Origin of the sequence: Nonomuraea sp. NPDC049649 (genome assembly GCF_040675175.1) — a bacterium.
Classification (GTDB): Bacteria; Actinomycetota; Actinomycetes; order Streptosporangiales; family Streptosporangiaceae; genus Nonomuraea.
Genome location: NZ_JBFAOH010000027.1, coordinates 1 through 54,403 on the forward strand (window position 1 = coordinate 1; position 54,403 = coordinate 54,403).

A 54,403-nucleotide genomic window follows, 5' to 3' on the forward strand; every position below is an offset into this window, starting at 1 on the left:
CACCCGCACGCCGTCCGCGTGCTGGCCCGCGCCTGGATCCGCGTGATCTGGCGCTGCTGGCTCGACGGTGTCCCCTACGACCCCGCCAAACACGGTGCCGCAGCAGCGCTCAACGAGTTCGTTGCTGCCTGAGGTTGACACAGGGAGTGTCATGCGTCCTCCTGTACGCGCCCGTGCTCCCGTACGTGGACGCAGGCGGCGGCGCGGCGGTCACCGGCGGGCCACAGTTCGGCGTCCAGCGTCGCGCATTCCTCCAGCGCGACCGGGCAGCGCGGGTGGAACGAGCAGCCCGCGGGCAGGTCCATCGGGTCCGGCGGGTCGCCGCCGAGGCCGCGGGGCGCCAGCCGGGACGCCGGGTCGCCGACGGTCGGGAAGGCCGCCGCCAGCGCCTGGCTGTAGGGGTGCTTCGGGTCGTGGAACACCTCGCGCGACGGGCCGTGCTCGACCACCCGGCCCGCGTACATGACCGCGAGCCGGTCGCAGACGTCGGCGAGCACCGACAGGTCGTGCGAGATCATGATCAGCGAGATGCCGTGCTCGGCGACCAGGTCCTTGATCAGCGTCAGCACCTGCGCCTGCACCATCACGTCGAGGGCCGTGGTGGGCTCGTCGGCGATGATGAGCCGGGGCGAGCAGGCGAGCGCCATCGCGATCATCACGCGCTGGCGCTGGCCGCCCGACAGCTCGTGCGGGTAGCTGCGCGCCCGCCAGGCGGGCAGGCCCACCTGGCTCAGCAGTTCGGCCACCCGCTCGCCGGCCTGGCCGGGCTTGGCCAGGCCGTGCACGAGCAGCGGCTCGGCGACCTGGTCGCCGATCCTCTGGACCGGGTTGAGGCCGTGCTGGGCGCCCTGGAACACGATCGACGCCCCGGCCCAGCGGACCGCGCGCAGGCGGCCCCACCGCATGGTGAGCACGTCCTCGCCGTCGAGCAGGATCCGGCCGCCGATGCGGGCGTCGCGCGGCAGCAGCCGCAGCAGCGCCATGGCCAGCGTCGACTTGCCGGACCCCGACTCGCCGGCGACCCCGAGCGCCGCCCCGCTGTCGAGCGTGAGCGACACGCCTCGCACCGCGGGCACCTCGCCCTCGGCGACGCGGTAGGTGACGGAGACGTCGTCCAGTTCTAGCAGGCTCATGCCTTCGCCCCCCGGAGTCGCGGGTTGAGCACGGTCTCCAGCGCCCGGCCGCAGAGCGTGAACGCCATGACGACCGCGAGGATGCACAGGCCCGGGATGAGGATGTACCACCAGGCCCCGGCGCTGGCCGCGTTCCAGTCGTAGGAGCCGCGGAGCATGGTGCCCCACGAGGTCTTGTTGGCGGAGACGCCCAGGAAGGCCAGCGTCGACTCGGTGACGATGGCGCTGGCGACCTCCAGCGTGGTGCTGGCCAGCAGCAGCGGGGCGACGTTCGGCAGCACGTGGCGGGTGGTGATGTGCCAGTGGCCGCCGCCCAGCGCCTTGGAGCGCTCGATGTACGGCCGGGCCTCCACCGCCAGCGTCTGCGCCCTGATCAGCCGGGCCGTCGACGGCCAGGAGGTGACGCCGATCGCCATGATGATGGTGAACGTGCTGCCGCCCAGGATGGCCGCCAGCACCAGCGCGGTGACCAGCGAGGGCAGCACCAGGAACCAGTCGGTCACCCGCATGAGGAGGGCGCCGATCCAGCCGCGGAAGTGGCCGGCGGCGATGCCGAACACGGTGCCGATGCCCACGCTGACCAGGGCGGCCAGGAAGCCGATGAGCAGCGACGTGCGCGCGCCCCACCAGACCATGAGCAGGATCGAGCGGCCGGACTCGTCGGTGCCGAAGGGGTAGGCCAGGCTGGGCGGGTCGAAGGCGGGGCCGGTGTTCTGGACGACGCTGGTGACGCCCTCGTCGATGAAGAGCGGCGCGACGACGGCCAGCGTCACAGCCACGCCCAGGACGATCAGGCCGGCCATGCCGCCGCGCTGCGAGCGGAAGCCGTCCCAGAACCGGCCGAGCGCCTGCCGCCTGCGGGTCCGGGTGATCGCGCTCATGCGGACCTCACCCTCGGGTCGAGGACGTGGTAGACGACGTCGGCCAGCGTGTTCATGATGATCACCGCGACCGTGATGAGCATGAACGTCCCCTGCATGAGTGTGAAGTCGGGCACCGAGATCGCGTCGTAGAAGAGCTTGCCCAGTCCCGGCCAGCTGAAGACGGTCTCGACCGTGACCGCGCCGCCGACGACGAACCCGATGCGCATGAACACCAGCGTGACCGTGGGCAGCAGCGCGTTCGGCACCGCGTGCCTGCGGCGCAGGTCGTCGTCGCGCAGCCCCTTGGCCCGGGCGACGTTGATGTAGTCCTGGCCCACCTCGTCCAGCAGGGACGAGCGCATGACCAGCAGATACTGTGCGTACACGACGCCGACCAGCGTCAGGCACGGCAGCACCATGTGCCAGGCCACGTCCAGGACGTAGCCGAATCCGTCGGGCGCGTCGACGCTCTCGATGCCCCGCGACGGGAAGATCTTGAGCCAGGCGCCGAAGACCATGAGCAGCAGCAGGCCGAGCCAGAACGTCGGCACCGACCACAGCAGCAGCGAGGTGGCCGTGGAGAACCGGTCGAACCGGCTGCCCGGCCGCCACCCGGCCCGGGTGCCCTGCCACAGGCCCAGGCTGACGGCGATGACCAGGCCCACCCCGGCCAGCAGCAGCGTCGGCCCCAGGCGTTCGCCGATGAGCTCCAGGACCGGCCGCTTGTACTCGTACGAGGTGCCGAGGTCGAGCCGGAGGGTCTGGCCGACGAAGTCGAAGAACTGGTCGACCAGCGGCTTGTCCAGGCCGAGCCGGCGCCGTTCCAGGTCGAGCTGGTCGGGCGTCATGTTGCGGCCCTGCGCGAGGTTCCGTACCGGGTCTCCGGGGAGGAGGCGGAACAGGAAGAACGTCGCGACGATCACCATGGCGATGCTGAGCAACGCCCCGCCGGCCTTGGTGAGCGCGTAGCGCAGCAGGCCGCGGCGGGCGGGGCGGTGGTCGTCAGCGGGGCCCGCCGCCTGCGCGGCGGCGGGCTCTGCTGCTTCGAGCGGTGCGGTCATTCGCGGTCGTCCGCCACGGACTTGCGCCGCCTGCTCAGGAAGAACGCGCCCGCGCCGAGGATGAGCACGGCGCCGACGACGCCGACGATGACGCCGGTGTTGGAGCCGCCCTCCTCGGCCGTGGCGGAGGACTCGACGGCTTCCAGCGAGTAGAACGGCCAGAAGCTGCTCGCGCCGTACAGGATGCCGTCCTGCTCGGGCACGGACGTGATGCTCGCGACCCGGTCCTTGCGGTAGCCCTCAAGGTCGTTCGGGTAGTAGATCGCGATGACCGGGGCGTCGGTGTAGAGGCGCTCCTGCATCTGCTTGATGAGGTCGGCCCGCTTGCCGCGGTCGAGCTCCTTGAGCTGCTCCTGGTAGAGCTTCTCGTAGGTGTCGTCGCAGTAGAACGACTCGGTGCCGCCGCCCTCACCCGACGGGGTGGGCCGCCGGCTGCACAGGTGGGTCGCCAGGACCTCCTCCGGGTCCGGGTTGACCGACCAGCCGGAGATCGCGATGTCGAACAGGCCGGTGACGCCGGTCTCCTCGGTGAACTTGCTGGACTCCAGCTTCTTGGTGGTCAGCGTGACGCCGATCTCCTTGAAGAAGCCGGCCAGGTACTCGGCGAGCTTGTCCTCGATCGGGGTGTCGGTGTGGATGCTGAAGCGGAACTCCAGCTTGCGGTCGCCGTCGGGCATGGTCCGGACGCCGTCGGGGCCCTTCTTGTAGCCGGCCTCGTCGAGGATCTGGTTGGCCTTGGCCGGGTCGTAGGTGACCTTGGTGTCGCCGGTGGCCTCCCAGAAGAAGTCGGTGTACATGGGCGGCACGATCGAGCCGTGGGCCGGCTTGGCCAGGTCGTTCTGCACCTCGGCGACGAGCTTGTCCTTGTCGATGGCGTAGTGCAGCGCCTGGCGGACCTTCTGGTCCTTCAGCGCCGGGTGGCCGTCGCCGACCTCCTTGCCGTCGGTGGTGGTGGCGCCGTGGTTGAGCTGCAGGTACGCGGCACGGCGGCCCTGCTGGTTCCACTGGACGATGTTCGGGTCGCCCGCGAGCGACTGGTAGTCCGGCGGGTTGAGCCGGCCGATCAGGTCGATCTCGCCGTTCTTCAGGCCGATGATGGACGCGGCCGGGTTGTCGTAGAAGACGACCTGCAGCTCGTCGATCTTGGGGGCGCCGCGCCAGTAGTCAGGGTTGGCCTTGAGCTTGACGTACTGGTCCTTCTTGTGCTCGACGGCGATGTACGGGCCGCTGCCGACGGCGGGATACTCGTCGCCCGAGAAGTCGGCGATGTTGTCGACCTTCTCCCAGATGTGCTTGGGCACGATCGGGATCGGGTTCTCCAGCATCGAGGCCTGGGGCTCCTTGAGCTTGATGACGAGCTCCTGGCCGTTGGCGGTGACGCTCTCGAAGTTCTCCGCGGCCGGGCCGTTGGCGGTCTTCGCGGCGTCGTCCGTCATGACCTTGTTGAACGTCCAGGCCGCGTCCTCGGCGGTGACGGGCGTGCCGTCGGACCACTTGGTCTCGCGGATCTTGAAGGTCCAGGTCAGGCCGTCCTCGGAGCTGCTCCACGACTCGGCCAGGTCGGGGCTGGGCTGCAGCGTCTTGTGGTCCGGGATCGTCAGGAAGCTGTACATCTGCCGGTGGATCTGGGACGACACCAGGCGGACGGCGAGGAACGGGTTCATGGAGTCAACGGCCTGGGTCGCGCCCACGCGGATGACCTTCTTCCCCGCCGCGGGATCCTGCGCCAGCGCCACCTGGCCCTGACTCACCACTAAGAGCGCGACGCCCAACGCTGCCAGGCGTGCGAGCCATTTCCTCATGTGTGCCTCACCTTCAGGCGGGGGGTTATCTGTGTAAGGCACGGCACACCATAAGAACATCGCATGTCAACGAGATACGGAGAATTGTTTCATCTTCGTTTCCTTGTGCGGTGTAAATTTTCAGTGGAACTCGGACACCCGTCCCCGGTCCACCACGAGCCTCCGGCCGACGCTGACCGCCTCCAGCATGCGGCGATCGTGGGTGACGAGCAGGAGCGTGCCCGGATAGCCGGCCAGCGCCGACTCCAGCTGCTCGATCGCGGGCAGGTCGAGGTGGTTGGTCGGCTCGTCCAGCACCAGCAGGTTGACGCCCCTGCCCTGGAGCAGCGCCAGCGCGGCCCGGGTGCGCTCACCCGGCGAGAGCGTCGAGGCCGGCCGCGGCACGTGATTCGCCCGCAGCCCGAACTTGGCCAGCAGCGTGCGCGCCTCGCCCGGCTTCATGCCCGAGTGCGCGGTGAAGGCGTCGAGCAGGGTCTCCTCCCCCTCGAACAGCCCGCGCGCCTGATCGACCTCGCCGACCATCACGCCGGAGCCGAGCGCGGCATGCCCCTCGTCCGGCGCGATCCGGCCGAGCAGCGTGCCGAGCAGCGTGGTCTTGCCGGAACCGTTCGCCCCGGTGATCGCCACCCGGTCCGCCCAGCCGATCTCCAGATCCACCGGCCCCAGCGTGAAATCTCCCCGCCGCACGACCGCGCCGCGCAGCGTCGCCACCACCGCGCCCGAGCGGGGCGCGACGGCGATCTCCATGCGCAGCTCCCACTCCTTCCGCGGCTCCTCGACCTCCTCCAGCCGCTCCAGCATCCGCTCCGTCTGACGGGCCTTCGCCGCCTGCTTCTCGGTCGCCTCGACGCGGGCGTTGCGGCCGAGCTTGTCGTTGTCGGTGGCCTTGCGGCGGGCGTTCCTGACGCCCTTCTCCATCCAGGCCCGCTGCATGCGGGCGCGGCCCTCCAGCTCGGCGCGGGTCTGCGCGTACTCCTCGTAGCGCTCCCGGGCGTGCCGCCTGGCGACCTCGCGCTCCTCCAAGTACGCCTGATAGCCGCCGCCGAACAGCTGGATCCGCTGCTGGGCCAGGTCGAGCTCCAGCACGTCGGTGACGGTCCTGGCCAGGAACTCGCGGTCGTGGCTGACCACCACCGCGCCCGCCCGCAGCCCGTTGACGAAGCTCTCCAGCCGGTCGAGCCCGTCGAGGTCCAGGTCGTTGGTCGGCTCGTCGAGCAGGAACAGGTCATAGCGGCTGAGCAGCAGCGACGCCAGCCCGGCCCGGGCCGCCTGACCGCCCGACAGCGAGGTCATCGGCTGATCCAGCGCCACCGGCAGGCCGATCGCCTCGGCTCGCTCGTCCAGATCGGGGCCGCCCAGCGCCAGCCAGCGCTCCAGCGCCACACTGTAGGCGTCGTCCGCCCCCGGGACCTGCTCGGCCAGCGCCTGCGCCGCCGCGTCCATCTCCCGCTGCGCCCGCGCCACCCCCGTACGGCGGGCCAGGAACTCCATCACCGTCTCGCCCGGCCTGCGGTCGGGCTCCTGCGGCAGATAGCCGACGGTGGCGGTGGCCGGGCTGAGCCGGATCTCGCCCTCCTCCGGCCGGTCGAGGCCCGCCATCATGCGCAGCAGCGTCGACTTGCCCGCGCCGTTGGCCCCCACCAGCCCGATCACGTCACCCGGGCTCACCACCAGATCCAGCCCCGAGAAGAGCACCCGCTCCCCGTGACCGGCGGCCAGGCCCCGCACCACCATGGTCGCGCTCATGTACGGCGAGCCTACTAGGCTGCGCCGGATGTCGAGATCGCCAGTCGCGCTGGCCGCCCTGCTCACGATCGCGCTCGGGCTCGGCGTCCGGCTGCTGTGGGACGGCCCGGTCTCCAAGTACGCCGGCGACGCCCTCTACACGGTCCTGATCTACCTGCTCGTCGTGCTCGTATGGCCGCGCGTCCGCCCGTGGGCGGCGGCCCTCACCGCCGCCGCCCTGAGCTGGGCGATCGAGTTCGCCCAGCTCGCCGGCATCCCTCCGGCGCTCCAGCCGCTGCTCGGGAGTACGTTCAACCCTCCCGATCTCTTCTGGTACGTGGTCGGCGCGGTGACGGCGTGGGCCGGGCACACCCTCTGGCTGAGCAGGGCGCTCAGATGATCTCCGCTTGGCGAGCCAGCACGAACCCGCGCCTGCTGGGCAACCTCCTGCTGCACTACGTAACCCCGGTACTGGCGGTCGCCGACTGGCTGCTCCTCGACCGCGACCGGCCCGCCCGCTGGACGGCCCCGGTCGCCTGGCTGGCGTTCCCTGTCTCGTACGGGATCTTCATTGTGCTCCGGGCGCGGACGCTGCCCGAAGGGATGACCCGGCGGTACGTGTACCCGTATCTGAACCTCGACCGGATCGGCTGGGATGGGTTCGCGCTGGTCGGGGGAGCTCTGCTGGCGTCGTTCGCGGTCGCCGGGTACGCGCTGGTCTGGCTGTATCGGCTGGTTGCCGCGTATAGATCGGGACGTCACGGATAGGGGGTAGGAAACAACTCGACTAGGGGGATTCATCATGCTCCAGGACAAGACGATCGCGTTCCTGGCCGCGCCCGAGGGCGTCGAGCAGGTCGAGCTCACCGAGCCGTGGAAGGCGATCAAGCAGGCCGGCGGCACCCCGAAGCTGATCTCCACCAAGAGCGGCCAGATCCAGGCCTTCAACCACCTCGACAAGGCCGACACGTTCGCCGTGGACAGCACCGTGGAAGAGGTGTCGGCGGCCGACTACGACGCGCTGGTGCTGCCCGGCGGCGTCGCCAACCCGGACTTCCTGCGCATGGACCCGAAGGCCGTGGAGTTCGCCAAGGCGTTCTTCCAGGACGGCAAGCCGGTGGCGGCCATCTGCCACGCGCCGTGGACGCTGATCGAGGCCGACGTGGTCCGCGGCCGGACGCTCACATCCTGGCCCAGCCTGCGGACCGACCTGCGCAACGCCGGTGCGACCTGGGTGGACGAAGAGGTCGTGACCTGCGACGCCGGGCCGAACAAACTGGTCACCAGCCGCAAGCCGGACGACCTGAAGGCGTTCTGCCAGACGGCGATCGAAGTCTTCGGCGGGTGACGCGCGTGAGGGGCGGCCCGTGATCCGCCCCTCACCGCACGGTCTTCGCCCTCCGCGCCGACAAGCTCAGGCAGCGTCTACGGGGGCACGCCCCCGCACCCCCGGCGGGGGGCCGGCCCCCTCGCGCTCCCCCGGCCTCGGCCATCGTTCGACGCCGGAGGCGCAACGTCAGGACGCTTCGAAGGCGGCTGCCACCACCGGACGGACTGCGTCCATCGACACCGCGCCCAGTTCCCGCTCAAGGGAGGTCATGTCCACTTCCGGCATGCCGCAGGCGACCGCCCAGTTCCACGGCATCAGGTCGCCCTCGACGTTGAGGGCGAAGCCGTGGCTGGTGACTCCGCGGCTCTGCCGCATCCCGATCGAGACGATCTTGCGGCCGGTGTCGGCCGTCCACACGCCGGTGAGGAGTTCCGAGCCGGGCGGGGTGTCGCGACGTTCGGCGGGGAGTCCGAGTTCGCGGAGGGCGTCGATGAGGCGCAGTTCGACCTCGCGCACGTAGTCGACGATGCGCTCGTCCTCGTCCAGCTTGACGATCAGGTAGCCGACGAGCTGGCCGGGGCCGTGGTAGGTGAGCTGCCCGCCCCGGCCGGTCTCCACGACCGGGATGCCGCGCGACGGGTCGGGCAGGTGGGATGTCGGGGTGCGGCGGCCGACCGTGTAGACCTGCGGGTGGCTGAGCAGCCAGAGCGTGTCCGGCCGGGCGTCGCGCTGGCGCTCGTCGACCAGCTCGGCCATGCGTTCCATCGCCTTGTCGTAGTCGACGAGATCATCTTGGATCAGTGTCAGCGGCCTAGCCCTCATGTCTCAAAGGATAAACCTCAGTACTTCCTGGGCTCTTCGGGGACGAGGATCCACATGACCACGTAGACGACCCACATCGGCCCGGGGAAGAGCGAGAGGATCAACCAGAGGATGCGGACGAGGGTCGGCGGGAGGCCGAACCGGTCGGCGAGGCCTCCGCAGACGCCGGCGAGGATCCGGTGCTGCCGTGAGCGGTACATGGTGTCCCTCCGTTGACGACGTTCTACTCAGTCAGACGAACGCGCCTCGCTGACTTCTCCCACTACCGGCCCTGAGAAAACCCTGTCAGGGTCAGCCATTCCCGGGCGGCGGCCAGATGTCTGCTGGTCAGACCGTGTTCGGGGGGTACGTGGATGAGTAGAAAATCGCCCGTACCCTGACGGGCCCTGAGGTAGTCGTCGTCTTCCTGGTACACCTGGTCGTCGAACCAGACGAACCGTCGGCCGCCGACGTACTCGGCGACCCGCCTGGTCTTGAACATCTCGCCGTGCCGGCTCGCGCCCTCGTCGTCGGGCCGCATCCCGATGACCGGCAGCGGCGGCAGCCCCAGCCGGGGCGCGATCCACTCGTTGGCGTGCTGCTCCCACGTCGTCGCCCAGACCAGCTCGGCCCCGGTCTCGACCGCCAGTTCCAGCAGCCGGGCGCCGTGCCGGTAATTGAGATGGACGGTGTAGACGGTGCTGCCGACGGTGCACTGGTAGCGGCGGAAGTCGGGGGTGGGTCGCCCGGTGGGGTTGAGCACCCCGTCGACGTCGAGGAGCAGCAGCGGCTTCACCGGTTCGCCCCCACCCGGTGTTCCTGCGGGCTGACGCCGTGGACCCGTTTGAAGGCGGCGCTGAGCGCGAACGGGCTGCCGTACCCGACCTTCCGGGCGACGGAGGTCACGGTCGCGTCGGGTTCGCGCAGCAGGTCGGCGGCGAGCGCCAGCCGCCACCCGGTGAGGTACGCCATCGGCGGCTCCCCCACCAGTTCGGTGAACCGCCGGGCCAGCGAGGCGCGCGAGACGCCGACTTCGGCGGCCAGCGCGGCCACGGTCCACGGCCGGGCGGGGTCGTGCTGCATGATCCGCATGGCCTTGCCCACCACGGGGTCGCTCTGCGCCCGGTACCACGCCGGGGCCTCGTGGGTGGCGAACCAGCTCCGCAGCGTGGCGATGAGCAGCAGGTCGAGCATCCGGTCGAGCACCGCTTCCTGCCCCGGCTCGTCCTTGACGACCTCCTCGCCCAGCAGCTCGATGAGCGGGCCGCCGGGCTGGATGAGCAGCGGCGGCAGCGCCTGGAGCAGCCGTTTGCCGACCTCACCGGTCATGAGGTAGGTGCCGACGATCAGCGCGGTGCCGCCGTCGCGGTCGTTGCCCCAGGTCCGCACGCCCTGCCCGAGGCTCTGGTAGAGCGACCTCCCGTCGAGGGTGGTGCACTTCTCGCCGGGGTGGATGACGACCTGCGGCGGGGTGTCCGGCCGGTCGGCGACGACGTACGGTTCGGGCCCGCGGACGACGGCCACCTCGCCGGGCCGCACCTGTGTCACGCCGTCCCGTACCACCGAGGCCTCGCCCCGCACCACCGCCAGGACCGTGAGCGGCGCCTCGTCCTGCACCCGGATCGACCAGGGCGGGTCGAGGATGACGCGGAGCAGGAACGCGCCGCGGGCGTGCGGGCCGTCGAGCAGCGCCGCCAGGTGATCCATGATTGAGACGATCGCATATGCCTTCGGGCGTCACAACCATGGAACCTCTCAGCGACGGCGGGCTTACTGGGGTCCATGACCATCTTGGTAACGGGCGGCACGGGCAAGACCGGCCGCCGGATCGTGGACCGGCTCGGCGCGCTCTCTGTCCGGGTCGGTTCCCGTACGGGCAACCCGCCCTTCGACTGGGCGGACCGCGGCACGTGGGACGCGGCGCTGGACGGGGCGCGTGCCGCTTATATCTCCTACTATCCCGACCTGGCCTTTCCCGGCGCGCTGGAGGACGTGCGGGCGTTCACCGAGCGGGCGGTGGCGGCCGAGCTGTCGAAGGCGACCGGCCGCCAGGTCGCGTACGTGCCGGTCACGGCCGAGGAGTACGCGGCGGGCGCCGCCGCGCACGGTGTGCCGCAGGACGAGATCGCGTTGCTGACCAAGCTGTTCACGGAGGTTCTGGACGGCCGGAACGCCCAGGTCGCCGACGGGGTGCGGGCGGCGCTGGGCCGGCCCGCGCGGGACTTCGCGGACTTCGCCCGGGACAACGCCGGGACCTGGATGAACGGCGGGTGAACTCGCCCCGGCGGCTCGCCCTGACTGGGCCTGCCGGGGCCGCGTTTCCGCTAGCCTCACCTCGTTACATCGTGCACTCCTAACGGGGGAAGGTGCAGGCGTGATCGGCTGGATGGAAGCCGTGGTGCTGGGGCTGCTGCAGGGGCTGACGGAGTTCCTGCCCATCTCCTCCAGCGCGCACATCCGCGTGTTCCCGGCGCTCTTCGGCTGGGACGACCCCGGCGCCGCGTTCACCGCGGTCATCCAGCTCGGCACCGAGATGGCCGTCCTGATCTACTTCAGGAAGGACATCTGGGAGATCATCACCACCTGGACCCGTTCCCTGTGGACGCCCGAGCTGCGCGGCCACATCGCCGCGCGGATGGGCTGGTACGTGATCCTCGGCAGCATCCCGATCGGCCTGCTCGGGCTGCTGCTCAAGCACCAGATCGAGGGCGTCTTCCGCGACCTGCGGCTGGTGGGCACGACGCTCATCCTGTTCGCGCTCGTCCTGTGGTTCGCCGACCGCACGGCGCGCAACAAGCTCACCCTCACCAAGCACCTCAACGTGCCGCACTCGGTGGTCTACGGCTTCGCCCAGTCGCTCGCGCTGATCCCCGGCGTCTCCCGCTCGGGCGGCACCATCACGGCCGGTCTGCTGCTCGACTACCGGCGCGAGGAGGCGGCCCGCTACTCGTTCCTGCTGGCCATCCCGGCGGTGCTGGCCTCGGGGCTGTACGAGCTGTCGGAGATCGGCGGCGCGAACACCCCCGACTGGGGGCCGACGATCCTGGCGACGGTGATCTCCTTCGCGGTCGGCTACGCCGCCGTCGCCTGGTTCCTGCGCTACATCAGCACCCACAGCTTCACCGGCTTCGTCGTCTACCGGATCGCGCTGGGCTTCTTCGTCATCCTCGCGGTGACGCTGGGCTGGATCCCCGCCCTGGGCTGACGGGAAAGTTCCACCAAATGGCAGAGAATCCACCCTCGGTGGAGGATTCTCTACCTCACTGAAACGGGCTGGGCCGCGGGCCGGTACGTCGCCAGGGTGAACAGCACCGTCACCAGGCCGAGCGCGGCGGCCAGCGTGATCACGCCTGCTCGTCCGTACCCGTCGAGGGCCAGCCCGCCCATGACGCCCGCCAGCATGAGCCCCGCGTACTGCGACGACGAGAGCAGGCCGAGCCCGACCGGCACGTTCGCGGGCAGCGCCGCGACCACCCTGTACTGCTGCGCGGGCGCCACCAGCCAGCCCACCACACCCCAGGTGAAAGCCCAGACCAGGGCGACGGGCAGGGCCAGGTTCGCGACCGGGATCAGGGCCATGAGCAGCGTGGACGCGGCCAGGCCCGCCAGCACCATGCGGCGCGGCCCGTACGCGTCCGTGAGCCGGCCGCCGAGCTGGTTGCCCACGACCGCGCCCGCGCCCCACGCCCAGAGCACGGCGGCCAGCGGCAGGTCGATGAGCGCGCCGAGGTAGGTGTAGGCGGTGAAGGCCGAGGCGAACATCATCAGCTGCGTCGCCAGCACCGCGAGCACGCCCCGGTCGGCCAGCGGCGCGAACCGCTCCCCCAGCCTGCCGGAGACGGCGATCCGCACGTCGGGCACCAGCGCCGCGACCCCGGCGAGGCCGAGCACCGCCAGCCCCGCCACCAGCCAGATCGTGGCCCGCCACCCGTACGCCGCCCCGATCCACGTCCCGAGCGGCACGCCGACGGCCGTGGCCACGCTCATCCCGCCCATCACCAGCGCCAGCGCCCGCCCCCGGTGTTCCGGCCCGGCCAGCGCGGTCGCCACCCCGGACGCGGTCGGCGTGAACATGGCCGCCCCGGCGGCGGCCAGCACCCGTGTGGCCACCACCAGCGGATATCCGGGCACGACAGCGGTCAGCACGTTGCCCAGCACGAACACGCCGAGCCCGAGCAGCAGTAACGTCCGCCGCGGTAAGGGCGCGGTGACCGCGGCGAGCACCGGTGACAGCACGGCGTACGCGAGCGCGAACACGGTCATGAGCTGCCCGGCGGCGGCCACGGACACGTCGAGGTCGGCGGCGATCGGGGCGAGCAGCCCGGCGGTGACGAACATGCCGGTGCCGACGGCGAAGTTCCCGGCGGCGAGGGGGTAGAGCCCGCGGTTCAAAACGTCCTCCAGTCAATTGGATGCCCATCAAACTGACGCACGGTTGGATGGTTGTCAAACAACGAAACCGGTATCTTGGGGGCATGCGCGCCCTGCCCCATCCGGCCTCCGAAGACCTCCAGCTCACCGAGGTGCTGCGGGCGCTGTCCGATCCCGTACGGCTCGAGGCCGTCGCCCGCCTGGCCGCCGCCGGCGAGCTGACCTGCGGCGAGGTGGGCCAGGGGCTCGGCGTCCACAAGTCGACCGCCTCCCACCACTTCCGCATCCTGCGCGAGGCCGGCCTGATCACGACCAAACAGGAAGGCAGGCAGAAGTTCCTCAGCCTGCGCCGCGACGACCTCGAAAGCCGCTTCCCCGGCCTGCTCGACTCGGTGCTCTCCGCCGCCCATGCCACCGTCTGACACCCTGCCGATCCGGCGCGTGCTGCCGGACCTGCTCACCGCGCTGGACGCGCACGGCAGCGCCGTCCTGACCGCCCCTCCCGGCACGGGCAAGACCACGGTCGTGCCGCTCGCCCTGGCCGACGCGGGCATGCGGGTGGTGGTGGCCGAACCCCGGCGGCTCGCGGTGCGCGCGGCGGCCCGCCGGATGGGCGTCAGCTACACGATCCGCGGCGAGCGCCACACCGGCGCCGACCCCCGGGTGGAGGTCGTCACCACCGGCGTGCTGCTGCAGCGTCTCCAGCGCGACCAGGAGCTGACCGGGGTGGACGCGGTCGTGCTCGACGAGTGCCACGAACGCCACCTGGACGCGGACACGGCGCTGGCGTTCCTGCTGGACGTGCGCGACGCGCTCCGGCCCGGCCTGCGGCTCATCGCCGCCTCCGCCACCGCCGACGCCGACCCCTGGGCCCGCCTGCTCGGCGGTCCCGTCGTGTCCGCGTCCGCCGTCACGCACCCCGTCGACGTCGTGTGGGCGCCGCCGCCGCGCCCCGTCGCGCCGCCGCACGGGCTGCGCGTCGACCCCGCCCTGCTGGCGCACGTCGCCGCCGTCGTCCGGCGGGCGCTCGCCGAACGGGACGGCGACGTGCTCTGCTTCCTGCCGGGCGTCGGCGAGATCGCCCGGGTGGCCGGGATGCTCGACGGCGTCGAGGTGCTCCAGGTGCACGGCCAGGCCCCCGCCCGGGTCCAGGACGCCGTGCTCTCCCCCGGCGCCTCCCGCCGCGTGGTGCTGGCGACCTCGGTGGCCGAGTCGAGCCTGACCGTGCCCGGCGTACGGGTCGTCGTCGACTCCGGCCTGGCCCGCGAGCCGCGCACCGACCACGCCCGCGGCCTCGGCTCCCTCACCACCGTGCGGGTCTCCAAGTCCTCGGCCGGCCAGCGCGCCGGCCGCGCCGGGCGGGAGGCTCCGGGCACCGTCTACCGCTGCTGGTCCGCCGCCGACCACGACCGCCTCCCCGACCAGCCCAGCCCGGAGATCGCCCTCGCCGACCTGACGTCGTTCGCCCTCCAGGCCGCCTGCTGGGGCTCCCCCGACGCCTCCGACCTGGCCCTGCTGGACCCGCCCCCGCCCGCCGCCCTCTCCGCCGCCCTCGCCACCCTGCGCACCCTCGGCGCCGTCGAACCGACCTCTGGGAGCGTACGAGTGACCGACCGCGGGCGGCGGATGGCCCTGGCAGGAGTCCACCCCCGGCTGGCCCGCGCCCTGCTCGACGTCGGCCCCCGCGCCGCCGAGGTCATCGCCCTCCTGTCGGAACAGCTTCCCCGCGACGCGGCCGACGACCTGGTGGAGGTCTGGCGCGCCGCCCGCCGTGGCCGCGACGCCTTCACCGCCCGCTGGCGCGCGGAAACCCGCCGCCTCTCCCGAACCACACTCCGAGAGCCGACCGCGGAGGACCGGGAAGGCGCGTTTCCGAACCGTACCGACAGCACCCAGCCTCCCGCCCCGAGACGAAGCACCGAGGACACCGCTCCGGGGCGGAGAGGCGACAACAGCACGCGGCTTCCTGCCGCGGGGCCGGCGACCGAGGACGACATGACGACCCCCACTTCCGGGCGGAGGAGTGATGACGGCGCGCCCCCTCTTATTGCGGGGCGAGCCACCGAGGATGAGGTGGCCGGGGTCGCCGTGGCGCTGGCGTTTCCTGAGAGGGTGGCGCGGCGGCGGGGTGGCGGGTATCTGATGGCGTCGGGGACGGAGGCGCAGCTCGCCGAGGGGTCGAAACTGGCGTCCGCGGAGTGGCTGGCCATCGCGGTGGCCGACCGTCCCACCGGGTCGGCGTCGGCGAGGATCCGGCAGGCGGTGGTGATCGACGAGGAGATCGCCAGGCGGGCGTACCCGGTGACCGTCGAGGAGGAGGTCGCCTGGAAGACGCCGCCCGGCTCCAAGCGGGGAGACGTGACGGCGCGCCTGGTCGAACGGCTGGGCGCGATCGAGCTGTCGGCCACGCCGCTGCCGGACGCCGACGTGCGCGACGCACTCCTGTACGGGCTCCGTACCGAGAACGTGCTGACCTGGACGAAGGAGGCACGAGCGGTCAGGGACCGGCTGGCGTTCTGCCACCGCGCGGCGGGCGACCCCTGGCCGGACGTGAGCGACCTGATCGCCCTGGCCGACCAGTGGCTGGAGCCCGAGCTGTCGAGGGCCCGCCGCCGCGCCGACCTGGAGAAGATCGACGTGGCGTCGGCGCTGCACCGCCTGGTCCCGTGGAGCGAGCGCCTGGAGGCGGTGGCACCGGAACGGATCGAGGTGCCCAGCGGCTCCCGCATCAGGATCGACTACTCGGGCGAGCAGCCGGTGCTGGCGGTGAAGCTGCAGGAGCTGTTCGGCTGGCAGGAGGCGCCCCGGATCGCGGGCGTGCCGCTGCTGGTCCACCTGCTCTCCCCCGCCGGCCGCCCGGTGGCGGTCACGGCGGACCTGGCGTCGTTCTGGCGCGACGGCTACCGCGCGGTCCGCGCCGAGCTACGCGGCCGCTACCCCAAACACCCCTGGCCCGAGGACCCCCTCACAGCCACCCCCACCCGGCGCACAAGCCGATCGGCGTCCCGGAGGACGTAATGATCCAGGAAGCCGCCCTCAACAACGCCGCCTGGTGCGACGTCCTGTGCCGCGCCCACGGCCTGCCCGGCGCGTTCACCGAGAGGGCGTGGACCAACCCGCGCCGCACCCCGCCCTACTACCCCGACGCCGTCACCCTCTCCCCCGAGGCCACACCCGCCGACGTCCTCCCCCGCATCGACGCGACCCCGGGAGCCTCGATCAAGGACAGCTTCGCCACCCTCACCCCGCCCGGCTTCGACCTCCTCTTCGAGGCCACCTGGATCCACCGCCCCGGCGCCACCCCCGGAGCACACAGCTGGAAGGTGGTCCAGGACGAGGAGGCGCTGCGGGCCTGGGAGCGGGCTTGGGGCGAGGAGCCGGGCCTGTTCCCGGCGGCACTGCTCGCCGACCCGGCCGTCAAGATCGTGACCGGCCCGGAAGGCGGGTGCGTGCTCAACGAGACCCCCGGCGGCCGGACGGCCGGCATCTCGAACTTGTTCGGCGACGACCCCTGGCCGGCGGCCGTCGCGACCGCCGCCGCCCTCTTCCCCGGCCGCGACCTGGTCGGCTACGAAACCGACCCCGCCCCGGCCGCGGCACACGGCTTCACCCCGATCGGCCCGCTGCGCGTGTGGGCGAAGCCCTAGCGGAGCGCTAGGCCGGAAGGTGAGCCAGCACCTCCTCGAACGTGGCCGCCTCGGGGATCTCCGCCACCCCGGCGCCGAGGTCCTTGAACCCGCTGGACGTCCCCACACACACCACCGGCCCGCCGAACGCCACCCCCAGCTTCCGATAACCGGCCAGCCCGGCCGCGCCGGACAGCTCCTGCCACAGCCCTTCCCGGCCCAGGTCGCGCTGGGCCGCGCGCATCTCCGCGTCGGTGACCAGGACCGCGCCGCCGCCGCTGTCCAGCACCGCCCGCACGCCCCGGTGGCCGCCGACGGTGCAGGCGATCCCGTACGCGTCCGTAGGAGCGTCGCCGACGACCGCGGCGGGAGCCCCGGAGGCGACGGCCCGCGCGTTCGGCCCTCCTCCGGCGGGCTCGCAGGAGAACATCCGGGGCGCGGTCTCGGCCACCCCGAGCCGCCGCAGCTCGGAGAAGCCCTTCCAGATCCCGTACAGCAGCTCGGCGTACCCGGTCGGCGCGAACACGGCGGCGGGCGCCCGCCCGAGCTGGACGAAGAGCTCGTACGCGATCGTCTTGTAGCCCTCGGGGCCGTACGGGTGGCCGGTGTGGGTGACGGTCTGGTTGCTGACGGGGTGGTAGCCGAGCCGGTCCACGATCTCCCGCAGCAGCGGCCAGCGCCGCTCGATCGGCACGCTGAACACGGCCGCCCCGTACGCCCGCACGAAGGACCGGACGGCGGCGGGCGAGTTCGCGGAGGCGAGCACGATCGCGGGCAGCCCGGCGCGGGCGGCGTAGGCGGCGGCCGAGGCGCCGTGGTTGCCGGAGGAGGCGACGACGACGCCGGGGGCGCCTTCGGTGAGCGCGGCGCTGACGGTGACGCGGTTGAGGCGGTCCTTGTGCGACCAGGTCGGGTTGCGTGACTCGTCCTTGACGTGCACGCCGCACGCCTCGATCAGCGGGGTGCCGCCCTCGCCGAGGGTGGGCGCGGGCCGCCGCGGGTGAGCGGGGGCCGGGGCGGATAGGCGATGCCGGGGTCTCCGAGTGAGCGCTGGCCGACCGCCAGCGAGGCGGAATCGTGATGCACGCGGCCGAGCCTAGTGGGATAGCATAGTGATATCACTTCGATAGCAGGGAGGCTTGATGGAGCGACGGGCGTTCAAGGTCAACGGCTTTGTGGTGGTGCTCGTCCTGCTGGTGCTGGGCGTCGCGGCGCTGCTCGCCGGGATCGGTTCGGAGCCGACGCTGATCGTGCTCGGCGCGATCTGGGTCGTGCTGGTGTCGCTGGCGTCGACCGGCTTCACGATCGTCAACCCGAACGAGGCCAAGGTGGTGCAGTTCCTCGGCCGCTACGTCGGCTCGGTCTCCGACGCCGGATTCCAGTGGGTGCTGCCGCTGACCACCAAGCGCAAGGTCACGCTGCGGGTGCGCAACTTCGAGACGGCCAAGCTGAAGGTGAACGACGCCGACGGCAACCCGGTCGAGATCGCCGCCGTCGTGGTCTACAAGGTGATCGACACCGCCAAGGCCGTGTTCTCGGTCGACGACTACGAGGAGTACATCGCGATCCAGTCCGAGGCGGCGGTCCGCCACCTCGCCACCACTCACCCGTACGACGCCCAGGACGCCGAGCGGACCAGCCTCCGCGACGGCGCCGAGGTGGCCACCGAGCTGACCGCCGAGCTGCGCGACCGCACCGACCTGGCCGGGATCGAGATCATCGAGGCCCGCATCACCCATCTCGCCTACGCCCCCGAGATCGCCCAGGCCATGCTGGTCCGCCAGCAGGCCGGCCAGGTCGTGGCGGCCCGCACCCGGATCGTCGAGGGCGCGGTGGGTATGGTTCAGCTCGCGCTCGACCGGCTGTCGGCCGAGGGCGTGGTGGACCTCGACGAGGAGCGGAGGGCGCAGATGGTCTCCAACCTCCTGGTCGTCCTGTGCGGCGACCGAGCAACCCAGCCGGTGGTGAACACCGGCAGTCTGTATGGCTGAGCGTAAGAAGCTCCTGCTGCGCCTGGACCCGGCCGTCTACGAGGCGATCGCCAAGTGGGCGGCCGACGACCTGCGCAGCGTCAACGCACAGATCGAGTACGCGTTGCGGCTCGCGCTCAAACAGGCGGGCAGGGAGCAGAAGCCGCGCAAAGCACCTCGCGCTGAGGAGTAGAAACCTGCACACTCTAGGCATGTCGTGGGCAGGCAGGTCCGCCAGGGAGATCGCGGCGGCCGTACGTCAGGGAAAGGCAGCGGCCGCGGCGGTGGCCGAGGATCATCTGCGCGTGATCGCCGAGCGCGATCCGCGCGTGGGCGCGTTCCGCGTCGTGCGCGAGCGCGTGCTGAAGGAAGCGGAGGCGGTGCAGGACCGGACCGATCTGTCGGAGCTGCCGCTGGCCGGCGTCCCGGTCGCGGTCAAGGACAACCTGGAGGTCGCCGGGGAGCCGATGCGGCTGGGCTCCGCGGCCTCCTCCGCCGACCCCCAGGCCGCCGACCACGAGACGGTGGCGCGGCTGCGGGCGGCGGGCGCGGTGGTGATCGGGCTGACGAACGTCCCCGAGCTGATGCTCGTGGGTTTCGGCGACAGCGTGTACGGGACCGTACGCAACCCCTGGGACCCCGCGCGGACGGCGGGCGGGTCGTCGTCCGGCAGCGCGGCGGCGGTGGCGGCGGGCATGGTGCCGCTCGCGGTCGGCAACGACGGCATGGGGTCGCTGCGCATCCCGGCGGCGTGCTGCGGCGTGGTGGCCATCAAGCCGGGCTCGGGGCTGGTGCCGGCCCCGGCGGAGGACTGGCGGGGGCTGACGGAGAACGGGCCGATCGCCGCGAACGTCCCCGACCTGGCGCTGATGCTGTCCGTGCTGGCCGGGGATCCGTCGCTGGCCGAGGCGTGGCGGTCCGGGCAGCGCACCGAACCGACCCGGCCGCCGCTCCGGTCGGTGTGGGCCGACGACGAGGCGGTCTGGGAGCCGCCGCCGCCGAAGGACGGGCCGGAGCCGTTCGACCTGCGGGTGGCGTACGTGCCGCAGCCGCTGCCGGTGGGGGCGCCGATGGACGGCGAGTTCCGCGCGGCGGTGCGCGGGGCGGCGGAGACGCTGCGCCGGGCCGGGCACACGGTGGTCGAACGGGCGAACCGGCTCCCCTTCTGGCTGGCCACCGCCACCATCGCCGCCTGGCTGTCCAGGGCCGCCGAGTCGGCCGCGCCGTACGACGCCCGCGCGCTGGAGCGCCGCACCCGCGCGCTGGCCAGGGCGGGGCGGCTGCTGAACCGCCTGGGCGCCAACGGCGACCAGGGCCGGGACCGGTGGCGCGGCTACGGCGCCGACCAGTGGTTCGGGGACGCCGACGTGCTCATCACGCCCGCCCTGGCCGCGGTCCCGCCGAAGGCGGAGCGGTGGGGCGAGCGGGGTTTCGTGCGGAACGCCCTGGTCAACGTCCGGTACGCCTCGGCGACGGGCGCGTGGAACATGTGCGGCTGGCCCGCGATGGCGGTCCCGGTCGCCACCCACTCCACGGGCGTGCCGATCGCCGTGCAGCTCATCGCCCCACCGGGCGGCGAACCTCACCTGCTGGGCCTGGCCGCCCAGTTGCAGAGCGCCCATCCGCCGATCCGGCCACCGGGGTTCTCCGGCTGAGTCGGTGAGGGTGCGCGGATCCATGCCGCCGGGCTTCTCCGGCTGAGTCGGCGCCCACTGCGAGGGTGCGCAGATCCGTGCCGCCGGGGTTCTCCGGCTGGGTCAGGCCGGGACGGTGAAGCGGGACAGCACCCTGCGCCCGTCCGTCACGACGATCTCGACGGGGCCGGTGCCGTGGGACAGGATGAGCTCGTCGTCGCCGTCGCCGTCGTAGTCGCCCGCGGTCCGCGGCCTGGCGGGGCCCACGCCGTCGAGCGCGCTGCCGGGGCGCAGGCCGCCGGGGGCGCCCCGGAAGACCAGGACCCGCCCCCGCTCGCCGTACTCGTGCCCGCCGCCGAAGGCGAGGTCGTCGCGGCCGTCGCCGTCGAAGTCGCCGGCGGCGATCGGGCCGGCGGTGCCGCCGAACGTCGCGGTGCGGCCGTCGCCGTAGTGGACGGTCAGCTTGTGGTGGACGGCGGGCGGCTCGGTCTCGTAGCCGGGCTCGTCGTTGCGGCTGCCGTCGTCGCCGACCGCGACGTCCCGGGCGCCGTCGCCGTCGAAGTCGCCGAACGCGGCCGACAACCCGTCATTCAGCTTGCGGCCCGTCCGTTCCAGCCCGCCGGGCCCGGGGCGGAGCAGCCAGGCGGCGGTCTGCTCGCCGTCGTCGGGCTCGTGCACGAGCAGCCCGGTCGCCCGCCGGCCGTCGATCCGGTCGGCGGTCAGCCGCCAGAACTCCTCGCCCGACGGCGACGGCTGGACGGTCCGGCGGGCCGGTTTCCCGTCACGGCCGAACGGGCCGTAGAGGACGACCAGCTCCGACGTGAAGAAGCCGCCTTCCGGCGTGGCCGGCATCGCCACGTCCGCGAAGCCGTCGCCGTCGAAATCCCCGGCGACGGCGTGGTGGGCGTCCACGTTCTTCTCCGCCGTCACCTGGACCGGAGCCTGCCGGTCCGGGCCCCACAGGACGCACGGACGATTCCGGTCCTCGCTCAGCCGGACGGCTCCCAGCAGGTCGCCGTGGCCGTCGCCGTCGAAGTCGGCCGCCCAGTTGGTCTGGTCGAACAGGATGAAGCAGGACGTCTCCGACGTGGCGTCGGTCTGCCTGTCCGGGTCGAGGCCGCGCGGCGAGCCGTGGACGACCGTACGGAACGGCAGGTCGTCGCGGGTGCGGCCCTCGACGACCAGGTCCGCGCGGCCGTCGCCGTCGAAGTCGTCCGCGCGCCCGCCTCCCCCGCGCTCAGGCGCGGAGGCCGTGGGCGTGACGGTGGCGGGCGACGAGGGCTGGGCTGACGGGAAGACGGGTGACGAGGGCTGGTCCGGCGGGGAGGCGCGGGGCGGTTCGGCGCCGCAGCTCGCGAGCAGGAGGCCCGCCGTCAGCCAGATCGTCACCCGTCGTAACACGGCACGACCCTAACGCTCTCAGACTCCCATCGGGTGCCAGACCGTCTTGGTCTCCAGGAAAGCCGTCATGCGTCTCAGGCCGGGGTCGGCGGACCAGTCGTCGCCGGACGGGACGAACACCCGCTTGAGGTTCTCCGCCGCGTCCTGCTCGCAGCGGAGCGCCAGGTCGGGGTCCGTCACGCCGGTCAGGTCCAGGGCGTTGACGTCCATGTGCGAGGCCAGCCAGGGGGCCAGCTCCGCCTGGTGGCCGGTGAGGATGTTGACCACCCCGCCCGGCAGGTCGGACGTGGCCAGCACCTCGGCCAGGGTGATCGCCGGGAGCGGGGTCCGCTCGGCGGCGACCACCACGCAGGTGTTGCCGGTGACGATCACCGGGGCCACCACCGAGACCAGCCCGAGCAGCGGGTCGGCGGGCGCCACCACCGCGACCACGCCGGTCGGCTCGGGCGTGGACAGGTTGAAGTACGGCCCGGCCACCGGGTTGGCGGTGCTGTGGACGGACGCGATCTTGTCGGACCAGCCCGCGTACCAGACCAGCCGGTCGACCGCCGCGTCCACGGACTCCAGCGCGGCCTTCCTGCCCATGCCCAGCTCGTCGGCGAACTGGGCGCGGCGGCCCTCCAGCATCTCCGCGATGCGGTAGAGGATCTGACCGCGGTTGTAGGCGGTGGCGCCGGACCAGCCGGGGAACGCCTTGCGGGCGGCCGACACCGCGTCGCGGGCGTCCTTGCGCGAGGCCCGGGACGCGTTGGCGAGGAAGTCGCCCTTCGGCGAGGTCACGGGATAGGACCTCCCACTCTCCGAGCGCGGGAACGCCCCGCCGATGAACAGCTTGTAGGTCTTGCGTACGGCCAACCTACTCATCGCCGCGCCCCCTCCACGTGATCTCCTGGGCTGTCTCGACCGGCACGAACACCTGGCCGCACCGGCTCACGCCGCAGCGGTGGGCGTACCAGCCGGTGCGGACGGGACGGCCCGGGCGGGCGTAGCCGTGGCCGCGGGTGGCCTGGGCGCGGGTGAGGCGCCGGCGGTAGTTGCGGTGGTCACACGTCAAGGTAGGCCTCCAGTCCGCGGAGACCGCCCTCGCGCCCGTACCCCGACTCCTTGTAGCCGCCGAACGGCGAGGTGGGGTCGAAGCGGTTGAACGTGTTGGCCCACACCACGCCGGCCCTGAGCTTGTCGGCCATCCAGAGAATGCGCGATCCCTTCTCGGTCCAGATCCCCGCCGACAGGCCGTACGGGGTGTTGTTGGCCTTCTCGACCGCCTCGGCGGGCGTGCGGAAGGTGAGGACGGACAGCACCGGCCCGAAGATCTCCTCGCGTGCGATGCGGTGGGACTGCGCCACCCCGGTGAACAGGGTGGGCGGGAACCAGTAGCCCCGCTCGGGCAGCTCGCAGGCGGGCGACCAGCGCTCGGCGCCCTCCGACTCGCCGGACTCGGCGAGCTGCCGGATCTTGGCCAGCTGCTCGGCCGAGTTGATCGCGCCGATGTCGGTGTTCTTGTCGAGCGGGTCGCCCAGCCGGAGCGTGGCCAGCCTGCGCTTGAGCGCCGCCAGCAGCTCGTCCTGGACGGACTCCTGCACCAGCAGGCGCGAGCCCGCGCAGCAGACGTGGCCCTGGTTGAAGAAGATGCCGTTGACGATGCCCTCGACCGCCTGGTCGAGCGCGGCGTCCTCGAACACGATGTTCGCGGCCTTGCCGCCCAGCTCCAGCGTGAGCTTCTTGCCGGTGCCGGCCACCGCGCGGGCGATGGTCCGGCCGACCTCGGTGGAGCCGGTGAAGGCCACCTTGTTCACGTCGGGGTGGGCGACCAGGGCGGCGCCGGTCTCGCCCGCGCCGGTGACGATGTTGACCACCCCAGGCGGCAGCTCGGCCTGCCGGCAGATCTCCGCGAACAGCAGAGCGGTCAGCGGGGTCGTCTCGGCGGGCTTGAGCACCACCGTGTTGCCGCACGCCAGCGCGGGCGCGATCTTCCACGCGAGCATGAGCAGCGGGAAGTTCCACGGGATGACCTGCCCGGCCACGCCCAGCGGCCGCGGGTCGGGCCCGAGACCGGCGTAGGAGAGCTTGTCCGCCCAGCCCGCGTAGTAGAAGAAGTGGGCGGCGACCAGCGGCACGTCGACGTCGCGGGACTCGCGGATCGGCTTGCCGTTGTCGAGGGACTCCAGGACGGCCAGCTCCCTGGCGCGTTCCTGGATGAGGCGGGCGATCCGGAACAGGTACTTGGCCCGCTCGGCGCCCGGCAGCCCGCTCCAGGCGTCGAAGGCCTTGCGCGCCGCCCGCACGGCGCGGTCGACGTCGTCGGCGGAGGCGCAGGCGACCTCGGCCAGCGTCTCCTCGGTGGCGGGGTTGACGGTCTTGAACGACGGCCCGGAGCCGTCGACGAACTCGCCGCCGATGAACAGGCCGTAGGACGGCTTGAGGTCGACGACGTCGCGCGATTCGGGCGCGGGAGCGTACTCGAATATCGACATCGCCATCAGTCCAGGGTGAAGTAGTCGGGGCCCGCGTAGCGGCCGGTGGCGAGTTTCTGGCGCTGCATCAGCAGGTCGTTCAGCAGCGAGGAGGCGCCGAGGCGGAACCAGTCGGGGGACAGCCAGTCGTCGCCCGCGGTCTCGTTGACCAGGACGAGGTGCTTGATCGCGTCCTTGGTGGTGCGGATGCCGCCGGCGGGCTTGACGCCCACCTGCCGCCCGGTGGCGTCGCGGAAGTCGCGCACCGCCTCCAGCATGATCAGGGTCACGGGGAGGGTCGCCGCCGGGGACACCTTGCCGGTGGACGTCTTGATGAAGTCGCCCCCGGCCAGCATGGCCAGCCAGGACGCGCGTCGTACGTTGTCGTAGGTCGCCAGCTCGCCGGTCTCCAGGATCACCTTGAGGTGGGCCTCGCCGCAGGCTTCCTTCACCGCGGCGATCTCCTCGTACACCTTGAGGTAGTCGCCGGCGAGGAACGCGCCGCGGTCGATCACCATGTCGATCTCGTCGGCGCCGGCGGCGACGGCGAGCTCCGTCTCGCTCACCTTCACCTCCAGCGACGAGCGGCCGCTGGGGAACGCGGTGGCCACCGAGGCCACCTTCACCCCCGAGCCGGTCAGCTCGCGGGCGGCGACGTGCACCAGGTCGGGGTAGACGCAGACCGCGGCCACCGGGGGTGCGCCCTCTCCCGGGTGGCGCGCCTTGGCGCAGAGCGCGCGCACCTTGCCGGGGGTGTCGGCGCCTTCGAGCGTGGTGAGGTCGACCATGCCGATGGCCAGGTCTATCGCTCTGGCCTTGGCGGTGGTCTTGATGGAACGGGTGCCGAGCGTCGCGGCTCGCTGGTCAGCGCCGACCCGGTCGACGCCGGGCAGGCCGTGCAGGAATGCTCGCAGGGTGGCTCCGGAGGAGACGACGTCCGCGAGCGAGGTCGTCACAATTGACACCCTCACAGCATCGCTGACCGGTGTCCCTACGTCCAAACCGGATCCCTTTCCGTCCTAGGTATGGGGGAACCGGCACAGATAGGGCATCCACCCGATGTGCCGGGGCGGGCCTTAGGCCGAACCTTGAAGGTGTAGACGAGAGACGCCTTCGAGGAGGGCCTGTGATGAGTCCGGAAATCGAGTTCGAGTTGATGAAGAGCCAGGCGAGCGAGCTACGCAAGGCCGCCGCCCGGCACCGCCGCGTGCGTGAGGCGCAGCAGGGCAACAAGGCCGAGCGCCGCTCGGTCTTCGGCAAGCGCCGTACGTCATGACCACCGCACGACAGCCCGGCCGCACCCTCCCTCGCGGCCGGGCTTCACACCCCCCGTAATCGCGTCGATCTCACCGGACGAGGCGTGACATGCTGGACGACATGCTCGGACGGTCGGTAAGTCCCGTTTTCGTGGGGAGACAGGAGGAACTGGCCGCACTGGCCGACGCCTTCGCCGAGGCCCGGGCGGGCAACGCCACGGCCGTGCTGCTCGGCGGCGAGGCCGGCGTCGGCAAGACCCGGCTCGTGCAGTGCTTCGCCGAGCAGGTCACGCGCGACGGCGCCCGGGTGCTGTCCGGCGGCTGCGTGGAGCTGTCCACCGAGGGTCTGGCGTACGCGCCTTTCACCGCCGTCCTGAGGCAGCTCGTACGGGAGCACGGCACCGGCGGGGTCGCCGGGCTGCTGCCCGACGGCGCCGAGCGCGACCTGGCGCGGCTGCTGCCCGAGTTCGGCGAGCCGAACGTCGACGGCGAGACCGAGACCGGCAGGGCGAGGCTGTTCGAGCAGATCCTGTCCCTGCTGGAACGGCTCGCCGACGCCGCGCCCACCGTCCTGATCATCGAGGACGTCCACTGGGCCGACCGGTCCAGCCGCGACCTGATCGCCTTCCTCAGCCGCAACCTGCGGGTGCCGCAGGTGCTGCTGGTCATGACGTACCGCTCCGACGACCTGCACCGCCAGCACCCGCTCCGGCCGGTGCTGGCCGAGCTGAGCCGGGTCCACGGCGTGCTCAAGATCGACCTGCCCCGGCTGTCGCGGGAGGAGGTCGCCCAGCAGATGGCCGGCATCCTGGGCAGCACCCCCGACTACGCCAGGGTGGAGAAGGTCCACGAGCGCAGCGAGGGCATCCCGCTGTTCGTCGAGGCCCTGCTGGAGGACTCCGGCGACCGCGGGTTCCCCGGGTCGATGCAGGACCTCATCCTCAACTCGGTCGAGCGGCTGCCGGAGGAGACCCAGCGGGTGCTGCGGGTGGCCGCCGCGGGCGGCACGCGGGTCGGCCACGCCCTGCTGTCCGCCGTGAGCGGCCTGTCCGACCTGGAGCTGGAGGCGGCGCTGCGGCCCGCCATAGCGGGCAACGTGCTGCAGATCGCCGACAACCGCGCCTACGTGTTCCGCCACTCGCTGATCCGCGAGGCCGTGCACGAGGAGCTGCTGCCCGGCGAGCACCAGCGGCTGCACGCCCGCTACGCCGAGGAGATCTCCAAGGACCACCGGCTGGTCCCGCCCGGCCGCGCCTACGTGGAGCTGGCCCACCACTGGTACGGGGCGCGCGACGACGTGCACGCGCTGACCGCCGCCTGGGAGGCCGCCGGGAAGTCCTTCAAGGCCTTCGCCTACACCGAGGCCGTGCCGCTGCTGGAACGCGTCCTCGCGCTCTGGGACCGGGTGCCGGACGCGGCCGAACGGATCGGCGCCGACCACACCGCCGTGCTGGAGAAGGCGGCCGCGGCGGCGTATGCCGGCGGCGAGGTGGACCGGGCGGTGAAGTTCGTCAGGGCCGCCCTGGCGGAGCTGGACGAGACGCGCGAGCCGGGCCGGGTGGCCGGGCTGATCGTCCTCCGGTGCCGCCTGAAGATCGCCAAGGGCCAGATGGGCGTGGTGGACGACCTGCGCCACGCGCTCAAGCTGGTGCCGGAGCCCGGCGGGGCCAGGGCGGAGGTGCTGGTGCCGATGAGCCAGCACCTCATGCTGCGCGGCGAGCCCGTCGAGGGCGCCCTCTACATCGAGGAGGGGCTGCGGCTGGCCAGGGAGCTGGGCGACCGGTGCCTGGAGGCCGAGCTGCTGCTCAACCTGGCGCTCGGCCACTCCATCGCGGGGGACATCGAGGCCGCGGTCGCCACCAACCAGCGCGCGCTCGACCTCGGCAGGCAGGAGAACTCCGGCCGCATCATCACCCGCGCGATCGCCAACATGATCGACTCGCTGCCCGACACCGGCCGCTGGGAGGAGGCGCTGAGGCTGGCCGACGAGGGCTGGCGGGAGGCCAAGCGGTTCGGCAGGCTCCGGGCCAGCGGCCTGTTCATCCTCAACAACAAGGCCGAGGTGCTGGAGTCCGTCGGCCGCTGGGACGAGGCCATCGAGACGGCCGAGCGGGCGCTCCGGTTCGGGCCGTCCCTGCGCATCCGCCACCACCTGCTGCGCGTACGGGCCGACATCGCGCTCGCGCGGGGCGAGGTGGAGCTGGTGGAGAGCATCCTGTCGGAGATCGGGGTGCTCCAGGAGCGGCCGGAGGACTTCGTCCAGGACATCACCAACAGCACCCGGCTGCACATCGGCTGGCACATGGTGCGGGGCGAGCCGGGATACGCGCTGGCGGTGGCCGAGCGGATGCTGGCCAGGCCCGCGCAGTCGAGCAAGGCCATGCTGGGCTGGCGGCTGCTGGCGCTGCTGCGCGTCGTCTGCGACGCCGCCGAGGAGGTCGAGCCGGAGCGGGTCCGCGCTGTGCGCGAGCAGGCGGCCGACGTGGCCGCGCACCTGTCGGTGACGAGCCCGGTCGCCGAGGCCTACCGGATGACGTACGCGGGCGACTTCGACGCCTCCGCCGCCGCGTGGGAGCGGCTGAACCGGCCGCACAACCAGGCCAGGGCCCTGCTGCGGGCCGCCGTGGTGGCGGCGCGGGCGGGCGACAGGGACGGCGCCGCGGCCCGGCTGGCCGCCGCGCTCCCAACGGCCAGGGCGCTGCGCGCGGCCCCGCTGGTGGCCGAGATCGAGGCGCTCTCCCGCCGGGTCGGCGCCGCGCAGGAGCAGTCGGAGCTGCTCACCCCGCGCGAGCTGGAGGTGCTCCGCCTGGTCGCGCAGGGCCGGACGAACCGGGACATCGCCAAGGAGCTGTTCATCTCGGCCAAGACGGTCAGCGTGCACGTCTCCAACATCCTGGGCAAGCTCGGCGTCACCACCCGGGGCGAGGCGGCCGCCGCGGCGCACCGCCTTTCACTCCTGTCACAGAAGTCGTAGCCACCTCGTTACCGGTAGTCAGCTTTGTCTGTGGTTGGGTGGACTCTGACTGTTTGTGCACGGCGGAGTGGAGCAGGGTTTGTCAAGGTTCGGCTGGCGTCATTCGGCGTTCGCGCCGGTGGTGGCCACAGGGGTCGCGGTGCTGTCGTACGCCGGCGGGTTCGTCGGCGCGCTGCTGGAGTCGGTGGGGGCCACGACGGTCCCGGCCGCCGCCGAGCTCGTGGTCATGCTCATCATCGCGGTGTTCGTGACCACCGTGCTGCGGATCGCCAGGACCGTGCCGGACATCCGGCGGGAGAACGCCGCCACCGCCCGCGCCGCCAGGAACGTGCAGGCGGTCAAGCCCGGCGAAGGCACGCTCGTGGCGCGGCGGCTCAAGCTGTTCAAGGAGGCGGCCGAGGCGGGCGGCGACGCCGAGGCGGTGCTGAGCGCCCGCTCCGCGCTGGACGAGAGCGGCATGGCCAACAAGCACCACCTCGACCACGCGCTGATCTGGGCGCTGCCGGTGTTCGGGTTCATCGGCACCGCGCTGACGATGGCCACGATGGTCACCGCCTTCGGCGACGCGCTCGACGCCCGGGGCGACACCGGCGCCCTGATGACCGCGCTCAAGCAGCACGTGCTGCCGGAGCTGGCCTCCGCGTTCGGCGTCACGCTGATCGCGCTGTTCCTGAGCGTGCTCGCGTTCGGCGCGATGGCGCTGGCCGAACGGGCCGAGCGGGCGTGCGTGGCCGCCGCCGACGAGGTGTTCCTGGGCTATCTCGCCCGCCTGCCGGTCAGGCAGGCCGCCCCCGCGCAGCAGCAGCACGGGCTGTCGGAGGAGCTCGCCCAGTCCAGGAGCGTGACGGAGGAGCTGATCAAGGGCCTCGACTCGCTGCGCACCGCCGTCGACCGGCTGGCCGAGTCGGGGAACCGCCCGCAGCGCTACACCCTGGTGAGGGAGCAGTGAGAAGGCGGCCCGCCAAGACGGTCGCACCCCCGCTCGACCTGCGGTTCATCGACCTGTTCATGGCCATTGTGCTGGTCCTGGCGTTCATCGCGATCATGCTGACCGTGGTGGCCTCGGTGCTGCCCTCGGACGCCCCGTCCAGACCGGCCGCCCGCCAGGAGACCGCCCGCCAGATCGCCGAGCTGGAGAAGGAACGCGACGCCGCCGTGGCCGCGCAGCGCCGGGCCGAGGCCGAGCTGCGCGCCACCCGGGCGTCGATCGCCGAGCGGGCCACGTTCGCCCTGCCGTGGTGGCTGATCGGGCTCTGCGCCCTGCTCGGCGTCCTCGTGGTCTACCTGGACTGGCGGATCAGGCTGTGGCGGCGGGGGAACCTGCCGCGCCTGCGCACCTGGCTGCTGGTCACCGGGGTGGTGGCCGTGGTCACCTGGGCGCTCCGCTCGCGCAGCGACAGCGACGGCTACCTGCTGCTCGCCGAGATCCCGTGGTGGGCGGCCGAGGCGCTCTGCCTCGGCCTGCTGCTCGTGGCGTACGTGCTGATCACCCAGATCAGGGCGGGCCGGCGGACGCTCGCCGAGATCAGGTCACGATAGGAACAGGGCGTCGGCCAGCATCACCAGGCCGAAGAGGGCGAACGCGGCGGCCGCGCCGTAGCGGACGACCTTCTCCGGCAGATTACGGCCGATCAGGCGGCCCGCCAGGATGGCCAGGGCGTCCGCGGCCACCATGCCGAGGGTGGAGCCGATCCAGGTGCCGACCCAGTCGTACTTGGTGGCCAGCGTGATCGTGGCGAGCATCGTCTTGTCGCCCAGCTCGCTGAGGAAGAACGCCACCGTGACCGCGATCAGCGCGCTCCTGGTGGCCCGCTGGGCCTTGCGCGCCTCCTCCTCGGTCAGCTCGTCGCCGCGGAGCGTCCAGGCGGCGAAACCGATGAAGGCCAGGCCCGCCACGATCGAGATGGCGGTGGTGGGCAGGGCGTCGCCGATGAGCCCGCCGATGGCCACGCTGCCCAGATGGACGACGGTGGTGGCGACGGTGATGCCGGTCAGCACGACCCAGGCCTTGTAGCGGGTGGCGAACGTCATGGCCATGAGCTGGCTCTTGTCGCCGAGTTCGGCGAGAAAGATCGCGCCCAGGCTGATCCAGAAAGCTTCCACGGTCCCTCTCTCGCGCGGCCGGACCGTGGGCGTCGCACCCGGGGAGTTTTTCGGGCACGGCTTCGGCCCGGCAGCGGCTTCGTACACGACTGCCAGGCCGAAGGTCTCGCCCGCCCGTCAGGCCCGCGTGACCGGGCACGCGCGAGCGCGCACCAGCATGTCGATCAACGCGATTGGGGCTACTCCCCTTCGGTGTTGCTCAGCAACCCTAACATCAAGTCATCCGGGGGTATTCCCCTGGTCACAGCGCGCAGTTCACCATCACGGGCTCGTTGACCAGCGTGACGCCGAACTTCTCGCGCACCCCGTCGCGCACCTCGCGGGCCAGGGTCAGCAGGTCGGCGGTGGTGCCGGCGCCGTCGGGGTTCGTCAGCGCGAGCGTGTGCTTGGTGGAGATGCGCACCGGGCCGCGGGCGTAGCCCTTGGGGAAGCCCGCCTGCTCGATCAGCCACGCCGCCGGAACCTTGACCAGGCCGCCGGGCAGGTCCCAGCGCGGATGGCCGGGCGCGCGGGCGGCCAGCTCCGCCGCCTGCTCGTCGGTCAGGACCGGGTTGGTGAAGAACGACCCGGCGCTGCGGGTGTCGGGGTCGGCGGGATCGAGCACCATGCCCTTGCCCCGGCGCAGCTCCAGCACCGCCTCACGGGCGCGCTCCAGCGGCACCCGGGCGCCGGGCTCGACGCCCAGCTTCGTGGCCAGCTCCTGGTAGGCGATCGGGCCGGACAGCTCGCTCAGCTCCAGCGCGTACGTCACCGACAGCACGACATAGCGGGACAGGTCACGCTTGAACAGGCTGGTGCGGTAGGCGAAGTCGCACCGGCGCGCCTCCAGGTCCTCGACCTGCTGGGTGCGGCGGTCGTAGGCACGCACGCTCCAGACGGTCTGGGCGATCTCCTGGCCGTAGGCGCCGACGTTCTGGATCGGGGTGGAGCCCACCAGGCCGGGAATGCCGGACATGCACTCAAGGCCGGACCAGCCCTCGGCGACCGCGCGGGCCACCAGCGGATCCCAGTCCTCGCCCGCCTCGACCGTCACGAACATGTGGTCACGGTCGCGGGACGCCTTCACGCCCCTGGTCGCCACCCGGATGACCAGCCCGTCGAAGCCCTCGTCGGCCACCACCAGGTTGCTCCCGCCGCCGAGCACCAGCGTCGGCCGCGCCTCGTGGTCGGCCTCGGCCACCAGAGAGACCAGTTGCTCGGCCGTATCGGCTTGGACGAACTCGAGGGCGGGACCGCCCAGCCCCAGCGTGGTGTACGGCGCGAGCATCTCCATAGCGGTCTAGCTTAGGAGGGTTCCAGCATGGCCAGCACCCTCCCGTGGTTACGGTGTGCCTCCTCCACGCGATATCGGTCGTCCACCGGGTGCTCGCGCGCCCTCCGTACCGGCAGGCGTGTGCGCGGCACCACCTTCTCGCCGGGCAGCCGCAGGGACAGCTCCAGGTCGGCGCCGGCGCCGTAGCGGGCATCCTCGGGCAGGGCCGAGAGGGCGGCCGAGCGGCGCACCGCCATCAGGTCACCCGTCAGCGCGGGCACCTTGCCGGGCCCGGCCTCCATCCAGTCGTCGCTGTCCCGCTGGTCGACGCCCGGCGGCTTGCGGCCCTGCCAGCCCGCGGCCACCGCGCCCTCCCAGACGGCGGCGACCAGCGGCGTGAGCGCGTCGCCCTCCAGGACCAGCGAGGTGTCCATCAGGACGTGCACCTCGGCGGTGTCGAGCCGGAGCAGCTTGGCCCTCGCCACACCCCAGGTCGCGGTGCCGCCGCGCCAGTGCGGGCTCTCGGCGACGTGCCACACCCGCACCCGGTCCGGCTCGCGGTCGGCCAGCTGGTCCAGCACCTCGCCGGCGCCGTCCAGGTTGCCCAGGTCGAGCGCCACGACGGTGCAGGCCGTGTGGGCCAGCACCGACTCCACGCACGCGCGCACATCACCCGGCCAGCCGTCCACCAGCAGGCTCACCGACGCGGTCACGTCCTTGGTCTCCATGCGCTGCCGCTCGGTGTTGACGCCCAGGTCGTCCATCCGGTTCGTGGCCAGCGTGCCGTCCCACACCCGCTGGGCGTGGAGCATGTCGTCGCCCGGATCGCCGTGCTGGCCGGGGTCGCCGGAGAAGCCGAACTCCGCGGCCGGGTTGCCGCGGGCGCCCGTACGGCGTCTGGTGCCTGCGGTGCCCACGCCGGTGGCGCGCACGGCTTCACCGCCCGCGGTGTCGCGGCCGGTGCCGGTCGCGCCGGCGATCTCCTGCATTCTGGCCGGCTTCAGCTGCCCCGGCGGGCGGTCGTCGGTGACCGCCGAGACGGGGATCGACTCCACGGTCGGCCATACGTTCTTCTTCATGACCGTCACGGGTACCCGGGAGCCGCCCGCCCTATCATCGCCGGGGCCAGGCATTGCCGGGATCAGCCATCGCCCGGGTCAGGCGTCGCCGAGCTCAGGCGTCGCCGGGGTCAGGCATTGCTGGGATCAGGCATCGCCGGGGTCAGGCGAGCCGCACCACGGCCCGCGCCCTGGACAGCACCCGGGCCTCCCCCGACTTGGCCGTGAGCCCCAGCACCACCTTGTTGTCGTCGAGCTTCTCCTCCACGACGCCGCTCACCGTGATCGTGGCGCCCTCGTCGTCGTCCGGCACGACCACCATCGACGAGAACCGCACGCCGAAGTCGACGACCGCCCCCGGGTCGCCCGCCCAGTCGGTGACGAACCGGCCCGCCTGCGCCATCGTGAACATGCCGTGCGCGATGACGTCCGGCAGGCCCACCATCTTGGCGAACCGCTCGTTCCAGTGGATCTGGTTGAAGTCCCCGGACGCCCCCGCGTACATGACCAGGTCGACCCGGCGCACGCGGTAGTCGACCGGCGGGATCTCCTGGCCTGCCTCGACCTCGTCGTACTTCACCGTCGCCGTCATCTCAGGCCGCCCCTCCGCGCTCGACGATCGTGTTGTACGTGGTGCAGACCGGCTCACCGGAGACCGTCGTGACCTTGCTGCGGACCGTGAGCAGCTCGTTGCGGCCCGCGGTGCGGATGTCGGTGATGGTCGCCTCGGTGACGAGCTCGTCGCCCGCATAGACCGGCCGGACGTACTCGAAGCGCTGCTCGCCGTGGACCACCATGGCGAAGTTGAGGCCCAGCTCGGGGTCGGCCAGCGCCTCGCCGCCGCTGCGCAGGCTGAACACGATGGGGAAGGTGGGCGGGGCCACCACGTCAGGGTGACCGGCCGCCTGGGCCGCCGCCTTGTCGTGGTAGATCGGGTTGTCGTCGCCGATCGCCGCCGCGAACTCGCGAATCTTCACCCGGCTGACCTCGTAAGGGACGGTGGAGGGATAACTGCGTCCTACGAAGTCACGATTCAAGGCCATCTGTGCTCCTTCGTCTCACGGACGTCGCCGCGCCGTTGAGCCGAAGGTAACAGAACAAGGTTCGGCTGTCGCTGGCGATTGGCCTGCTTTTTGCCGGGCGCCCGGACATGACAAACCGGCGCCCACAGGGGAACGCCGGTTGTGCGAAGGAGGAGGCCGATCCGACCGCCCCGGGCGAGAGCTAGCGCGTCTCGCGGTGCGCGCGGTGGCAGCGGCAGTTGGGGCAGTACTTCTTCAGCTCAAGCCGATCCGGGTCGTTGCGCCGGTTCTTCCGCGTGATGTAGTTGCGGTGCTTGCACTCCTGGCAGGCCAGCGTGATCTTCGGCCTAACGTCGGTGGCAGCCACTTGGGAGTGCCTTTCTTCAATCGGGACATGGACACACCCGAGCCCAGGCCACATGACCTGGGCGAGGGCAGTAGCGGAGGCCGGACTTGAACCGGCGACACAACGATTATGAGCCGTTTGCTCTGCCTGACTGAGCTACTCCGCCTTGAAGCCGGAAAGAACCCGGCCTCGTAGAGGATACCTGACCCGGAGAGCGTCTACGTCCACGCGCCCGACCAGGTTGGGGTGATCCCTAGTATGCCAAAGCGACCCGACGACACAAAACAGAAAACCCCACCGAAGCGGGGTCTGTCGCGGGTGGAGCCCCCAAACGGAATCGAACCGTTGACCTTCTCCTTACCATGGAGACGCTCTGCCGACTGAGCTATAGGGGCCTGTCCGGCGCTGCGGACAGGAGTAACCATACACGGCGCTCAGCCATGATGCGAACTCGTCTGAGCCGCCGTCCGCCCCGCCTGGCGTGGCCGCGCCGGGAACTCCACGACCTCACACAAATCGGCCAGATCGACGAGGCGCGCGACCTCCGCCACCGACGTACAGTCGGCGACGAGCCGGCCGTCGCGGCGCACCCTGAGCACCTGCCGCCCGTCCAGCACGGCGGGCACGATCTCGTATCCGTGGCTCCCGACCCATCGCCTGTCCATAGCGGCACACCATAGCCACCGCGACTCTCATTTTTCGCCGGTCGTCAGCCGTCCTGACGCCCGACATACCGGAAATCCATAGACGCCCTGAAAGTCCGCACTCCCCGGACCCGCACCACCACCCGCCCCAAGAGCCCGCACCACCACCCGCCCGAAGCGATTCGGGTGGAACGTGGTCGTCCGCACCGTCCTTACGGATCTCGATGCTCAGCGGTCCCACAGCCGCCCAAGGCTTCTGTGCTCACCATGGCACGCTGCCACCCGCAATGCGCGGTCACGGGCTCGCTCGTCACCGGCGCCAGGCCCGCGCGCTCGAACGTGGCCGGCGCGTACCGGTAGCCCCGCTCGTACCTCCTCGGCAGGAGGGTGCGGCGCTGGTGGTGCGGGTCTGTCTGTTCCGCTGTGGTACGTGCGAGAACGCCGTCTCAGTCGGGGTCCACATCCAGCAGAGGGGCCAGCGTCTCCCAGTTGGCGCGGGTGGCCGCCGCCGCGCCTGCCACGTCACCGGCTTCGCAGAGGGCCACGATCCGGTCGTGCTGGGCGACCGACTCCCGGCCGCTCAGGGAGGCGAAGCGGAGGCGTTCCAGGCGTCGCAGCACCGGGGTGTAGCGCTCCAGCACGTCGCGGAGGGCGTCGTTGGCGCTCGCGGTGACGAGGACGCCGTGGAAGTCGTCGTCGGCGGCGATCGCCGCGTCCACGTCCTCACGGGCTAGGGCGTCGGCGAAGCGGGCGTTGGCCTCGCGCATGGCGTCCAGCTCGGCGGCCGAGAGTTGGGGCAGGCCCTCCCGGACGGCGAGTTCGTGCATGGCGGCCGTGACCGACTGGGCGTTGCGGGCGGCGCGCGCGTCGAGGGGGCTGACGATCGTGTAGCGGCCGGGTTTGGTCTTGACCAGGCCCGCCTGCTCCAGCCGGGCCAGCGCCTCGCGCACCGGGGTCCTGCTGACGCCCAGCCACTCGACCAGGTCGGCGTCGTTGAGCCGCTCACCGGGGGCGAGCGTGCCGTCGACGATGGCGTCCCTGATCGCCCGGTAAGCATCTTCGCGCAGCAGCGTCCTGGAGACGAGCCCGCGACTCTGAGGAACCGGCATGCAACATATTGGACCGCTCGGTTCTAATCACTGTCAAACGGATCCCGCCGGCCTCGCCGCCGAACACCGGAGGCAGGCCGGCGGCGGGGTTGGACACCAGAGGTTGGGCCGGTTCCACCGCCGCACACCGGAGGCGGGTCGGCGCCCAGGATCCCCACACCAGGCCGGCGCCCGGGACCTCCTCACTGAGGTTCAGCTCGCCGGTCGAGTTCCTTGACCACGCCGGGTTGGCGGACAGATCGATCACGGCCCCGATCTGCGGCAGCCACCGCCGGGCGGGAAGGCCTTGGGGGAGCCCAGCCGTTGCGCTGCGCTGCTGGCTACGGCGGAGGGGCCTCGGTCGCGGGCTAGGGCCGTGCTGGAACGCCTCTGCGGTGGGTCTTGACAGGGTTCGGGGTAGCGAAGTGCAATATATTGCATTCCGTACATCGTCAGAGAGGGCCCTCTCATGAAACCCACGGTCGTGCTGGTCCACGGCGCGTTCGCCGACTCCTCCAGCTGGAACGGGGTGATCAAGAACCTCAGGCGCGACGGCTACCCGGTCATCGCCGCCGCCAACCCGTTACGTGGCTTGCACAACGACGCCGCCTACCTGCGCAGCGTCCTCGACAGCGTCTCCGGTCCCATCGTGGTCGCGGGTCACTCCTACGGCGGCTCCGTGATGACCGAGGCCGCCGACGGCCACCCGGGTGTCCGGGCGCTCGTCTACATCGCCAGCTTCAACCTGGACGTCGGCGAAAGCACCTCGGCCATGGCCGCCAAGTTCCCCGGCGGGCAGCTCGGGCCCGCGCTCAACCCGGTGACCGTCCCGATCCCCGGCGGCGGCACCGCCACCGACCTCTACATCAAGCAGGACGAGTTCCCAGCCGTGTTCGCCGCCGACGTCCCCCTGGAGGTCGCCGAACTCATGGCCGCCACCCAGCGGCCCATCACCGCCGCCGCCCTCGACGGCGAGGCCACCAAGGCCGCCTGGAAGACCATCCCGTCCTGGACCATGATCACCACCCAGGACCTTGCCATCCCCGCCGAGTCGATGCGTTTCATGGCCGAACGGGCGGGCTCGCACACCGTCGAGATCGACGCCTCCCACGCCGTCACCGTCTCCGAACCGGACGCCGTCGCCGAGCTGATCGACAAGGCCGCCCGGGGGTAGCTTCAGCGAGGCAGGGGCGCACCGTCAAGGACGATACGTCCGCGCCGCACGCCACTGATCGGCAAAACCGCCCGCGGGTGACATCAGCGAGATAGGGGCGTGCAGTCGAGGACGACGTGTCCGAGCGGGGTGCCGCGCATGGCGGTCACGTCGAGCCCGGCCGCCGCGGCGAGTGATCCGTACTCCTCGACCGTGCGCTCGCGGCCGCCGCTGAGCACCAGCATCCGCAGGTTCATCTCCGCGAACATGGCCGGGTCGTCACCGGAGCCGCCGTGGGTCTCGATCACCACGACCCGGCCCCGCGGCCCGGCCGCCTCGGCGCACCGGCGCAGGATCAGCCGGGCCTCCTCATCGCCCCAGTCGTGGATCACCCGCCTGACCACGTACACGTCGCCGCCGCCGGGCAGGGGGTCGAAGAAGCTCTGCCCGGCGAACGCGCACCGCCCGGCCAGGCCGCGCTCGATCAGCAACCGCCTGCCCCGCTCCACCGTCTCCGGCAGATCCACGAGCGTGGCCCGAAGGTCCGGGTGAGCGCTCAGCACCTCGGCGAGCAGGGCACCGGTGCCGCCGCCGACGTCGACCACGTGTCGCGCGCCGGACCAGTCGTATCCCCCGGCCGCGTCGGCGACCTGGTCGGCGCTGGAGGCCATCATCGCGTCGAACGACCCGCTCAGCTCCGCGTCCGCGGCGAGATGGCGCCAGAACGGGGCGCCGAAGACCGTCTCCCAGGCCGGCTGCCCGGTGCGGACCGTGTGCAGCAGGCCGGTGAACGCCAGATCCATCCGCCCGCCGAAACCGTCGAGGTCGAGCCAGCCCCGCATCCCCGCCGGATGGTCGGACGCCAGCAGCGCCCCGGCCTCGCCGACCGCGAACCTGCCCGGCTCCGGCTCGGTGTAGACCCCCCGGCCGGCCAGGTGACGCAGCAGTCTCGTCAGGGCGTCGACATCGCTCCCCGACCCGCGCGCCAGCTCCTCGACGGGCACCGCGTCATCGCCCATCAGATCGGTCAGCCTGAGCGTGGCCGCGACCCGTACCGCCATCGGCGTCACCAGGTCCATCAACGGCGCCAGCACGTCCCACGCCGACCGTCCGTCGTGATCGTCTCCAGTCACGGCCACGACTCCTTCTCTCGCCCTGCCCCACAACCTAACACGCTTCGATCGTACGTTCGAGAAATCCTTCTCTGTAACGCCCCGTTTCAGGTGGCCAGGGTGCGCCGGTCAGGAAGGGAGGTTGAGTGGGGTGGTCACGATCAGGTCCCAGTCATCCCCGGAGCGGTCGACCCACCCGATCGCGGGCCTGCCATGGGCGTCGAGGGTCATGGCGAGGACGTCGCCGAGCATGTACCGGCTCTTCGCCACAGGAGTGTGTACGCAGCGCGTGCCCGTACAGGTGGCGACGACGATCCGGTTGGAGCCGATGTCCTGGTACGCCACCAGCGCCCGACCGCCCTCGTCCACCACGAGAGCCGGCGGCACCCGGTAGCGGCCGGGCCCGGCCAGGATGACGGAGTCGGACTGGGAGCAGCGCAGGTTGCGGCAGTCGAGCATCCTGATCGATCCGTCGGCCGAGTCGCGGTAGGCGATCAGCGGCCGGCCGTCGTCCCTGACCAGCATGGTGGCGCCGGCCCTTCCTCGGACGTCCTCGAATCCCCAGGTCCAGCCGCCTTGGACCAGCCGTTCCACATGCACGTCGTCACAGCCGACCTCCTCGCAGGTGATCAGGGTGAGAGAGCCTGCGTGCTCGTCGAAGCGGAGGACGACGGGGCGGCTCAGCGGATCTGCTGCGACGACCAGGCCGTGGTCCTGGTAGTCCGATGTCCTGGAGGGGAGTCGGGCGAGTTCCTTCGTCCACGGGTCGTTACAGGCCAGAGTTACACAGAAGGGGATGACCACGAGCTGACCGGCCAGCGTGATGAGGATCGCCGCCGCGGCCCACACGAGCAGTGGCCGTCCGGGCGTGCCGAGCAGTTCGAACGAGCCGTTGACCAGCGCCGCCGACTCGTCCACCACCAGCGCCAGCCCGAGCAGGGTCAGCAGGTTGACCGGCAGGAACACCAGCACGGCGGGCGCCGCCAGCCGGATCAGGTGCCGCCCGGCGTTCCCGTACGCGAGCCAGATCACCCCGTCCCGGCGGGCGTCGGTCAGGGCGTCCTCGTAGCGGGTGTCCGCCTCGGATATGGAGGCCTCCAGCGAGCAGCGGGGATCGCCACGAGCGTAAAATTCACCGCCGCCGCACATGGGGCATCCAGCCCATTCGGCATCGATGCCGTTAATCCAGGCAGAACTCGTTGCCCTCGGGGTCGGCCATCACGATGTAGCCGGTGCTCAGCGGCGGGGCGGGTTCGTCGCGGCGCAGCCGCTTCGCGCCCAGGGCGACGAGGCGGTCGCACTCGGCCTCCAGCGCCGCCATCCGCTCCTCGCCCTGCAGCCCGGGGGCGGCGCGGACGTCGAGGTGTACGCGGTTCTTGGCGACCTTGTCCTCCGGCACCTGCTGGAAGAACAGCCGCGGGCCCTGGCCGTCCGGATCCTCGATGGCTGATCGGGTGTTGCGCTGGTCCTCCGGTACGCCGATGCGGGCGAGGAAGTCGTCCCAGGCCGCCAGCGGGTCGGCGCCCTCGGGCAGATCGACGCCGGGCGGGCCGGGGTGGACGTAGCCCAGGACGTCACGCCAGAAAGTCGACAGCGCCCTCGGGTCGTGGGCGTCGAAGGTGATCTGAATGTGACGGCTCATCGGACCGCTCCTTATCTTGGTCCCGTGTTCTGTACCCGCCACAGGCTGGCACCCTTTGCGGAAAGCATCGTTCCGCGATGATCAGTCCCAGCCGATCAGCGGGTCGCCGATCTGCTCCCGGGCCGTCAGGTCCCAGAGGCGGATCGTCCGGTCCTGACCCCCGGAGATAGCGACGGGAGCGCCGTCGAGCCGGGTGATGGCGATCGCGTACGTGCTCGACCTGTGGCTGGGCAACGGGTCGCCGATGGGCCGCCGCGTGGGCAGGTCCCACAGCCGCATGGTCCGGTCGAAGCCACCGGAGACGATGATCTGCCGGCCGTTCGCCCGGGCCACCGCCAGCGGGCCGCCCGCACGGTCGTGGGCGGGTATCGGATCACCGATCTGCTCTCTTGCCGACAGGTCCCAGAGCCGGATGGTGCCGTTCAAGCCGCTCGACACGACCACCGTCCGGCCGTCGAGCTCGCCCAGCGCGACGGACAACGCCATATGATGGCCGGTCATCTTGCCGATCTGCTTCCTGGTGGTCAGGTCCCACAGCCGGATCGCGCCGTCGTGGTGTGCGGAGACGAGGGCGGGGTCGCCGTCGTATTCGGTGAGGACGAACGAGGTGATGGTGCCGCCTTCGCTGACCAGCGGGGCTCCGGCGCGTTTCCCGGTGGACGGATCCCAGAACCGGATCGTGCCGTCCCCGCTGCTGGAGATGACGACCGGGCGGCCGTCCAGCTCGGCGATCGCCACCGACGCGACGACGTGTTCGTGGCCGGTCAGCTTGGCGCCGATCTGCTTTCGGGTGCGCAGGTCCCAGATCCGTACGGCGGCGTCCACTCCACCCGAGACGGCGACCGGCTGACCGTCCAGTTCGCCGACCGCGACCGTGGTGACGTGATCCGGACCGGATGGCGGTTCTCCGGGCTCCTCCTCCACGACGAGATTTCCGATCTGCTTTCTCGTGGTCAGGTCCCAGACGCGTACGGTTCTGTCGCGTCCGGCGGAGACGGCGATCGGCCGTCCGTCCAGCTCCCCGACGGCGACGGACGTGACGTCGCCGCCGTGGCTGAGGGGGCCGGGGCCGTGGTCGATGAAGAACAGCACGGCGAGGGTGGCGAGCGCCGCGCAGCCTGCGATCAGGCCCTTGCGGACGCCGGTCAAGCCGATGTCGGTCAGGACCTTACGAACGCCTGTTAAGTCGATGTCGGTCACCGCCTGTTCGTCTCCGCCGGATGATCACTCTGTCACAAGGGCTCCCCGCGATCACCAGGCGGAGCACGCGGCTTTTCGCGAGGGTCAGCGTGGCCTGACCACGGCTGCGCCATCTACGAACTCGTGCGGCGTGAGGCGTCGCTGGAAGAAGCTTTTCTGGAGACCACCCGATGATCAACGCCATAGCCTCGGAGTGGCTCAAGCTGCGCTCGCTCCGATCCAGTTACTACGTCCTGGCCTCCACGCTCTCGGCCCTGGCGCTCACCGCGTACGCGTCCTTCGCGGTGTCGCGCTACTTCGACGCCAACGGTCCCGGAGGGGATCCGGTGGGGACTGGGCTCGGCTTCAGCGCCGACTTCACCCCGGTGCTCTTCGGCATGCTGGGGGTGCTGGCCATCTCCGGGGAGTACGCCAGCGGCATGATCAGGCTGACGCTGACCACACACCGCCGCCCGGCGACCGTCGTCCTGGCGAAGGCCACCGTGGTGGCGTCCGTTGCCGCGGTCGCGGGGCAGGTGCTGGCATTGGCCCTCTACTTCACTAGCGTTTCCTGCCCGCGCCGTGGAACGACTGGACGGCTTCCCTGACGATCCCCTCTCTGACACGGCAACTGGCCGGTGTCCCCGACTCCGGTGCCTTCGGTCCATCCGCAGCCGCCATGATCCTGATGGGGTACGCCGTGGTGTCCCTCCTCGCAGCCGCCCTGGCCATCACCCGACGCGACGCCTGACCACCGCCACAGGCTCCGACAGACGTCTTGGCCTTCGCCGATCTCCCCGTAGGTTCTCTGGATTTCGGTGAAGAGCGGGTCGAAGTCTGCGGGCATGGCTGTTCTGCGTTCTAGACGGCCAGGTGGGTGCCTGGGCGAGGACGGAGGCGCTTTCGCGTACTTGGTCCGGGTTACCTCGCGGGTAATCGACGTGCTTTCGGAGGGCGGAATAGTTTCGCGGCGTGAGTGAAGAGACCAGTCTGACCGTCGAGGGCGGGCTGATCACCCGCTTCCACGTCTACGAGGACAGTCTCACGGTGGCGCGGGCGCTCAGCGCCTGATGCCGTCAGGTCACCAGGCCGTTGCGGTAGGCGTAGACGACCGCCTGGACGCGGTCGCGCAGGTCGAGTTTGGTGAGGATGCGCGACACGTACGTCTTGACCGTCTCCTGGCTGAGCACCAGCGTGGCGGCGATCTCGCTGTTCGACAGGCCGTCGGCGATGAGGCGGAGCACTTCCAGTTCGCGCGGGGTGAGCGGGGGGTCGTGCGGTCTGTCGCCGGTGGGGCGGATGCGGGCCGCGTATCTGCCGACGAGTTGCCGCGTCACCTCGGGGGCCAGCAGGGCGGCGCCGGTGGCGACGGTGCGGATGCCGTGCAGGAGTTGCGGCGGCGGGGCGTCCTTGAGCAGGAATCCGCTGGCCCCGGCCCGCAGCGCCTCGTACACGTACTCGTCGAGGTTGAACGTCGTCACCACGAGCACCTTGACGGGGTCGGCCACTCCGGCGCCGGCGAGTTCGCGGGTGGCTTCGATGCCGTCGAGCACCGGCATCCGCACGTCCATGACCACCACGTCCGGTTTGAGCCGCCGGGCGAGGTCGACGGCGGTGCGGCCGTCGCCGCACTCGCCGACCACTTCGAGGTCGGGCTGGGCGTCGATGATGGTGGTGAATCCGGTACGGATGAGCGCCTGGTCGTCGCAGACCAGGACGCGGATGGGAGCGGTCACGACGGGTTCCCCGCGGGGATGCTCGCCCGTACGACGAAGGCGTCCTCCCGGTGGTCGGCGGCGAACTCGCCGCCCAGGGCGTGGACCCGGTCGCGCAGACCGGCGAGGCCCCGCCCGCTGCCGCCGGGAGAGCCGGCCGGTGAGCCGGGACCGTCGGTGCTGACCTCCACGGTGATCTCCTTCTGGCCATGGCGCACGAGGACCACGGTTCGGGCGCCGTGGGCGTATTTGAGGGCGTTCGTCAGGGACTCCTGGACGACCCTATAGGCGACGAACTCGGCGCTGCCGGTCGTTTCGGCCGGTTCGCCCTCCTGGATGAACTCCACGGGCTGGCCCGCCTGGCGGGTCTGCTCCACGAGCGTGTGCAGGTCGCCGGTGGACGGGGACCTGACGTCCCGGTCGTGGTCGGGGTTGAGCAGGTCGAGCAGGTGCCGCAGGTCGGCGATGGCGCGCCGGCCGGTGTCGGTGACGGCGCTCAGGGTGGCGTCGAGGCGTTCGGGGGCGGCGGTCAGGTAGCGGGCCGCCTCGGCCTGGACGACCATCGCGGTGACGTGGTGGGTGACGACGTCGTGGAGCTCGCGGGCGATCCGGGTGCGTTCGGCGGCGCGGGTGGCCTCGGCGACGTGGCGGCGGCGTTCGGCCTCGGCGGCCCGGGTGGAGCGTAACCAGGTGCCGATGCCCCAGGCGAGGACCAGCGTCAGGTAGAACACCGCGAACCCTTCCAGCCCCTCGGTCGAGCCGAGCCGGTCGAGCGCGACCGCCAGCGGCACGTACGCGGCGGAGAGGAGGATCGCGACGGCGCGCCGGTGGTGTTCCAGGTGGGCGCCCACGCTGATGAGCGCGATGGGCAGCGCGGTCCCCGAGAAGGCGTGGTAGGCGAGGAACTGGTCGACGGCGAACCCGAGCGACACCAGAACGACGCAGACGATCGGATAGCGGCGGCGCACGATGAGCGGGAAGCTCTCCAGGGCGACCACCGCGATGGCCAGCGCGTCGAAGGGCCGGACCGGCAGGTCGCCGACCTGCGTCCCCTTGCCGTGCATCGCCGGCAGGAGCGACACGGCGGCCAGCAGCAGCGCGAACGGGAGGTCCCGGACCGTGACGTCGCACCGCCGCCACCGGTCCAGGACCCTGCGGAGGTCGATCACCGGGGCAGCGTAGCGGCGGCTTCGGTCCGGTCGCCACGCCGCATCGGGACCACGTTGCCGCGCCGGCGGGCCAGCCACATGAACGCGACGGTCAGCAGCAGGCCGAACACGACCGCGTACAGGCTTCCCTCCGGCCCGAACGCGCCCCCGGTGAGCAGGGTGGGGCCGGACGTCGCGGCGTCCAGCAGCCCCTGGGCGCTGTTCTGGCCGGAGACCTCGGTGCTGAAGATGCCGACGGCGGCGAAGTTCCACCCGAAGTGCAGGCCGATCGGGAGCCAGAGGGTGCGGGTGGCGGCGTAGGCGGCGGCGAGCATCCCGCCGGCCTCGACGGCGATGGCGAGCACGCCCCACAGGTTCGCGTTCGGGTTGCCCAGGTGCATCAGGCCGAAGACCAGGCCCGTCAGCGTCAGCGCGATCCAGGTGCCGGTCCGCTCCTCGACGATCCTGAACAGGATGCCGCGGAAGATCACCTCCTCCGTCACCGCGGCGGCGGCCATCAGGCCGAACAGCCCGGTCGCGCCCCCGAGCGAGCCCAGGCCCTCGATCCGGTAGCCGCCCAGCATGGCGATGTTCAGGATGACGGCCGCGAACATCGCGACCCCGATCAGCACACCCCGGGCGGTGGCCGGGATCGCCCCGGTCGTGCCCACCTCGATCGGCTCCCGGCGCTCGGACCACCGCACCGTCCAGCCGTACACGAGGACCGAGAGTGCGGCGGTCGCGAGGCCGAAGAGCAGGGTGAGGAGCGCGTTCCCTTCTACGGCGAAGACGGCCAGGCTGCCGAGGTAGGCGACGGCGGCGGCGGGCACGAGTTGCTTCAACAGTCGCATGACGACTCCTTGGAGAGGGTGCGGGGATCACTGGAAACGCTAGAGATCCGGCCCCGGGGAATCGTCACCATGTGGCGGACATTCGCCTGTAGCTCGCACGGGGGACATGTCCCGAAAAAACATGACAGAGGGTGTCGGCTTTAGGGCCGACCATGACAGCCGTCGCCCTGACGGAAAGGACTTCCATGCGTGAGACACCAGAAGAGCTGAAAGAGCTCCAGGCCCTCCTCGACGCCTCGCTCGCCCGCTCCACCTCGCACCTGCGCTCGATCATCAGCGCCGAACGCACCCTCACCGCCGACCAGCTCACCGGGGTTCTCACCGGTATGTGCACGCTCGCCCTGTCCACCGTGACGGCGAAGGGCGAGCCCCGCATCAGCGCCGTCGACGGGCACTTCCTGCACGGCAAGTGGCACTTCGGCACCGCCCGCGGCGCCGCCAAGGCCCGCCACCTCGCCGCCCGGCCCGCCGCGAGCGCCGCCCACCTGCGCGGCGAGGAGCTGGGCGTCTTCACCCACGGCACCGTCGAGATCCTCAACCCCGAGGACGGCCCGCCGGCCGCGGACTGGCCGGACCTGCTCGCGTACTTGAAGGACTTCTACGGCGGGGACGCCTTCGACTGGGAGAAGGAGGTGGTCTACTACCGCCTCCACCCGCACTGGATGACCGTCTACGCCGCCGCTGAGTGACCGTACGAAAAAATCTTGGGGTGGGGTGTAGTGGAGTGTGCTTCCCGCTCGTCATCGGGATGAACGGAAACGACATGACAGGAGCAGTGCGGTGAAGTACCTCATGCTGGTGTGCACCGACCCCGGCCACACGCCCGGCCAGGACGACGCCGTCCCCGATGTGGACGACTGGGTCAAGGAGATGGACGGCCGGGGGATCCGGCTGATGGGCAACCGGGTCCGCCCGGTGGGCGACGCCACCACCGTCCGGGTCCGCAACCGTGAGGTGCTGCTTACCGACGGCCCGTACGCGGAGACCAAGGACCAGATCGCCGGCTTCGACATCCTGGAGTGCGCCGACCTGGACGAGGCCATCGAGGTCGCGTCCAAGCATCCGATGGCGTGGGAAGGGAAGATCGAACTGCGCCCGTTCTGGCCCGACGGCGAGGACTAGCCCCAGGTGAACGAGCTGATCGCCGGGATCTACGCCGACGGGTGGAGCCGGATCGTGGCCACCATGATCCGGTTCACCGGCGGCGACTGGGACCTGGCCGAGGAGTGCGCGCAGGACGCGTTCGCCCAGGCGCTCCGGAAATGGCCGGAGTCCGGAGTGCCCGACCAGCCCCTGGCCTGGCTGACCACCACGGCCCGGAACCGCGCGATCGACCGGCTGCGGCGCGCGTCCAGCGAGGCGGCGAAGCTACGGGAGGTGGCAGTGATGGAACCGCCGCCGTACCGGAGCGACGGCGAGATCCCGGACGAGCGCCTGGAGCTCATGTTCACCTGCTGCCATCCGTCGCTGAACCTCGACGCCCAGGTGGCGCTGACCCTGCGGAGCCTGGCCGGGATGAGCACCGCCGAGATCGCCCGCGCGTTCCTGGTGCCGGAGCGGACGATGGGCCAGCGCATCTTCCGCGCCAAGCGCAAGGTCCGGCACGCCGCCATCCCCTTCCGGGTGCCGCCCGCGCACCTGCTGCCGGACCGGCTTCCCGCCGTGCTGCACGTGCTCTACCTGCTGTTCAACGAGGGGTACGGGGATACGCGCAAGGCCCGGCTGTGCCGGGAGGCCATCCGGCTGGCGCGGCTGGTGGCGGAGCTGATGCCCGACGAGCCCGAGGCGCAGGGGGTGCTCGCGCTGATGCTGCTGCACGAGGCCCGCCGCCCGACGCGGGTCGACGCGGCCGGAGACCTGGTCACGCTGGACGAGCAGGACCGGACGCTCTGGGACCGGGCGCTGATCGCGGAGGGCGCCGCGCTCTGCGAGCGGGCGCTGCGCCGGGGCCGTGCCGGGCCGTTCCAGCTCCAGGCGGCCATCGCGGCCTGCCACGCGGACGCGCCGCTCGCCGCCGAGACGGACTGGCCGCAGATCGCCGGGCTGTACGGGGAACTCGCCCGGATCGCGCCGAGCCCGATCGTGGAGCTGAACCGGGCCGTGGCGGTCGGCATGGTCAGCGGGCCCGGGGCAGCGCTCCGGCTGGTCGACGCGGTCGCGGCGTCGGGGCGGCTGGACGACTACTACCTGCTGCACGCCACCCGCGCCGACCTGCTGCGGCGCGCGGGCCGCGGGCAGGAGGCGGCCGGCCACTACCGGTCGGCGCTGGACCTGGCGCCGACCGAGGCGGAGCGCCGCTTCCTGCGTCGGCGCTTGGAGCACCTGTGACGCCGGTTCCTGCGTCGGCGGTCAGAGCTGCTGTAGCCGCCGCATCGCGTCCTCTTCGATGCGTGCGAGGTCGCGGAGGACCGTGCCCGCCTGCTCCAGGTGCGCGGGGTCGCGGCTCTCTCCCGCCTTCTCGATGAGCGTGGACACCTCGGTCCACAGTACGGCCGCTTCCTCGTACAACCGCTGACCCGCGCGGAGGGCGGGGTCGTCGACCAGGAGGGCGCACTCGGCGAGGAAGTCCCGGTAGAGGGCGCGGAAGAGGGCGCCGCCGGTGCCGCCCCGTTCCATGAGCATGGCGACCTGCGCCAGGTCGGCGGTCCGGTCCAGCCAGCCGGGGACCAGGCGGGCGGCCTTGGCGATGCCGCGGTGGCCCAGGTTCGCGATGGGGGCGGCGAGGAAGGTCTCGGCGCAGTCCCTGATGGCGGGGCGGAGCTGGTCCTGCCATGGGAGCGGGTTCGCGGGCAGGGTGAGGGTGAAGGACCGGTGCCTGGCGGTCATCGGGCCGCGTTCGGCGCGCGCCCTGGCCAGGCTGTCCAGGGTGGTGCGGACCGCGCCGCCCTGCTGGGCGGTGTCCACCAGGTAGGCGTGCTGCTCGTCGTAGCCGTACATGGCGACCACGTGGCCGCCGAAGTGGACCTTGGAGCCGAAGTAGTCCAGGTGGTAGCTGTCGAGCTGGAGCCCGACCGGCCTGCCCGCGTCGATCGGGGTGGCGACGTTCTCCCATGCCTTCCGCGGTGAGGTGGTCTCCTTCACCGTCAGCGTCAGCCCCAGCCGGGCGGCCAGGTTCCTGGTGAGCTCGAAAGGCTTGACCCGGCCCCCGAGGAACGGGAACGGCATGCTCTTGCTGTCCCAGTAGACGAAGGACAGGCCCCCGCCCAGGCCGAACAGCATCGGCTCCGACAGATCCAGCCCCTCATGCCGCAGCAGCACCCCGAGCGCGGTCGTCTCACAGTGGTGCATGCCGCGGGCCTCGATGCCCCGCACGATCGTCATGGTGACATCATCGGCCTTCCCAGAGTCCAGCGCGCGGCCGGTTCGGGGCGGTGGACGCCGCGCGGGCGGTAGCCGAGCGCGTCGGCGACGCCCGCCAGGTCGGCCAGCAGCCACACGATCGCCAGCCACATCTCCGTCCCCTGCAGCCCTGGGGTGGTGGCGGCCAGGCCGGTCGTGGCAGGGTGCGGGGCCTGGAAGCCGAAGCCCTGGCCGTCGGTCCAGTGGCCGAGCGCGTCGGACAGCAGGCTCCCGGCCAGTGCGGTCACCTCTTCGGCGCGGTAGCCGGCGTGGCGGGTCAGCCAGAGGGGGTGCGCGATGTCGAGGATGTTGCAGGCGTTCTGGCGCTCGGGCCGGACGTATCGGGGGTCGCGGGCGTGCCTCAGCACGGTGTCGATCACGCGTTCCGGGTACGGGAGCGGTACCCCGAACTGGGCGAAGGTGCCGCGGGACGCCCGGTAGAAGCCGTTGACCATGTGGAGGAGGCCGTCCTTCGCGGCGCCCCACATGCCGGTGTCCGGGTCGGCCCGGGTGACCAGCCATCCGAACAGGGCCTCTGCGGGTCCCCGCTCGCCGAGCCCGCTGTTCCACAGGAAGGCGGTGCCGAGGATGTCGGCCCAGTGCCCCGCGTGCCAGGCGTCCTCCGCCCAGGGCAGGCCCTCCAGGAAGGCGACCGGGTCCGCGGGCACCCCGATCGGCCGGGGGAAGCGGCTGCCGAGCAGGTCGAGCGCGTATCCGACGCAGAGCACGTGGTACCCGACGTCGGGATCGGGCCGCAGGCCGTCCGCGAGCGATTCCGCCGGCCCGGGGTGGGGCCGCAGCGACCCGGGATCAAGCCGGCGCGGGCTCTCGAACGGCTGCCCCGCCAAGCCGCGATCGGGCGGTCGCTGGGTGCCGTCCGGGAGCAGGGTTCCCACGAGGCCCGTCGCCGGGTCCTGCCAGGAGCGCAGGCGGTCGGCCTGGTCGGCGGCGGGGAGTTGGCCGGGGGCGCGTCCGAGCAGCAGGTCGGCGATCTCGATCGCGTCGCACTGAGCGCGGACGGTGAGCGGCGCGCCCGGCTTGTCCACGAACGCCCCGCCCAGGAGGCCGGGGTCGAAGCAGCGGGCCAGGATCTCCTCCGCCTGGCCGCGCGCCCGCTCCGCGAACCCGGCCGCCGCCGTGCCGAGGTCGCCGGCGGGTTTCGCGCCCGGGACGCGCCAGCGCAGCACCTTCGCCGGGTTGCCGCCGACGATCGCGCCCGCCGGGACGTCCTTGGTGACGACCGCGCCGGCGCCGATCACCGCGCGGTCGCCGACGGTCACCCCGTCCAGGACGACCACGTGGGAGCCGATCCAGACGTCGTTCCCGATCACGATCCCCCGGCTGGTGAGCGGCTGCCGGAAGACCTCGACGTCGGGGTCGGCCATCGTGTGGTTGAAGCCCAGCAGCGAGGTGTGCGCGCCGATCCGTACGGCGTCTCCGAGCCGCACGTCTCCTCGTACGACGGTGTAGGGGTTCATCGTGCAGTCGCGACCCGTACGGACGGAACCGCTCAGATAGGCGCCCGCGGCGATGTAGCTGCGCGGCCCGAGCCGCAGCTCCTCGTTCTGCACGGCGGCGAGCTCGGAAACGAAGCACTCCTCCCCGAACGCGTAGCCCTGACACCGTGCGAGATCCCGCTGGAGCGTGAGCTGCCGGTCCCGGTCCTCCTGGGTGGCTTCGGCCCAGAAGAGCCAGGGTGAGTAGTCGAAGCGGTGACGGGCGAAGGGTGCGTCCATGCCATCCTCAGGGAAAGCGCTTACCGTCGCACGCTAAAGGATGCCCCTCCGCCCCGCAAGGGAAACGGCTCCCCCTCCCCCGGCGATGGTCCGATGAGTTCCCGTACGGACACCGGTCGAACCTGGTGCAAGCACCGCGAGAAAGAGGACACCATGATCCACGTCAACCTGTTCACGACACTCGACCTGGTCGCCCAGGCGCCGGGCGGCCCCGAGGAGGACCCCGAGGGCTTCCCGTTCGGCGGATGGCAGGCACCCCTGATCGACGAGGCGGTCGGCCGCCAGGTCACCGCCGCGATGGAGGGCACGGACGCCCTGCTGCTCGGCCGCAGGACCTACGACATCTTCGCCGCGCACTGGCCGCACCAGGACAACGAGATCGCCGCGGTGTTCAACAGCGTCCCGAAGTACGTCGCCTCACGCGGCAACCCGGACCTGACCTGGGCGGGCTCCACCCAGCTGGGCCCCGACCTCGCCGCCGCCGTCCGCGACCTGCGCGACAAGCACGACCACATCCGCGTGTACGGCAGCCTGAACCTGCTGCGGACCCTGCTGCGCGAACGCCTCCTCGACCAGCTCAACCTGTGGGTCTATCCGATCGTGCTCGGCGTCGGCAAGAAGGTCTTCGACGGCGGCGAGACGCCCGCCAACCTGGAACTCCTCGAACCGCCCACCGCCTCACCCAAGGGCGCCGTCCTCCTCCGGTACGGCCTGCGTCCCGGCACCCCGGCCACCGGCGACATGGCCGCCCAAGAGGCGTAGGCGCCCTTGTCGGCGAGAGTCGACCAAGCCGACGTACGGTCCGAAAACCAGGAGAGATGTCAGGCAAATACCGGACATATAAGTAAATCGCAGGCAGGAAACTCAGGGAGACGTCGCAGCGCGGTCCGCCGCGCGGTCCGCCGCGCTGCGGAGGACGCAGAACTCGTTTCCTTCAGGGTCGGCGAGGATGACCCACCCCGAGCCGTCGGGGTTCCGGTGGTCGGCGACCAGGGCGGCGCCCAGGCCGAGCAGCCGCGCCACCTCCTCCTCGCGCGACGTCTCCGGACGCAGGCACAGGTGGACCCGGTTCTTGACCGTCTTCGGCTCCGGCACCTGGTTGAAGTACAGCACCGGGCCGTCCGGCAGCATCACCTGCGTCTCACGGTCGCCCGGCCCGTCCTCCGCGCCGAGGGGACAGCCGGTCACCTCGCTCCAGAAGCTCGCCAGCCCATAGGCATCCGCACAGTCGATCGCCAGGTTCTGCACCACTGAGACCATGAGCAGCAGCCTGTCCGAACGCCGGCTGCCGGCGCCACCGGTTTCCGGCGATCTTGCCCGCATACGGGCGAAGGGGGCGTTACGCCCCCTTCGCGGCAAGGTCAGAAGTCGTCGGGGGTGCGGATCCGGTCGCGGATCCAGACGCCGGCCTCCTTGAGTCTGCTCGTCCCGGCGAACGAGCCGTTCGGGCAGGTCCCGGTGGTGAAGACCGCGCCGCTGCGGAAGTCGTCGGAGAAGTTCCAGTTCACCCAGCTGATCTTCTTCTGCGCCATCAGGTCGAGGTACTGCTGGGAGCGGGCGAAGTCGTTGGCCCCGTCGCCGGAGGCGGTCTGGGTGCCGAACTCGGTGACGAAGATCGGCAGCCGGTCGGCGGCCCGGGAGAGCGTGTTCAGGTACTCGGTGCCGTGCGAGGCCGCGTAGAAGTGGAACACGTACATGATGTTGCCCGCGTTGACCGGGTTGTTGACGATCTCGGTCTCGTTGCCGCCGCCGGAGACGCCGAGCGACGACCAGGCGCGGGTGCCGACCAGGATCGGGGCATCGGGGTCGTGCTGCCGGATCACCGGGATGAGCTGGTGCGCGTAGTCACGGATGACCGGCCAGGTGACGGCGTCGCCGTTGGGCTCGTTCGCGATCTCGTACAGCACGTTCTTCTTGCCGTTGTGCCGCTGGGCGATCTCGGTGAAGAAGGTCTTGGCCCGGCCGAGGTTGTACATCGGGTCGCCCGGGGTGAGCATGTGCCAGTCGACGATCGCGTACATGCCGCGGGCGGTGGCCATCTCGATCAGGGAGTGCACCCGGTCGGTGAAGAGGCGGGGGTTGGTCTCGTACCCGCCTTCCTGGATGTACATCGAGATCCGCAGCACGTCGGCCTTCCAGTCGTACGCGAGCGCGTCGAGCGAGGCCGGGTTGAGGCACTGGTCGTACCACTGGATGCCGTGGCTGCTCATGCCGCGGAGCTGGATCGGCTTGCCGTGCTCGTTGCAGAGCTTGGTGCCGCAGACCTGGAGCTGGCCGTTGGCCTGCACGGGCGTGCCGGCGCCCCCGCTTCCGGTGGGCGTCCCGTAGACCTCCAGCTCCCACAGGGAGTAGCCCCACTGGGTGCCGCGCTGCGAGCCGTGCACCCGCACGTACCGGCCGGTCCCGCTGACCGTCAGGTCGTCGATCCCGCCGTCGCCGGAGGTGGTGGAGTAGACGTCCTGCCAGGTGGACCCGTCGGCCGAGGTCTGCACCCGGTACGCCCGGGCGTAGGCGACCTCCCAGTTCAGCCGTACGCGGGAGATGGTGTGCGCGGAGCCGAGGTCCACCCGGATCCACTGCGGGTCGATCCCTTCGGCGCTGGCCCACCGCGTCGACGCGTTGCCGTCCACCGCCTTCTCCGGCTCCAGTCCGGGGGCCTCGACGGAGGAGGCCGTCACGGTCTTGCCCCGGGACACCAGCGGGTCGGCCGCCGCCGCGCTCGCCCCGGCCGGGACCACGACCAGCGGTAACGCCAGCGCGGCCACGACTGCGGCGATCCTCGCAACTGCGCTTCGCCTCACGCGCCACTCCCTTCTATTAGGAAACTTTCTTAACTTCCGGCGCAGCTTAGGTTGACACCAGATTCCACACAAGGCCCAAATCTCCGGAAAACCCCTCGAAATCAGAGGAATGACTAAGCGCATAGTCAGTTCTAGAATGGGCGCAGTCGAAGAGGGTGAGGGCGCGGATGGCCAGACGGCAGGCCCGATTCACCGCACAGGACCTGGCGGACGATCCCCGGCTGCGGGACCACTCCCCCGAGCTGTGGCGCGACGACCTGGGGGAGGTCCAGCGCCGCCTGCTGTCGTCGGCCGTGCGGTGCTTCGCCGCGAACGGTTTCCACGCCACGACCACGCGCGACATCGCCGAGTGCGTCGGGCTCAGCCCCGCCGCGCTCTACGTGCACTTCCCGTCCAAGGAGCTGGTCCTGTACGAGATCGTCCGGGCCGGGCACGAGCGGGTGCTCGACTATGTGCGGGACCCGGCCATCCTGGCCCTGGAGAGCTCGGCGGACCGGCTGCGCGCGATCGTGTCGGCGTACACGGTCTGGCACGCCCGCCACCACGTCACCGCCCGGGTCTGCCAGATGGAGCTGAACGGCCTGACCGCCGAGCACTACGGCGAGATCGTGGAGCTGCGCCATCAGACCAACGGGTTCTTCCGGGGCGCGGTGGCGCGCGGCGTCGCGGACGGGTCGTTCGAGAGGATCGACGTCAGGCGGGTGACGCGGGCGATGCTGTCGCTGAGCATCGACCTGGTCCGCTGGTACCGGCTCGACGGCTCGGACTCGCCGGAGGAGCTCGGCGCGTTCTACGCCGACCTCGCGCTGAAGCTGGTCGGGCGCGGATCCACTGTTGACAAGCGGCGGTCATCAGTCTGACTATGCGCTTAGTAAGCCCTGCCGCACTGGAGGCTCGATGCGCTCTCTGATGCAGGACCCGACCCCTTTACACCCCCTGCCCGTCCGTCGTGCGCATGCGTGACCGCACCGTGCCCCCGCCCCGCACGCCGGGGGAGATGATGGTCCGCACCCGTACCGGAACCCCCGCCGTCTTCCTGGATCTGCTGGCCCGCGAGGCCGCCCCCGCCGAGTTCGAGGAGCCGGTGCTGGCGGCCCGCGCGGCGGGCGCGGCCCCCGAGACGCTGGCGGAGCTGGAGGCGGCCAGGCTGACGGCGCTCCGGGTGCGCGGGGGCATGCAGCGGCAGGCCCGCCGCGAGGCCGAGCTGACCGCGCTGTTCGACCTGGCCGGCGACCTGGCCGCGCTGCACGATCTCGACCCGGTCCTGGAGGCGGTGGTGCGCCGCGCCCGGCGGCTGCTGGACGCCGACGTGGCGTATGTGACGCTCAACGACGACGAACGCGGCGAGACCCGGATGCGGATGACCGACGGCTCGGTGTCGGCGGCGTTCCGGCGGCTGCGCATCCCGTTCGGCGACGGCCTCGGCGGGCTGGTGGCCCAGACGGCGATGCCCTACAGCAGCGACCGCTACCTGTCGGACCCGCAGTTCCGGCACCGCGCCCACATCGACGAGGCGGTGGCGGAGGAGGCGCTGGTGGCGATGCTGGGCGTGCCGATGCGGCTGGGCAGCCGGGTGGTCGGCGTGCTGTACGCGGCCAACCGCGGTGAGCGGCCGTTCACCCCGGAGCAGTCGGTGCTGCTGGGCACGCTGGCGGCGCACGCGGCCCTGGCCGTGGAGAACGCGCGGCTGCTGGCGGACACCCGCGCCGCGCTGGAGGAGCTGGACACGGTCAACGGGCGGATCCGGGCGCGTAGCGCGGCGATCGAGCGGGCCGCCCAGGCGCACGACCGGATGGCGGCCCTGGTCGTCGGGG

At 71.6% G+C, this 54,403-nt stretch carries 59 protein-coding genes and 2 tRNA genes (1 of these 61 cut by a window edge); 23 read left to right on the top strand and 38 right to left on the bottom strand.

The features are described 5' to 3' along the window. Nucleotides 1–149 precede the first annotated feature (149 nt). The 5 genes from AB0J42_RS27165 to AB0J42_RS27185 form a co-directional block, all read right to left on the bottom strand. Nucleotides 150–1,133 carry an ABC transporter ATP-binding protein gene (locus AB0J42_RS27165; RefSeq protein WP_364299194.1) on the bottom strand — a complete coding sequence of 328 codons (984 nt, stop codon included), beginning with the start codon at nt 1,131–1,133 and terminating at the stop codon, nt 150–152. After that, on the bottom strand, nt 1,130–2,014 hold the full coding sequence (locus AB0J42_RS27170; protein WP_364299196.1) for an ABC transporter permease: 885 nt from the start codon (nt 2,012–2,014) through the stop codon (nt 1,130–1,132). The genes AB0J42_RS27165 and AB0J42_RS27170 overlap by 4 nt, the downstream gene beginning before the upstream one ends. Next, the gene (locus AB0J42_RS27175; RefSeq protein WP_364299198.1) at nt 2,011–3,057 is read right to left on the bottom strand and encodes an ABC transporter permease; all 1,047 of its coding nucleotides are present in this window, start codon (nt 3,055–3,057) and stop codon (nt 2,011–2,013) included. Before AB0J42_RS27175 ends, AB0J42_RS27170 begins: the two co-directional genes overlap by 4 nt. Next, nucleotides 3,054–4,859: an ABC transporter substrate-binding protein gene (locus AB0J42_RS27180; RefSeq protein WP_364299200.1), complete on the bottom strand. Its 1,806-nt coding sequence runs from the start codon at nt 4,857–4,859 to the stop codon at nt 3,054–3,056. Before AB0J42_RS27180 ends, AB0J42_RS27175 begins: the two co-directional genes overlap by 4 nt. 120 nt (nt 4,860–4,979) lie before the next feature. Continuing rightward, nucleotides 4,980–6,605 carry an ABC-F family ATP-binding cassette domain-containing protein gene (locus tag AB0J42_RS27185; RefSeq protein WP_364299202.1) on the bottom strand — a complete coding sequence of 542 codons (1,626 nt, stop codon included), beginning with the start codon at nt 6,603–6,605 and terminating at the stop codon, nt 4,980–4,982. 28 nt (nt 6,606–6,633) lie between these two features. Between AB0J42_RS27185 and AB0J42_RS27190 the strand changes: the two genes are divergently transcribed. Genes AB0J42_RS27190 through AB0J42_RS27200 form a run of 3 tightly spaced genes read left to right on the top strand, consistent with a single transcriptional unit; the run spans nt 6,634 to nt 7,932 of the window. Then, on the top strand, nt 6,634–6,984 hold the full coding sequence (locus AB0J42_RS27190) for a DUF2809 domain-containing protein (protein ID WP_364299204.1): 351 nt from the start codon (nt 6,634–6,636) through the stop codon (nt 6,982–6,984). Next, a complete protein-coding gene (locus AB0J42_RS27195; RefSeq protein WP_364299206.1) occupies nt 6,981–7,352 on the top strand; it encodes a Pr6Pr family membrane protein in 372 nt (123 codons plus the stop codon). The genes AB0J42_RS27190 and AB0J42_RS27195 overlap by 4 nt, the downstream gene beginning before the upstream one ends. A gap of 34 nt (nt 7,353–7,386) precedes the next feature. Then, on the top strand, nt 7,387–7,932 hold the full coding sequence (locus AB0J42_RS27200) for a type 1 glutamine amidotransferase domain-containing protein (protein ID WP_364299208.1): 546 nt from the start codon (nt 7,387–7,389) through the stop codon (nt 7,930–7,932). Between the two features lie 168 nt (nt 7,933–8,100). On the opposite strand, the gene lipB is transcribed toward AB0J42_RS27200, so the two are convergent. From lipB to AB0J42_RS27220, 4 genes are all read right to left on the bottom strand, one after another. Next, on the bottom strand, nt 8,101–8,736 hold the full coding sequence (gene lipB / locus AB0J42_RS27205) for a lipoyl(octanoyl) transferase LipB (RefSeq protein WP_364299210.1): 636 nt from the start codon (nt 8,734–8,736) through the stop codon (nt 8,101–8,103). A gap of 17 nt (nt 8,737–8,753) precedes the next feature. Beyond that, on the bottom strand, nt 8,754–8,936 hold the full coding sequence (locus AB0J42_RS27210) for a PspC domain-containing protein (RefSeq protein WP_364299212.1): 183 nt from the start codon (nt 8,934–8,936) through the stop codon (nt 8,754–8,756). A 62-nt stretch (nt 8,937–8,998) separates the two neighbouring features. Further along, nucleotides 8,999–9,511: an HAD domain-containing protein gene (locus tag AB0J42_RS27215; protein WP_364299214.1), complete on the bottom strand. Its 513-nt coding sequence runs from the start codon at nt 9,509–9,511 to the stop codon at nt 8,999–9,001. Then, nucleotides 9,508–10,422, bottom strand: coding sequence for an AraC family transcriptional regulator (locus tag AB0J42_RS27220; protein WP_364299216.1), 915 nt, complete (start codon nt 10,420–10,422; stop codon nt 9,508–9,510). Before AB0J42_RS27220 ends, AB0J42_RS27215 begins: the two co-directional genes overlap by 4 nt. A gap of 75 nt (nt 10,423–10,497) precedes the next feature. On the opposite strand from AB0J42_RS27220, the gene AB0J42_RS27225 reads away from it, so the two are divergent. Both AB0J42_RS27225 and AB0J42_RS27230 read left to right on the top strand, forming a co-directional pair. Beyond that, nucleotides 10,498–10,989 carry a hypothetical protein gene (locus AB0J42_RS27225; protein WP_364299218.1) on the top strand — a complete coding sequence of 164 codons (492 nt, stop codon included), beginning with the start codon at nt 10,498–10,500 and terminating at the stop codon, nt 10,987–10,989. A 103-nt stretch (nt 10,990–11,092) separates the two neighbouring features. Next, a complete protein-coding gene (locus AB0J42_RS27230; RefSeq protein WP_364299343.1) occupies nt 11,093–11,920 on the top strand; it encodes an undecaprenyl-diphosphate phosphatase in 828 nt (275 codons plus the stop codon). Nucleotides 11,921–11,970: 50 nt separating this feature from the next. Here AB0J42_RS27230 and AB0J42_RS27235 read toward each other — a convergent pair whose 3' ends face one another. After that, a complete protein-coding gene (locus tag AB0J42_RS27235) occupies nt 11,971–13,107 on the bottom strand; it encodes an MFS transporter (protein WP_364299220.1) in 1,137 nt (378 codons plus the stop codon). An 83-nt stretch (nt 13,108–13,190) separates the two neighbouring features. On the opposite strand from AB0J42_RS27235, the gene AB0J42_RS27240 reads away from it, so the two are divergent. From AB0J42_RS27240 to AB0J42_RS27250, 3 genes are read left to right on the top strand one after another with little or no spacing between them, the layout of a single operon-like run. Then, nucleotides 13,191–13,508, top strand: coding sequence for a metalloregulator ArsR/SmtB family transcription factor (locus AB0J42_RS27240; RefSeq protein ID WP_364299222.1), 318 nt, complete (start codon nt 13,191–13,193; stop codon nt 13,506–13,508). Then, complete coding sequence (locus tag AB0J42_RS27245; protein ID WP_364299224.1) at nt 13,495–16,104, top strand: ATP-dependent helicase C-terminal domain-containing protein; 2,610 nt, start codon at nt 13,495–13,497, stop codon at nt 16,102–16,104. Before AB0J42_RS27240 ends, AB0J42_RS27245 begins: the two co-directional genes overlap by 14 nt. Next, nucleotides 16,104–16,733, top strand: a complete 630-nt coding sequence (locus tag AB0J42_RS27250; RefSeq protein WP_364299226.1) for a hypothetical protein — start codon at nt 16,104–16,106, stop codon at nt 16,731–16,733. Before AB0J42_RS27245 ends, AB0J42_RS27250 begins: the two co-directional genes overlap by 1 nt. A 7-nt stretch (nt 16,734–16,740) precedes the next feature. Here the strand turns inward: AB0J42_RS27250 and AB0J42_RS27255 are convergent, their stop codons facing one another. Further along, entirely contained in the window at nt 16,741–17,652 is a 912-nt protein-coding gene (locus AB0J42_RS27255; protein ID WP_364299228.1) for a pyridoxal-phosphate dependent enzyme, read from the bottom strand. A 14-nt stretch (nt 17,653–17,666) separates the two neighbouring features. Then, nucleotides 17,667–17,798, bottom strand: coding sequence for a hypothetical protein (locus AB0J42_RS27260; RefSeq protein ID WP_364299230.1), 132 nt, complete (start codon nt 17,796–17,798; stop codon nt 17,667–17,669). Nucleotides 17,799–17,854: 56 nt separating this feature from the next. On the opposite strand from AB0J42_RS27260, the gene AB0J42_RS27265 reads away from it, so the two are divergent. From AB0J42_RS27265 to AB0J42_RS27275, 3 genes are read left to right on the top strand one after another with little or no spacing between them, the layout of a single operon-like run. Next, nucleotides 17,855–18,703, top strand: coding sequence for an SPFH domain-containing protein (locus AB0J42_RS27265; RefSeq protein WP_364299232.1), 849 nt, complete (start codon nt 17,855–17,857; stop codon nt 18,701–18,703). Then, complete coding sequence (locus tag AB0J42_RS27270; RefSeq protein WP_364299234.1) at nt 18,696–18,875, top strand: hypothetical protein; 180 nt, start codon at nt 18,696–18,698, stop codon at nt 18,873–18,875. The genes AB0J42_RS27265 and AB0J42_RS27270 overlap by 8 nt, the downstream gene beginning before the upstream one ends. Before the next feature lie 19 nt (nt 18,876–18,894). Then, nucleotides 18,895–20,337, top strand: a complete 1,443-nt coding sequence (locus AB0J42_RS27275) for an amidase family protein (RefSeq protein ID WP_364299236.1) — start codon at nt 18,895–18,897, stop codon at nt 20,335–20,337. A 102-nt stretch (nt 20,338–20,439) separates the two neighbouring features. Here AB0J42_RS27275 and AB0J42_RS27280 read toward each other — a convergent pair whose 3' ends face one another. Genes AB0J42_RS27280 through deoC form a run of 5 tightly spaced genes read right to left on the bottom strand, consistent with a single transcriptional unit; the run spans nt 20,440 to nt 25,126 of the window. After that, nucleotides 20,440–21,717: a VCBS repeat-containing protein gene (locus AB0J42_RS27280; protein ID WP_364299238.1), complete on the bottom strand. Its 1,278-nt coding sequence runs from the start codon at nt 21,715–21,717 to the stop codon at nt 20,440–20,442. 18 nt (nt 21,718–21,735) lie between these two features. After that, the gene (locus AB0J42_RS27285; protein WP_364299240.1) at nt 21,736–22,581 is read right to left on the bottom strand and encodes an aldehyde dehydrogenase family protein; all 846 of its coding nucleotides are present in this window, start codon (nt 22,579–22,581) and stop codon (nt 21,736–21,738) included. Further along, a complete protein-coding gene (locus AB0J42_RS27290) occupies nt 22,574–22,771 on the bottom strand; it encodes a hypothetical protein (RefSeq protein ID WP_364299242.1) in 198 nt (65 codons plus the stop codon). The genes AB0J42_RS27285 and AB0J42_RS27290 overlap by 8 nt, the downstream gene beginning before the upstream one ends. Next, nucleotides 22,761–24,197, bottom strand: a complete 1,437-nt coding sequence (locus AB0J42_RS27295; RefSeq protein WP_364299244.1) for an aldehyde dehydrogenase family protein — start codon at nt 24,195–24,197, stop codon at nt 22,761–22,763. Before AB0J42_RS27295 ends, AB0J42_RS27290 begins: the two co-directional genes overlap by 11 nt. After that, nucleotides 24,197–25,126, bottom strand: a complete 930-nt coding sequence (gene deoC, locus AB0J42_RS27300; protein WP_364299246.1) for a deoxyribose-phosphate aldolase — start codon at nt 25,124–25,126, stop codon at nt 24,197–24,199. The genes AB0J42_RS27295 and deoC overlap by 1 nt, the downstream gene beginning before the upstream one ends. 173 nt (nt 25,127–25,299) lie before the next feature. On the opposite strand from deoC, the gene AB0J42_RS27305 reads away from it, so the two are divergent. The 4 genes from AB0J42_RS27305 to AB0J42_RS27320 all read left to right on the top strand — a co-directional run bounded on the left by AB0J42_RS27305 (nt 25,300) and on the right by AB0J42_RS27320 (nt 29,939). After that, nucleotides 25,300–25,446 carry a hypothetical protein gene (locus AB0J42_RS27305; protein WP_364299248.1) on the top strand — a complete coding sequence of 49 codons (147 nt, stop codon included), beginning with the start codon at nt 25,300–25,302 and terminating at the stop codon, nt 25,444–25,446. A 131-nt stretch (nt 25,447–25,577) separates the two neighbouring features. After that, a complete protein-coding gene (locus AB0J42_RS27310; RefSeq protein ID WP_364299250.1) occupies nt 25,578–28,400 on the top strand; it encodes an AAA family ATPase in 2,823 nt (940 codons plus the stop codon). 79 nt (nt 28,401–28,479) lie between these two features. Beyond that, on the top strand, nt 28,480–29,349 hold the full coding sequence (locus tag AB0J42_RS27315; RefSeq protein ID WP_364299252.1) for a hypothetical protein: 870 nt from the start codon (nt 28,480–28,482) through the stop codon (nt 29,347–29,349). After that, on the top strand, nt 29,346–29,939 hold the full coding sequence (locus AB0J42_RS27320) for a hypothetical protein (protein WP_364299254.1): 594 nt from the start codon (nt 29,346–29,348) through the stop codon (nt 29,937–29,939). Before AB0J42_RS27315 ends, AB0J42_RS27320 begins: the two co-directional genes overlap by 4 nt. Here the strand turns inward: AB0J42_RS27320 and AB0J42_RS27325 are convergent. From AB0J42_RS27325 to AB0J42_RS27370, 10 genes are all read right to left on the bottom strand, one after another. Further along, the gene (locus AB0J42_RS27325) at nt 29,931–30,503 is read right to left on the bottom strand and encodes a TMEM165/GDT1 family protein (RefSeq protein ID WP_364299256.1); all 573 of its coding nucleotides are present in this window, start codon (nt 30,501–30,503) and stop codon (nt 29,931–29,933) included. The genes AB0J42_RS27320 and AB0J42_RS27325 overlap by 9 nt on opposite strands. A 241-nt stretch (nt 30,504–30,744) precedes the next feature. Next, complete coding sequence (locus AB0J42_RS27330) at nt 30,745–31,776, bottom strand: UDP-N-acetylmuramate dehydrogenase (protein WP_364299258.1); 1,032 nt, start codon at nt 31,774–31,776, stop codon at nt 30,745–30,747. Between the two features lie 11 nt (nt 31,777–31,787). After that, entirely contained in the window at nt 31,788–32,834 is a 1,047-nt protein-coding gene (locus AB0J42_RS27335; protein WP_364299260.1) for a hypothetical protein, read from the bottom strand. A gap of 142 nt (nt 32,835–32,976) precedes the next feature. Beyond that, nucleotides 32,977–33,405 (bottom strand): MaoC family dehydratase, encoded by a 429-nt coding sequence (locus tag AB0J42_RS27340; RefSeq protein ID WP_364299262.1) that lies wholly within the window; start codon nt 33,403–33,405, stop codon nt 32,977–32,979. A gap of 1 nt (nt 33,406) precedes the next feature. After that, nucleotides 33,407–33,856 carry a MaoC family dehydratase N-terminal domain-containing protein gene (locus tag AB0J42_RS27345; RefSeq protein ID WP_364299264.1) on the bottom strand — a complete coding sequence of 150 codons (450 nt, stop codon included), beginning with the start codon at nt 33,854–33,856 and terminating at the stop codon, nt 33,407–33,409. A gap of 181 nt (nt 33,857–34,037) precedes the next feature. Beyond that, nucleotides 34,038–34,202 carry a 50S ribosomal protein L33 gene (gene rpmG / locus AB0J42_RS27350; protein WP_019632658.1) on the bottom strand — a complete coding sequence of 55 codons (165 nt, stop codon included), beginning with the start codon at nt 34,200–34,202 and terminating at the stop codon, nt 34,038–34,040. Nucleotides 34,203–34,273: 71 nt separating this feature from the next. Beyond that, nucleotides 34,274–34,347, bottom strand: a tRNA-Met gene (locus AB0J42_RS27355). A gap of 153 nt (nt 34,348–34,500) precedes the next feature. Next, nucleotides 34,501–34,576, bottom strand: a tRNA-Thr gene (locus AB0J42_RS27360). Between the two features lie 39 nt (nt 34,577–34,615). Continuing rightward, nucleotides 34,616–34,846, bottom strand: coding sequence for a transposase (locus AB0J42_RS27365; protein ID WP_364299266.1), 231 nt, complete (start codon nt 34,844–34,846; stop codon nt 34,616–34,618). 425 nt (nt 34,847–35,271) lie between these two features. Continuing rightward, on the bottom strand, nt 35,272–35,934 hold the full coding sequence (locus AB0J42_RS27370; RefSeq protein WP_364299268.1) for a GntR family transcriptional regulator: 663 nt from the start codon (nt 35,932–35,934) through the stop codon (nt 35,272–35,274). Nucleotides 35,935–36,382: 448 nt separating this feature from the next. On the opposite strand from AB0J42_RS27370, the gene AB0J42_RS27375 reads away from it, so the two are divergent. Beyond that, nucleotides 36,383–37,087 carry an alpha/beta hydrolase gene (locus AB0J42_RS27375; RefSeq protein WP_364299270.1) on the top strand — a complete coding sequence of 235 codons (705 nt, stop codon included), beginning with the start codon at nt 36,383–36,385 and terminating at the stop codon, nt 37,085–37,087. 83 nt (nt 37,088–37,170) lie between these two features. Here AB0J42_RS27375 and AB0J42_RS27380 read toward each other — a convergent pair whose 3' ends face one another. The 4 genes from AB0J42_RS27380 to AB0J42_RS27395 form a co-directional block, all read right to left on the bottom strand. Beyond that, nucleotides 37,171–38,199 (bottom strand): methyltransferase, encoded by a 1,029-nt coding sequence (locus AB0J42_RS27380; RefSeq protein WP_364299272.1) that lies wholly within the window; start codon nt 38,197–38,199, stop codon nt 37,171–37,173. Nucleotides 38,200–38,307: 108 nt separating this feature from the next. Next, nucleotides 38,308–39,327, bottom strand: a complete 1,020-nt coding sequence (locus tag AB0J42_RS27385) for a hypothetical protein (RefSeq protein ID WP_364299274.1) — start codon at nt 39,325–39,327, stop codon at nt 38,308–38,310. Between the two features lie 31 nt (nt 39,328–39,358). Beyond that, nucleotides 39,359–39,820 carry a VOC family protein gene (locus AB0J42_RS27390; protein ID WP_364299276.1) on the bottom strand — a complete coding sequence of 154 codons (462 nt, stop codon included), beginning with the start codon at nt 39,818–39,820 and terminating at the stop codon, nt 39,359–39,361. An 81-nt stretch (nt 39,821–39,901) separates the two neighbouring features. After that, the gene (locus AB0J42_RS27395; RefSeq protein WP_364299278.1) at nt 39,902–41,020 is read right to left on the bottom strand and encodes a WD40 repeat domain-containing protein; all 1,119 of its coding nucleotides are present in this window, start codon (nt 41,018–41,020) and stop codon (nt 39,902–39,904) included. 170 nt (nt 41,021–41,190) lie between these two features. Here AB0J42_RS27395 and AB0J42_RS27400 point away from each other — a divergent pair, with 170 nt between their 5' ends. Further along, complete coding sequence (locus AB0J42_RS27400; RefSeq protein ID WP_364299280.1) at nt 41,191–41,607, top strand: hypothetical protein; 417 nt, start codon at nt 41,191–41,193, stop codon at nt 41,605–41,607. A 468-nt stretch (nt 41,608–42,075) separates the two neighbouring features. Here the strand turns inward: AB0J42_RS27400 and AB0J42_RS27405 are convergent, their stop codons facing one another. Genes AB0J42_RS27405 through AB0J42_RS27415 form a run of 3 tightly spaced genes read right to left on the bottom strand, consistent with a single transcriptional unit; the run spans nt 42,076 to nt 44,713 of the window. Then, nucleotides 42,076–42,735 (bottom strand): response regulator transcription factor, encoded by a 660-nt coding sequence (locus AB0J42_RS27405; RefSeq protein ID WP_364299282.1) that lies wholly within the window; start codon nt 42,733–42,735, stop codon nt 42,076–42,078. Next, the gene (locus tag AB0J42_RS27410) at nt 42,732–43,883 is read right to left on the bottom strand and encodes a histidine kinase (protein WP_364299284.1); all 1,152 of its coding nucleotides are present in this window, start codon (nt 43,881–43,883) and stop codon (nt 42,732–42,734) included. Before AB0J42_RS27410 ends, AB0J42_RS27405 begins: the two co-directional genes overlap by 4 nt. Beyond that, nucleotides 43,880–44,713: a type II CAAX endopeptidase family protein gene (locus AB0J42_RS27415; RefSeq protein ID WP_364299286.1), complete on the bottom strand. Its 834-nt coding sequence runs from the start codon at nt 44,711–44,713 to the stop codon at nt 43,880–43,882. The genes AB0J42_RS27410 and AB0J42_RS27415 overlap by 4 nt, the downstream gene beginning before the upstream one ends. Before the next feature lie 185 nt (nt 44,714–44,898). Between AB0J42_RS27415 and AB0J42_RS27420 the strand changes: the two genes are divergently transcribed. The 3 genes from AB0J42_RS27420 (at nt 44,899) to AB0J42_RS27430 (ending at nt 47,041) form a co-directional block, all read left to right on the top strand. After that, nucleotides 44,899–45,402, top strand: coding sequence for a pyridoxamine 5'-phosphate oxidase family protein (locus tag AB0J42_RS27420; RefSeq protein ID WP_364299288.1), 504 nt, complete (start codon nt 44,899–44,901; stop codon nt 45,400–45,402). Between the two features lie 91 nt (nt 45,403–45,493). Continuing rightward, nucleotides 45,494–45,835: a YciI family protein gene (locus tag AB0J42_RS27425; RefSeq protein ID WP_364299290.1), complete on the top strand. Its 342-nt coding sequence runs from the start codon at nt 45,494–45,496 to the stop codon at nt 45,833–45,835. 6 nt (nt 45,836–45,841) lie between these two features. After that, nucleotides 45,842–47,041 carry an RNA polymerase sigma factor gene (locus AB0J42_RS27430; RefSeq protein ID WP_364299292.1) on the top strand — a complete coding sequence of 400 codons (1,200 nt, stop codon included), beginning with the start codon at nt 45,842–45,844 and terminating at the stop codon, nt 47,039–47,041. Between the two features lie 21 nt (nt 47,042–47,062). On the opposite strand, the gene AB0J42_RS27435 is transcribed toward AB0J42_RS27430, so the two are convergent. Then, entirely contained in the window at nt 47,063–48,034 is a 972-nt protein-coding gene (locus tag AB0J42_RS27435) for a BtrH N-terminal domain-containing protein (protein ID WP_364299293.1), read from the bottom strand. After that, nucleotides 48,031–49,788 carry an acyltransferase gene (locus tag AB0J42_RS27440; RefSeq protein WP_364299295.1) on the bottom strand — a complete coding sequence of 586 codons (1,758 nt, stop codon included), beginning with the start codon at nt 49,786–49,788 and terminating at the stop codon, nt 48,031–48,033. The genes AB0J42_RS27435 and AB0J42_RS27440 overlap by 4 nt, the downstream gene beginning before the upstream one ends. Nucleotides 49,789–49,941: 153 nt before the next feature. Here AB0J42_RS27440 and AB0J42_RS27445 point away from each other — a divergent pair, with 153 nt between their 5' ends. Next, a complete protein-coding gene (locus AB0J42_RS27445; protein ID WP_364299297.1) occupies nt 49,942–50,550 on the top strand; it encodes a dihydrofolate reductase family protein in 609 nt (202 codons plus the stop codon). Nucleotides 50,551–50,652: 102 nt separating this feature from the next. Here the strand turns inward: AB0J42_RS27445 and AB0J42_RS27450 are convergent, their stop codons facing one another. Next, nucleotides 50,653–51,048 carry a VOC family protein gene (locus AB0J42_RS27450; RefSeq protein ID WP_364299299.1) on the bottom strand — a complete coding sequence of 132 codons (396 nt, stop codon included), beginning with the start codon at nt 51,046–51,048 and terminating at the stop codon, nt 50,653–50,655. Between the two features lie 101 nt (nt 51,049–51,149). Beyond that, entirely contained in the window at nt 51,150–52,589 is a 1,440-nt protein-coding gene (locus tag AB0J42_RS27455; RefSeq protein WP_364299301.1) for a cellulase family glycosylhydrolase, read from the bottom strand. 167 nt (nt 52,590–52,756) lie between these two features. Between AB0J42_RS27455 and AB0J42_RS27460 the strand changes: the two genes are divergently transcribed. Further along, nucleotides 52,757–53,449: a TetR/AcrR family transcriptional regulator gene (locus tag AB0J42_RS27460; protein ID WP_364299303.1), complete on the top strand. Its 693-nt coding sequence runs from the start codon at nt 52,757–52,759 to the stop codon at nt 53,447–53,449. Nucleotides 53,450–53,544: 95 nt separating this feature from the next. Further along, nucleotides 53,545–54,403, top strand: partial view of a helix-turn-helix domain-containing protein gene (locus AB0J42_RS27465; RefSeq protein ID WP_364299305.1) — the start only. 1,085 nt of this gene lie beyond the right edge of the window; only the first 859 of its 1,944 coding nucleotides appear in the window; it begins with the start codon at nt 53,545–53,547; the stop codon falls past the right edge of the window.

Bases quoted from the DNA above. Each gene is read 5' to 3' on its own strand.
- AB0J42_RS27165 (WP_364299194.1), bottom strand. From the start codon at position 1,133: ATGAGCCTGCTAGAACTGGACGACGTCTCCGTCACCTACCGCGTCGCC.
- AB0J42_RS27170 (WP_364299196.1), bottom strand. From the start codon at position 2,014: ATGAGCGCGATCACCCGGACCCGCAGGCGGCAGGCGCTCGGCCGGTTC.
- AB0J42_RS27175 (WP_364299198.1), bottom strand. From the start codon at position 3,057: ATGACCGCACCGCTCGAAGCAGCAGAGCCCGCCGCCGCGCAGGCGGCG.
- AB0J42_RS27180 (WP_364299200.1), bottom strand. From the start codon at position 4,859: ATGAGGAAATGGCTCGCACGCCTGGCAGCGTTGGGCGTCGCGCTCTTA.
- AB0J42_RS27185 (WP_364299202.1), bottom strand. From the start codon at position 6,605: ATGAGCGCGACCATGGTGGTGCGGGGCCTGGCCGCCGGTCACGGGGAG.
- AB0J42_RS27190 (WP_364299204.1), top strand. From the start codon at position 6,634: ATGTCGAGATCGCCAGTCGCGCTGGCCGCCCTGCTCACGATCGCGCTC.
- AB0J42_RS27195 (WP_364299206.1), top strand. From the start codon at position 6,981: ATGATCTCCGCTTGGCGAGCCAGCACGAACCCGCGCCTGCTGGGCAAC.
- AB0J42_RS27200 (WP_364299208.1), top strand. From the start codon at position 7,387: ATGCTCCAGGACAAGACGATCGCGTTCCTGGCCGCGCCCGAGGGCGTC.
- lipB (WP_364299210.1), bottom strand. From the start codon at position 8,736: ATGAGGGCTAGGCCGCTGACACTGATCCAAGATGATCTCGTCGACTAC.
- AB0J42_RS27210 (WP_364299212.1), bottom strand. From the start codon at position 8,936: ATGTACCGCTCACGGCAGCACCGGATCCTCGCCGGCGTCTGCGGAGGC.
- AB0J42_RS27220 (WP_364299216.1), bottom strand. From the start codon at position 10,422: ATGGATCACCTGGCGGCGCTGCTCGACGGCCCGCACGCCCGCGGCGCG.
- AB0J42_RS27225 (WP_364299218.1), top strand. From the start codon at position 10,498: ATGACCATCTTGGTAACGGGCGGCACGGGCAAGACCGGCCGCCGGATC.
- AB0J42_RS27240 (WP_364299222.1), top strand. From the start codon at position 13,191: ATGCGCGCCCTGCCCCATCCGGCCTCCGAAGACCTCCAGCTCACCGAG.
- AB0J42_RS27245 (WP_364299224.1), top strand. From the start codon at position 13,495: ATGCCACCGTCTGACACCCTGCCGATCCGGCGCGTGCTGCCGGACCTG.
- AB0J42_RS27250 (WP_364299226.1), top strand. From the start codon at position 16,104: ATGATCCAGGAAGCCGCCCTCAACAACGCCGCCTGGTGCGACGTCCTG.
- AB0J42_RS27265 (WP_364299232.1), top strand. From the start codon at position 17,855: ATGGAGCGACGGGCGTTCAAGGTCAACGGCTTTGTGGTGGTGCTCGTC.
- AB0J42_RS27270 (WP_364299234.1), top strand. From the start codon at position 18,696: ATGGCTGAGCGTAAGAAGCTCCTGCTGCGCCTGGACCCGGCCGTCTAC.
- AB0J42_RS27275 (WP_364299236.1), top strand. From the start codon at position 18,895: ATGTCGTGGGCAGGCAGGTCCGCCAGGGAGATCGCGGCGGCCGTACGT.
- AB0J42_RS27285 (WP_364299240.1), bottom strand. From the start codon at position 22,581: ATGAGTAGGTTGGCCGTACGCAAGACCTACAAGCTGTTCATCGGCGGG.
- AB0J42_RS27295 (WP_364299244.1), bottom strand. From the start codon at position 24,197: ATGGCGATGTCGATATTCGAGTACGCTCCCGCGCCCGAATCGCGCGAC.
- AB0J42_RS27305 (WP_364299248.1), top strand. From the start codon at position 25,300: ATGAGTCCGGAAATCGAGTTCGAGTTGATGAAGAGCCAGGCGAGCGAG.
- AB0J42_RS27330 (WP_364299258.1), bottom strand. From the start codon at position 31,776: ATGGAGATGCTCGCGCCGTACACCACGCTGGGGCTGGGCGGTCCCGCC.
- AB0J42_RS27335 (WP_364299260.1), bottom strand. From the start codon at position 32,834: ATGAAGAAGAACGTATGGCCGACCGTGGAGTCGATCCCCGTCTCGGCG.
- AB0J42_RS27340 (WP_364299262.1), bottom strand. From the start codon at position 33,405: ATGACGGCGACGGTGAAGTACGACGAGGTCGAGGCAGGCCAGGAGATC.
- AB0J42_RS27345 (WP_364299264.1), bottom strand. From the start codon at position 33,856: ATGGCCTTGAATCGTGACTTCGTAGGACGCAGTTATCCCTCCACCGTC.
- AB0J42_RS27365 (WP_364299266.1), bottom strand. From the start codon at position 34,846: ATGGACAGGCGATGGGTCGGGAGCCACGGATACGAGATCGTGCCCGCC.
- AB0J42_RS27370 (WP_364299268.1), bottom strand. From the start codon at position 35,934: ATGCCGGTTCCTCAGAGTCGCGGGCTCGTCTCCAGGACGCTGCTGCGC.
- AB0J42_RS27375 (WP_364299270.1), top strand. From the start codon at position 36,383: ATGAAACCCACGGTCGTGCTGGTCCACGGCGCGTTCGCCGACTCCTCC.
- AB0J42_RS27385 (WP_364299274.1), bottom strand. From the start codon at position 39,327: ATGTGCGGCGGCGGTGAATTTTACGCTCGTGGCGATCCCCGCTGCTCG.
- AB0J42_RS27390 (WP_364299276.1), bottom strand. From the start codon at position 39,820: ATGAGCCGTCACATTCAGATCACCTTCGACGCCCACGACCCGAGGGCG.
- AB0J42_RS27400 (WP_364299280.1), top strand. From the start codon at position 41,191: ATGATCAACGCCATAGCCTCGGAGTGGCTCAAGCTGCGCTCGCTCCGA.
- AB0J42_RS27415 (WP_364299286.1), bottom strand. From the start codon at position 44,713: ATGCGACTGTTGAAGCAACTCGTGCCCGCCGCCGCCGTCGCCTACCTC.
- AB0J42_RS27420 (WP_364299288.1), top strand. From the start codon at position 44,899: ATGCGTGAGACACCAGAAGAGCTGAAAGAGCTCCAGGCCCTCCTCGAC.
- AB0J42_RS27435 (WP_364299293.1), bottom strand. From the start codon at position 48,034: ATGACGATCGTGCGGGGCATCGAGGCCCGCGGCATGCACCACTGTGAG.
- AB0J42_RS27440 (WP_364299295.1), bottom strand. From the start codon at position 49,788: ATGGACGCACCCTTCGCCCGTCACCGCTTCGACTACTCACCCTGGCTC.
- AB0J42_RS27445 (WP_364299297.1), top strand. From the start codon at position 49,942: ATGATCCACGTCAACCTGTTCACGACACTCGACCTGGTCGCCCAGGCG.
- AB0J42_RS27450 (WP_364299299.1), bottom strand. From the start codon at position 51,048: ATGGTCTCAGTGGTGCAGAACCTGGCGATCGACTGTGCGGATGCCTAT.
- AB0J42_RS27460 (WP_364299303.1), top strand. From the start codon at position 52,757: ATGGCCAGACGGCAGGCCCGATTCACCGCACAGGACCTGGCGGACGAT.